General features: G+C 59.9%; 45 protein-coding genes and 1 rRNA gene. 20 read left to right on the top strand and 26 right to left on the bottom strand.

Features of this window, described 5'->3' with window-relative positions:
* Positions 1–72, bottom strand: a 16S ribosomal RNA gene (locus ACESTR_RS11270); the annotation flags it as partial.
* Between the two features lie 588 nt (positions 73–660).
* Here ACESTR_RS11270 and ACESTR_RS11265 point away from each other — a divergent pair.
* Entirely contained in the window at positions 661–1,293 is a 633-nt protein-coding gene (locus tag ACESTR_RS11265; RefSeq protein ID WP_227042516.1) for a YiiX/YebB-like N1pC/P60 family cysteine hydrolase, read from the top strand.
* Here ACESTR_RS11265 and ACESTR_RS11260 read toward each other — a convergent pair.
* Positions 1,290–1,961 carry an MgtC/SapB family protein gene (locus ACESTR_RS11260; protein WP_227042515.1) on the bottom strand — a complete coding sequence of 224 codons (672 nt, stop codon included), beginning with the start codon at positions 1,959–1,961 and terminating at the stop codon, positions 1,290–1,292. The genes ACESTR_RS11265 and ACESTR_RS11260 overlap by 4 nt on opposite strands.
* A 259-nt stretch (positions 1,962–2,220) precedes the next feature.
* On the opposite strand from ACESTR_RS11260, the gene rpmI reads away from it, so the two are divergent.
* The 5 genes from rpmI to ACESTR_RS11235 all read left to right on the top strand — a co-directional run bounded on the left by rpmI (position 2,221) and on the right by ACESTR_RS11235 (position 6,761).
* On the top strand, positions 2,221–2,415 hold the full coding sequence (gene rpmI, locus ACESTR_RS11255) for a 50S ribosomal protein L35 (protein WP_009598828.1): 195 nt from the start codon (positions 2,221–2,223) through the stop codon (positions 2,413–2,415).
* A 92-nt stretch (positions 2,416–2,507) separates the two neighbouring features.
* Positions 2,508–2,852, top strand: coding sequence for a 50S ribosomal protein L20 (rplT, locus tag ACESTR_RS11250; RefSeq protein WP_009598791.1), 345 nt, complete (start codon positions 2,508–2,510; stop codon positions 2,850–2,852).
* A 151-nt stretch (positions 2,853–3,003) separates the two neighbouring features.
* The gene (locus ACESTR_RS11245) at positions 3,004–5,103 is read left to right on the top strand and encodes a M6 family metalloprotease domain-containing protein (protein WP_217729475.1); all 2,100 of its coding nucleotides are present in this window, start codon (positions 3,004–3,006) and stop codon (positions 5,101–5,103) included.
* An 8-nt stretch (positions 5,104–5,111) separates the two neighbouring features.
* Positions 5,112–5,534 carry a hypothetical protein gene (locus ACESTR_RS11240; protein ID WP_237959045.1) on the top strand — a complete coding sequence of 141 codons (423 nt, stop codon included), beginning with the start codon at positions 5,112–5,114 and terminating at the stop codon, positions 5,532–5,534.
* Positions 5,535–5,549: 15 nt separating this feature from the next.
* Positions 5,550–6,761, top strand: coding sequence for an MFS transporter (locus tag ACESTR_RS11235; protein WP_279005499.1), 1,212 nt, complete (start codon positions 5,550–5,552; stop codon positions 6,759–6,761).
* A 73-nt stretch (positions 6,762–6,834) separates the two neighbouring features.
* Here ACESTR_RS11235 and ACESTR_RS11230 read toward each other — a convergent pair whose 3' ends face one another.
* Positions 6,835–7,758 carry a hypothetical protein gene (locus ACESTR_RS11230; RefSeq protein WP_279066316.1) on the bottom strand — a complete coding sequence of 308 codons (924 nt, stop codon included), beginning with the start codon at positions 7,756–7,758 and terminating at the stop codon, positions 6,835–6,837.
* Between the two features lie 82 nt (positions 7,759–7,840).
* Positions 7,841–7,969: a hypothetical protein gene (locus ACESTR_RS11225; RefSeq protein ID WP_262708628.1), complete on the bottom strand. Its 129-nt coding sequence runs from the start codon at positions 7,967–7,969 to the stop codon at positions 7,841–7,843.
* A gap of 67 nt (positions 7,970–8,036) precedes the next feature.
* Between ACESTR_RS11225 and ACESTR_RS11220 the strand changes: the two genes are divergently transcribed.
* Complete coding sequence (locus ACESTR_RS11220) at positions 8,037–8,759, top strand: MBL fold metallo-hydrolase (RefSeq protein ID WP_014774347.1); 723 nt, start codon at positions 8,037–8,039, stop codon at positions 8,757–8,759.
* 79 nt (positions 8,760–8,838) lie between these two features.
* Here ACESTR_RS11220 and ACESTR_RS11215 read toward each other — a convergent pair whose 3' ends face one another.
* The 4 genes from ACESTR_RS11215 to ACESTR_RS11200 form a co-directional block, all read right to left on the bottom strand.
* The gene (locus ACESTR_RS11215) at positions 8,839–9,150 is read right to left on the bottom strand and encodes a heavy-metal-associated domain-containing protein (RefSeq protein ID WP_009598804.1); all 312 of its coding nucleotides are present in this window, start codon (positions 9,148–9,150) and stop codon (positions 8,839–8,841) included.
* 46 nt (positions 9,151–9,196) lie between these two features.
* Positions 9,197–11,527 (bottom strand): TonB-dependent receptor, encoded by a 2,331-nt coding sequence (locus ACESTR_RS11210; protein ID WP_279063999.1) that lies wholly within the window; start codon positions 11,525–11,527, stop codon positions 9,197–9,199.
* A gap of 65 nt (positions 11,528–11,592) precedes the next feature.
* On the bottom strand, positions 11,593–12,009 hold the full coding sequence (locus ACESTR_RS11205) for a hypothetical protein (protein ID WP_014774350.1): 417 nt from the start codon (positions 12,007–12,009) through the stop codon (positions 11,593–11,595).
* Positions 12,010–12,029: 20 nt separating this feature from the next.
* Positions 12,030–12,296 carry a PqqD family protein gene (locus ACESTR_RS11200; protein ID WP_009598854.1) on the bottom strand — a complete coding sequence of 89 codons (267 nt, stop codon included), beginning with the start codon at positions 12,294–12,296 and terminating at the stop codon, positions 12,030–12,032.
* A 75-nt stretch (positions 12,297–12,371) separates the two neighbouring features.
* On the opposite strand from ACESTR_RS11200, the gene ACESTR_RS11195 reads away from it, so the two are divergent.
* The 4 genes from ACESTR_RS11195 (at position 12,372) to ACESTR_RS11180 (ending at position 16,580) form a co-directional block, all read left to right on the top strand.
* A complete protein-coding gene (locus ACESTR_RS11195; RefSeq protein ID WP_042493872.1) occupies positions 12,372–14,303 on the top strand; it encodes an ATP-dependent DNA helicase RecQ in 1,932 nt (643 codons plus the stop codon).
* Between the two features lie 90 nt (positions 14,304–14,393).
* Positions 14,394–15,005 (top strand): 3'-5' exonuclease, encoded by a 612-nt coding sequence (locus ACESTR_RS11190; RefSeq protein ID WP_009598866.1) that lies wholly within the window; start codon positions 14,394–14,396, stop codon positions 15,003–15,005.
* Entirely contained in the window at positions 15,002–16,201 is a 1,200-nt protein-coding gene (locus ACESTR_RS11185) for a class I SAM-dependent rRNA methyltransferase (RefSeq protein WP_014774353.1), read from the top strand. Before ACESTR_RS11190 ends, ACESTR_RS11185 begins: the two co-directional genes overlap by 4 nt.
* Before the next feature lies 1 nt (position 16,202).
* Entirely contained in the window at positions 16,203–16,580 is a 378-nt protein-coding gene (locus ACESTR_RS11180) for a winged helix-turn-helix transcriptional regulator (protein WP_009598844.1), read from the top strand.
* A 244-nt stretch (positions 16,581–16,824) separates the two neighbouring features.
* On the opposite strand, the gene ACESTR_RS11175 is transcribed toward ACESTR_RS11180, so the two are convergent.
* The 4 genes from ACESTR_RS11175 to ACESTR_RS11160 form a co-directional block, all read right to left on the bottom strand.
* A complete protein-coding gene (locus ACESTR_RS11175) occupies positions 16,825–17,679 on the bottom strand; it encodes a hypothetical protein (protein ID WP_278433844.1) in 855 nt (284 codons plus the stop codon).
* Between the two features lie 193 nt (positions 17,680–17,872).
* Positions 17,873–19,843: a membrane protein insertase YidC gene (gene yidC, locus ACESTR_RS11170; protein WP_278433841.1), complete on the bottom strand. Its 1,971-nt coding sequence runs from the start codon at positions 19,841–19,843 to the stop codon at positions 17,873–17,875.
* 33 nt (positions 19,844–19,876) lie between these two features.
* Positions 19,877–21,499, bottom strand: coding sequence for a CTP synthase (locus tag ACESTR_RS11165; protein WP_009598820.1), 1,623 nt, complete (start codon positions 21,497–21,499; stop codon positions 19,877–19,879).
* An 11-nt stretch (positions 21,500–21,510) separates the two neighbouring features.
* Positions 21,511–23,838 (bottom strand): DUF349 domain-containing protein, encoded by a 2,328-nt coding sequence (locus ACESTR_RS11160; protein ID WP_279183348.1) that lies wholly within the window; start codon positions 23,836–23,838, stop codon positions 21,511–21,513.
* A gap of 176 nt (positions 23,839–24,014) precedes the next feature.
* On the opposite strand from ACESTR_RS11160, the gene ACESTR_RS11155 reads away from it, so the two are divergent.
* The 7 genes from ACESTR_RS11155 (at position 24,015) to buk (ending at position 30,818) form a co-directional block, all read left to right on the top strand.
* The gene (locus ACESTR_RS11155; protein ID WP_022043753.1) at positions 24,015–24,683 is read left to right on the top strand and encodes a response regulator transcription factor; all 669 of its coding nucleotides are present in this window, start codon (positions 24,015–24,017) and stop codon (positions 24,681–24,683) included.
* Positions 24,684–24,711: 28 nt separating this feature from the next.
* Positions 24,712–25,803, top strand: coding sequence for a glutamate 5-kinase (gene proB / locus ACESTR_RS11150; RefSeq protein WP_009598772.1), 1,092 nt, complete (start codon positions 24,712–24,714; stop codon positions 25,801–25,803).
* Between the two features lie 7 nt (positions 25,804–25,810).
* The gene (locus ACESTR_RS11145; protein WP_022043755.1) at positions 25,811–27,061 is read left to right on the top strand and encodes a glutamate-5-semialdehyde dehydrogenase; all 1,251 of its coding nucleotides are present in this window, start codon (positions 25,811–25,813) and stop codon (positions 27,059–27,061) included.
* Positions 27,062–27,168: 107 nt separating this feature from the next.
* Positions 27,169–27,540 (top strand): fluoride efflux transporter CrcB, encoded by a 372-nt coding sequence (crcB, locus tag ACESTR_RS11140; RefSeq protein ID WP_288299160.1) that lies wholly within the window; start codon positions 27,169–27,171, stop codon positions 27,538–27,540.
* 15 nt (positions 27,541–27,555) lie between these two features.
* Positions 27,556–28,758: an acetate/propionate family kinase gene (locus ACESTR_RS11135; RefSeq protein WP_009598918.1), complete on the top strand. Its 1,203-nt coding sequence runs from the start codon at positions 27,556–27,558 to the stop codon at positions 28,756–28,758.
* 25 nt (positions 28,759–28,783) lie between these two features.
* On the top strand, positions 28,784–29,692 hold the full coding sequence (locus ACESTR_RS11130; RefSeq protein WP_009598838.1) for a phosphate acyltransferase: 909 nt from the start codon (positions 28,784–28,786) through the stop codon (positions 29,690–29,692).
* Positions 29,693–29,750: 58 nt separating this feature from the next.
* Positions 29,751–30,818, top strand: coding sequence for a butyrate kinase (gene buk / locus ACESTR_RS11125; RefSeq protein ID WP_009598780.1), 1,068 nt, complete (start codon positions 29,751–29,753; stop codon positions 30,816–30,818).
* Between the two features lie 115 nt (positions 30,819–30,933).
* On the opposite strand, the gene ACESTR_RS11120 is transcribed toward buk, so the two are convergent.
* From ACESTR_RS11120 to aroQ, 3 genes are all read right to left on the bottom strand, one after another.
* Positions 30,934–32,382, bottom strand: a complete 1,449-nt coding sequence (locus tag ACESTR_RS11120; RefSeq protein ID WP_014774360.1) for a lipopolysaccharide biosynthesis protein — start codon at positions 32,380–32,382, stop codon at positions 30,934–30,936.
* 3 nt (positions 32,383–32,385) lie between these two features.
* Positions 32,386–33,861: a pyruvate kinase gene (pyk, locus tag ACESTR_RS11115; protein ID WP_009598842.1), complete on the bottom strand. Its 1,476-nt coding sequence runs from the start codon at positions 33,859–33,861 to the stop codon at positions 32,386–32,388.
* A gap of 236 nt (positions 33,862–34,097) precedes the next feature.
* Positions 34,098–34,526, bottom strand: coding sequence for a type II 3-dehydroquinate dehydratase (aroQ, locus tag ACESTR_RS11110; RefSeq protein ID WP_009598850.1), 429 nt, complete (start codon positions 34,524–34,526; stop codon positions 34,098–34,100).
* 151 nt (positions 34,527–34,677) lie between these two features.
* Between aroQ and thiL the strand changes: the two genes are divergently transcribed.
* The gene (gene thiL, locus ACESTR_RS11105) at positions 34,678–35,616 is read left to right on the top strand and encodes a thiamine-phosphate kinase (RefSeq protein WP_009598785.1); all 939 of its coding nucleotides are present in this window, start codon (positions 34,678–34,680) and stop codon (positions 35,614–35,616) included.
* A 448-nt stretch (positions 35,617–36,064) separates the two neighbouring features.
* Here thiL and ACESTR_RS11100 read toward each other — a convergent pair whose 3' ends face one another.
* From ACESTR_RS11100 to hpt, 3 genes are read right to left on the bottom strand one after another with little or no spacing between them, the layout of a single operon-like run.
* On the bottom strand, positions 36,065–36,340 hold the full coding sequence (locus ACESTR_RS11100; RefSeq protein ID WP_009598852.1) for an FtsB family cell division protein: 276 nt from the start codon (positions 36,338–36,340) through the stop codon (positions 36,065–36,067).
* Positions 36,340–36,975: a 7-carboxy-7-deazaguanine synthase QueE gene (locus ACESTR_RS11095; protein ID WP_009598834.1), complete on the bottom strand. Its 636-nt coding sequence runs from the start codon at positions 36,973–36,975 to the stop codon at positions 36,340–36,342. The genes ACESTR_RS11100 and ACESTR_RS11095 overlap by 1 nt, the downstream gene beginning before the upstream one ends.
* Positions 36,975–37,517, bottom strand: a complete 543-nt coding sequence (gene hpt, locus ACESTR_RS11090) for a hypoxanthine phosphoribosyltransferase (RefSeq protein ID WP_009598865.1) — start codon at positions 37,515–37,517, stop codon at positions 36,975–36,977. Before hpt ends, ACESTR_RS11095 begins: the two co-directional genes overlap by 1 nt.
* Before the next feature lie 89 nt (positions 37,518–37,606).
* Here hpt and ACESTR_RS11085 point away from each other — a divergent pair, with 89 nt between their 5' ends.
* On the top strand, positions 37,607–37,789 hold the full coding sequence (locus ACESTR_RS11085; RefSeq protein ID WP_022043759.1) for a hypothetical protein: 183 nt from the start codon (positions 37,607–37,609) through the stop codon (positions 37,787–37,789).
* Between the two features lie 115 nt (positions 37,790–37,904).
* Here the strand turns inward: ACESTR_RS11085 and rsxA are convergent, their stop codons facing one another.
* The 8 genes from rsxA to ACESTR_RS11045 all read right to left on the bottom strand — a co-directional run bounded on the left by rsxA (position 37,905) and on the right by ACESTR_RS11045 (position 45,292).
* The gene (gene rsxA, locus ACESTR_RS11080) at positions 37,905–38,483 is read right to left on the bottom strand and encodes an electron transport complex subunit RsxA (RefSeq protein ID WP_009598921.1); all 579 of its coding nucleotides are present in this window, start codon (positions 38,481–38,483) and stop codon (positions 37,905–37,907) included.
* A gap of 2 nt (positions 38,484–38,485) precedes the next feature.
* Positions 38,486–39,070 carry an RnfABCDGE type electron transport complex subunit E gene (locus tag ACESTR_RS11075; RefSeq protein WP_009598807.1) on the bottom strand — a complete coding sequence of 195 codons (585 nt, stop codon included), beginning with the start codon at positions 39,068–39,070 and terminating at the stop codon, positions 38,486–38,488.
* Positions 39,063–39,740 carry an RnfABCDGE type electron transport complex subunit G gene (locus ACESTR_RS11070; RefSeq protein WP_278713830.1) on the bottom strand — a complete coding sequence of 226 codons (678 nt, stop codon included), beginning with the start codon at positions 39,738–39,740 and terminating at the stop codon, positions 39,063–39,065. Before ACESTR_RS11070 ends, ACESTR_RS11075 begins: the two co-directional genes overlap by 8 nt.
* A 13-nt stretch (positions 39,741–39,753) precedes the next feature.
* Positions 39,754–40,725: an RnfABCDGE type electron transport complex subunit D gene (locus ACESTR_RS11065; RefSeq protein WP_195291585.1), complete on the bottom strand. Its 972-nt coding sequence runs from the start codon at positions 40,723–40,725 to the stop codon at positions 39,754–39,756.
* Positions 40,726–40,755: 30 nt separating this feature from the next.
* Entirely contained in the window at positions 40,756–42,099 is a 1,344-nt protein-coding gene (gene rsxC / locus ACESTR_RS11060) for an electron transport complex subunit RsxC (protein WP_195291586.1), read from the bottom strand.
* Positions 42,100–42,194: 95 nt separating this feature from the next.
* Positions 42,195–43,280, bottom strand: coding sequence for an RnfABCDGE type electron transport complex subunit B (locus ACESTR_RS11055; RefSeq protein WP_130063476.1), 1,086 nt, complete (start codon positions 43,278–43,280; stop codon positions 42,195–42,197).
* A complete protein-coding gene (locus ACESTR_RS11050; protein ID WP_130063474.1) occupies positions 43,280–43,708 on the bottom strand; it encodes a SoxR reducing system RseC family protein in 429 nt (142 codons plus the stop codon). The genes ACESTR_RS11055 and ACESTR_RS11050 overlap by 1 nt, the downstream gene beginning before the upstream one ends.
* Positions 43,709–43,711: 3 nt before the next feature.
* Positions 43,712–45,292 (bottom strand): NAD+ synthase, encoded by a 1,581-nt coding sequence (locus ACESTR_RS11045; RefSeq protein ID WP_014774367.1) that lies wholly within the window; start codon positions 45,290–45,292, stop codon positions 43,712–43,714.
* Positions 45,293–45,532: the final 240 nt, after the last annotated feature.

Below are 45,532 nucleotides of genomic sequence, written 5' to 3'. Positions count from 1 at the left end.
CTGCCCCTCGACTTGCATGTGTTAAGCCTGCCGCTAGCGTTCATCCTGAGCCAGGATCAAACTCTCCATTGTATAAATAATGTTTTGTTTTAAATCTTTCGCTCTAATCTCAAAGGTATTGTTTGAAATCACTCTCTTGTGAGAGTGGAAAAAACTTTTAGCTGCTCAAATACTTCAAAGAACGCTGTTCGATTATATTGCTATAAAGAACAATTTCTTTCTTTTTGCCGGATTCCGCCTTTCGGCTTTCCCCATTGTCCTGACCGCGATTTTTCAGCGGAAAGTGGTGCAAAGATAAGTCATATTTTTTGAACCACCAAATCTTTTTGAAAGATTTTTTTTCAGAAATTTTCAGAACCTTTTCTTTTATCGTTTCGAACCGTATTTCTTATTCGAAGCGGGTGCAAAGGTAAGTCATTTTTCTGAATCTCCAAAAGATTTCGGAACTTTTTCAAAATTTTTCAGAACCTGTTTTTGTGTTTCGGAGTAGTGTTTCTCTCTCGAAGCGGGTGCAAAGATAAGGGCATTTAATCGCTATTTCCAAATATTTCGGAGACTTTTTTTCAACATTTTCGGAGCCATTTTCACACCCTGCTATGCGTCAGCGAGTTAGTTGTGAAAAATTTTTAATATATTTGTCCCCACAAGAGAGCGGACAGAATGAAACGAAGCTTATTATATATAGGTATACTTTTTTCGGCTGTTTCGTGCGGCCGGAACGACCATGCACTGCAATCGGGCGACCTGCTCTTTCAGGCCGGAGAAAATTCGGATATGACCGGAGCGATCACCGCGGCGACGGGTGAAAACGGACGGTTGAATTTCTCGCACGTGGGAATCGCCGTGGTGAAAAACGGAGCGGATTCGGTACTCGAAGCTACGACGAACGGCGGGGTCCGGCTTACGGCACTGCCGGAATTCCTCGCCCGGTCGGCAAAAATCGGCGGACGTCCGACGGTCGTCGCCATGCGATTGAAGGACACTGCGGGAGTCTCAGAAGCAGTCAGGCGGGCGCGAAATTACCTCGGACTCCCCTACGACTACTCTTTCCGGCCCGACAACGGGAAATTCTATTGCAGCGAACTGGTCTGGGAATGTTACCGGACAAACGACGGTTCGCCGATCTTCACGGCCCGTCCGATGAACTTCCGGGCGGAAGACGGCACGCTGCCGCAATTCTGGACCGAGCTTTTCGCCCGCCGGGGTGAGTCCGTCCCGGAAGGCGTTCCGGGCACCAACCCTAACGACATGTCGCAGGAGAGAACGCTCCGCGAAGTATACCGCTGGTTCTAAACGATCCGCTCGACGGTCACATCGGGATTCTCGCGCAGCAGATCGACATAGCGTTCTTCGTCGGCATTCCCCTTTGCCCGGATAACCAGCGTCGCACGGTATACGACGCCGTCGGGACTGCGCTGCGCCTCGACCTCATAGGAGATCACGGCGTATTCCCCGCTTTGCAGCTCGTTGAACATGGCGTCGATCGCCTTGCGGTCGGCGGCCGAAAAGACGACCATGATCCGACGGCGCCCCAGCCTGCCGAAAAAGAGCGTCAGCACCTCCAGCGCAAAGAGCGTAAGCAGCGTGGCGGCTCCGGCCACGACATACATATGTCCTCCGGCCGCAAGTCCGATTCCCGCCGTGGCCCACAAACTGGCCGCCGTCGTAAGTCCCCGCACCAGCTGCCGGTGAATGATGATCGTACCGGCACCGATGAAGCCGATGCCGCTCACCACCTGCGCCGCGATACGGCTGGGATCGAGCCGCAGTCCGTCGTGCGTGGCCAGAAAGCCCTCGAACCCATACTGCGACACGATCATCATCAGGGCGCTGCCCAGCGCGACCAGAAAATGGGTGCGGAATCCCGCATCCTTGACCCGGTACTCGCGGTCAAGACCGATCACCGTACCGCAAAGGCCCGCCACACACAATCTCAATATCAAATCCCACTCCATCTCCATAGTTCCGCGGTTTTATTCCCTATCAAATATAGTACAAATTATCGGGACGGGCAAACCGGATGCCGGCGTGCGTATATGCCGGAACAGGCGGACGGAACGACAGGCCGACACGAAGAAGCCTTCCGCACGGGGCGGACACCCCTTGCGCCGGACAACGTTTTCCGGTGAAAAAGAGGAGAATTTTCCGTCTCAAGGTTGCAGAGTGCCGAAATTTTCGTATCTTTGCAGGCTATGTTTAACTAATTAACTATTTACGACAATGCCGAAAATGAAAACCAATGCCGCTGCGAAGAAGCGTTTTACCTTCACCGGCACAGGAAAGATCAAGCGCAAACACGCTTATCACAGTCACATCCTGACCAAAAAGACGACGAAACAGAAACGCAACCTCTGCTATTCGGGTACCGTTTCTGCGGCTGACGAAGCCAAAATCAAGAACCTGCTCGTCAAGTAATTTCCGGGCGGACATTTTATTAATCGGAGCGAAACAGCCCCAAAGAATGCGGGAGAACCGCATCGCTGACAGCTCTTCAAAAACTTTACAGTATGCCACGTTCAGTCAACGTTGTTGCGTCACGCGCAAGAAGAAAGAAAGTTTTGAAACTTGCCAAAGGTAACTTTGGTTCAAGGGGAAACGTTTGGACCGTTGCGAAAAACACGGTCGAAAAAGGTCTGTGCTATGCTTATGCACACCGTCAACTCAAGAAGCGGACGTTCCGTTCGCTGTGGATCACGCGTATCAACGCCGCAGTCCGCGCGCAGGGAATGACCTATTCGCAATTTATCGGCAAAGTCAACGCCAAGGGCATCGCCCTCAACCGCAAGGTTATGGCCGATCTGGCGATGAACGAGCCGAAAGCATTCGAGGCAATAGTTAAAGCAGTTAAATAACCTCTCTGCGGAAAGGTTTATAGCGGCGGATACCTCGGTATCCGCCTTTTTTAATTCCGATATATAACCGGACGATGCGGTTTTCGATAAAACCGGCAGTAATTTCCGGATTTTATCGTACATTTATACACTTATATCTAAAACAAACCATATGCGACACTTTTTCCTTTCGCTTGCCGCCGCGTCCGCAGCGCTGCTCTGCGGTATCGGAACTGCGCACGCCGTTCCCGCCAAACCGGGTCTCATCCAAGTAACCCAGAGCGACGGCACGCAACTCACCGTCCGTCTCGTCGGAGACGAGCGCCGCCACTACATGCTCTCCTCGGACGGCTATACGCTGACCGGAGGTCCCGACGGCGACCTCTACTACGCCGAGCTTTCGGCTTCGGGAAAACTGATCCCGACAAAAGTCAAGGCCCGTCCGGTAAACGCACTCACCGCCGATGAGAAAGCCGTCGTCTCACGACTGGGGAAGGAGCTCAAACCGACCTACGTCAAACCGATGGTCATGCCGGCGCCGCAGCAAACGCAGGCCCCCGTGCTTCCCGCAGCCGGAAAGCCCGCCCCTCCGCGGCGCATCACCTCGGCCCAAACCACAGGCCGGCTCAAATCGCTGATTATCTTGGTGGAGTCCTCCGACAAGAAATTCGCCTCGGCATCGGCGCAGCAGGATTTCCGCAACCTGCTCATGCAGGACGGCTACAGCGTCAACGGCGCGACGGGCAGCGCATGGAATTACTATCAGGACAACTCCAACAGACTGTTCGATCCCGAATTCGTCGTGGTGGGTCCCTACAAAGCCTCGAAAACATCGGCATATTACGCCGGGAGCGAGGGTTCGGACAATGTACCGGAACTGATCGTCGAAGCATGCCGGCTGGCCGATAACGACGTCAACTTCACAGATTTCGCCGACAACGGAGTCATACGCGACGTCTTCGTATTCTACGCCGGGCGCGGACAGGCAGACTCAGGCGATACGCAAAGCATCTGGCCGCACCGGTGGGACGTACGGGTTAATTCGAAGTATCTAGATGTCCGATTCGACGGTGTACAACTGCAGGGATACGCCTGCGGCGCAGAGCTGAACGGCGGTTACCAGATGACCGCCATCGGCACGTTCTGCCACGAATTCGGCCATGTGCTGGGCTGGCCCGACTTCTACGACACCGACTACTCGGCATCGGGCGGCACCGCCCCGGCGCTGGAGAGTTTCTCGCTGATGTGTTCGGGCAGCTATAACAACAACAGCCGCACGCCGCCGTCGGTCAACATACTGGAACGCTGGATGGTCGGCTGGGCCGAACCCGAAGAGGTCACGGAAAACGGGCTTTACACGCTTGCTCCGGTCTCGGAGAACAAAGGCTATCTGGTGCAGACGCCGACGACGAACGACTATTTCCTGCTGGAGAACCGCGACACCCGGAACAACAAGTGGGATCAGCCCCTCAACAGCGCAGCAGCGTGCCGCGGCCTGCTGGTATATCATGTCGATTACACCAGCAGATACGCCCCGCAGTGGTCCTACAATACGCTCAACAACAATCCGGCCCACGAATGTATGAAACTCGTGCGGTCGGTTCCGGGCCGGTCGTCCTACGACGTTCCCCAGAAGACGTTCTTCCCCGGCGCGAACAACATCACGTCGCTCTCGCCCGAAACCAACGCGGACTATATCTCATGGAACAGCGGTAAACCTTCCGTTTCGTTCAGCGATATAAAACTCGACGGTTCGCAGGTCCGGCTGTCGGTCAAGACCAAGGCCAATCTCAAGGCCGAGGTCAGCGCCAAGCAGTACGACGCCCTGCTGACATGGGAGGGCGATCCGGCCGCCGAGTGGGAGATCACATGGAAATCGGCAGGCACACAGCGTTCAGAGACCGTAACGGGATGCAACGCCTTCCACATAACGGGTCTGTCGCCCGCCACCGAATACGCACTCTCCATCGCACAGGTATCCGACACGGTGGACAGCAGCAAAGACATGGTCTTCAATACGGAGCCGACCTACACCTATAAAAGCGTACGCATCTGCGTTCCGGATGAGGGATACACGCACGACACGCCGGTCATGCTGAGTCTGCTCGACTACCGCGGCAAGATCGGCCGGATCGACTGGTACATCGACAACCGGAAGACCGAAAACACCTACACGACTCTCGCGGCAGGCGAACACACCATCATGGCCGTCGTCACCGACGCCGAAGAGGAGTCGCAGCAGTATATCGTCAAATACATCACCGTCAAATAGCATCCGCCATGAAACACCTCAAATATCTTCTGCTGATCTGTCTCGCGGCCGCAGCCGCCTGCTCGAAAGACAAAACCGAAGACCCGACGCTCAAGGCCCAGCGCACGGCGCTGCAGGAGACCCAAGCCGTAGGAATCTACCGCAGCGGAGAAGCGCTGCGGCTCTTCGACAAGGCGCAGCAGCAGTTGTTCGTCGATCCGACGACGCTTACGTTCCGCATTCAGGACGACGCGGGCCTGAAATTTGTCAGTCTCCAGCTGGAGTCGATGCCCTCCGACGGACAGAAGGTCCGCGGCACCTTCACCGACAACACGGGACTCAACATCGGCAGCATCGAAGATTTCGTGCTGCTCAAATCGGACAAACAGCACTATTGGTTCTGGTCCGATCAAACGCGTGTAGGCTTCGTCTTCCCGCGGATCGGCATGTAACCGCAAAAACGCAGCGTGGAAAACTGGAAAAAGACATTCGCCGTCATTTGGAGCGGACAGCTGGCCTCGATCCTGAGCAGTTCGGTCGTCGCCTTCGCCATCATCTTCTGGGTGAGCCTCGAAACAGGCTCGGCGCAGGTGCTGGCGCTGGCCGCCATTGCCGGCATGCTTCCCCAGTCGCTGCTGGGTCCGCTGGTCGGCGTCTATGTGGACCGCTGGGACCGTAAATGGACGATGATTCTGGCGGACAGCTTCATCGCGTTGTGCACCTTGCTCCTCGCCGTACTTTTCTGGCTCGACGTCGCCCGCATGTGGCATATCTACGTGCTGCTGGCATGCCGCTCCATCGGGTCGGCTTTCCACACCCCCGCCATGCAGGCTTCGGTGCCGCTGCTCGCGCCCAAGCAGCAGCTGACGCGCATCGCCGGCATCAACCAGATCATCAGTTCGCTGTCGAACATCATCGGGCCCGCGTTCGGCGCCCTGCTGATCAACCTGACGGGCATCGGCAACATCCTGCTGCTGGACGTCGCGGGGGCCTTTATCGCCTGCACCACCCTGCTGCTGGTCCGCATTCCCAATCCCGAACGCAGCACGGCGCAAAAGCCCAGTCTCTGGCGCGAGTTCCGCGAAGGGTTCGGCGCCATGCACGCCGTTCCGGGCATGGGCTGGTTTTTCACGCTGGCCGTCCTCGTGTGGTTCTTCATCATGCCCGTCGGCGTGATGTTTCCGCTGATGACGCTACAGCACTTCGGCGGAGGGGCCTACGAAATGAGCCTGATCGAGATCGTGTGGGGCGGCGGCGCGCTGATCGGCGGCGCCGTCATGGGCGCCCGAACCTACCGCGTCAACCGCATCGTGCTGATAAACCTGATGTACCTGACCATCGGACTGCTGTTCGCCGCTTCGGGCATGCTGCCGCCCACGGCATTCGCGCTCTTCGCCGCCCTTTCCCTGATCGAAGGCGTCACGAGCAGCGTCTTCAACTCGTCGTTCGTCTCCGTCATCCAAAGCCGCATCGACGCGGGAGTGCTGGGGCGCGTCATGTCGCTGTACTACAGTTTCGGACTGCTCCCCTCGGCGATCGGACTGCTCGGCACGGGCTTCCTCGCCGAGCATGTCGGCCTGACGACGACCTTCGTCATCGCCGGCACGGTCATCTGCTGCATCGGACTCGTCGCATTCTGCATCCCTTCGGTCATGCGGCTCGACCGACAATCTTCCTGACGACGGAAATACAGAGCGACAAAAAAAGAGCGAGGCCGACAAGCCCCGCTCTTTTTCATTCGGATAAAATTTCCTAAACCGTCACGACGTGACCGGCATAGGTGATCGTCTGACGAAGCCGCGTACCTTCCAAGGTGATCTCCACGATGACATCCTTCGACGGATAGAGACTCGGATTGTAGCCGTCGCCCAGCGACGCTTCGATCTTGCCGCCGTAGAGGGCCGACGAAGAGTAATACTCGCCGTTGGTCATCCTGAGACTCATCGTCGTCGCCGAAATGCCGTCATAGGTGTTGAACGTGCGGCCCGTAGCCGTGCCGTTCAGCATGAACTTCTTGCCGGCGCAGTCCGTATAGGTGAAATTCACGTTCTCAGGCTTCACCGTAAATTTGCCGTTCCAGTTGGAGGTTAGCTCCTCGGTCTTGCCGACATAGGACTGCTGAGCCTCCAGCCCGATTCCGTATGCGCCCGACGACTCGACGAAATAGAGTTTCGTCAGACCGCCCGTCAGCGTGATGGCCTGCATGTCGCCGCCCGAATAGCCCATCGTCAGTTTATCCTCGAAAGTAACGATCCACGGCTTGCTTTCCGTAGCATCTTTCAGCAGCGCCGTCTCGTTGGTGTTGATCAGCAGCGTGCCCTTGCGGACATAAGTGTCGAGGTCGGCATAATCGGCATCGAACGTGATCTTGTAACCGTTCGCCGTAGTCTCGACTTTGGCATTGCCCAGCAACTGCCTTTTCAGCAGTGTATTGCTGCTGCCGACCGTCACTTCGTCGATCGTTTTCTGCTGTTTGTCGGCCTCGGCCACCAGCATCGCAAGCCGCAAGCCGAAGTTGGCCTGCTGCATCGACACGATATTCTGGTTCATGGCACCGGTGTAGATGTTAAGCCCCGGTTGTACGGGCTTCAATTTCTTGTAGGTGTCGTCTTCCTTCATACACCCGCTAAAAACCAGCGACATAGCCACGGCCGCTACAAATAAAACTTTTTTCATCATAAGAATTTCAATACTAAATTATGCGATATAAACGTACAAATTCGAAAAATACTGCGCCCCGGCGCAAAAAAATGCACATTTATTCGATTTTTTGCCAATAGACCGAACGGCTGAACCCCAGCAGCGATCCTTTGACGCGCAGCGTCCGGTCGTCCTCGAACGACACCTCGACCTTTTCGAATGCAGGCCAAAGGTACGAATATTTCACTTTTTTTCACTATATTGCCCTTGTTATGTACAATATTTGAGGAATGAACCCAAAACTCTTGTTACTTATGTCCCTCCTTTCACTGCTCGGCTGCGGAAAGAAAGCAGCGCCCGAATACCCCGCCGACACGCTGACCACACGCGACGGCACGCAAATCACGATCACCTTCTTCCGGCACGCCTCGCTTTCGATCGAGGTCGGCGGCAAATACGTCTATGTCGATCCCGTCAGCGGCTACGCCCGATACGCGGCGTTGCCGAAGGCCGACGTGATCCTGATCACCCATTCGCATTACGACCATCTGGACGTTGCGGCCGTCGAAGCGATCCAGACGCCGCAAACCGAAATCCTCTGCGACCGCACCTCGGCCGAAGCGTTCGAAATGAACTGCTACACGATGCGGCCGGGCAGCGTCGCCGCACCGCGCGACTACCTCAAGGTCGAGGCCGTAGCCGCCTACAACACCACCGACGGGCACCTGCAATTCCACCCCAAAGACCGCGAGGACTGCGGCTATATCCTTACCGTCGGCGGCACGCGCATCTACATCGCAGGCGATACGGAGCCTACGCCCGAAATGAAAGCCCTCAAGAATATCGACATCGCGTTCCTTCCGGTCAATCAGCCCTACACGATGACCGTGGATCAGGCCGTCGAAGCGGTCAAGGCGATCCGTCCGGCGGTCTTCTATCCCTACCACTACGGCGAGGTCGAAGAGAAAACCGACACCGCCCGTCTCGCCCGCGAGCTGGAAGGCGTCACCGAAGTCCGCATACGGCCGATGGAATAGGCCGCGCAATCACACGAACGGCTGACAAAAAAGGGAGGACCGCAAGTCCTCCCTTTTCAATAACAAAACCCGGCCGCCGCTATTTCTTCGCGTCGGCTTTCTTCGGCTCGGCCTTCACCTTGAGCGAAGCGAAGCCCTTGACGATATTCTCGTCGTTGTTCTTCGTGCCGTCGTATACCACGGTCACCTCTTTTTTCGGCAGATCGACCTGCACGTCCTTCACGCCCTTGCCCAGCGACGGAACGTTGTTCATGATCTTCTTGACGCAGTGCTCGCAGTCGATGTCGGTCGTAAACACCGTCGTCACCGTTTTCTTGTTGGCAGGCTTCTCGGCCGCGCACATGCCGACACCCATCACAAGGGCGAGGCAAAGCATTAAAATCTTTTTCATCTTCGTGTTATTTTAAGGTTTGAATCTCTTTTTTCCGCAGAGCGCATCAATAGAGGTTGAAGCGCAGACCCGCGTAAAACTTACGTCCCATGAGCGGTCCCCAGACGTTCATCGAGTTGAATCCCGTCGAAAAGGGATTGTCCGCATTCAGAATCGGGTCGTGCTGACGGTAGTCGGCGATATTCTCGCAGCCGACATAAATATCGAACTTGCCGATCTTGCGGCTCACCTGCGCGAAGAACATCGGGTAACGGGGCGAATACTTGTCGTCGGCCAGATTTCCGGTCTGCGTCGGGATGCGCGCGGGACCGTTCAGCTGCGCCGTGGCGTCGAACACCCAACGGCGGAACTTCGTGGCGTACTGGATATTGAACAGCGTTTTGTACTTGCTCACCAGCGGACGCTCCACGCGGGCCGTCGTTCCGTCGGGACGGTCGATCGTCATTTCGCTGTTCGTATAGCGGAACGTCGCGAAAATATCGAGCCGCTCGACCGGCGTCCACGAGAAGTCGATCTGGTAGGTGTCCGTATAGGAGCGTTTGTCCGAGTTGTAGAGAAGTATCTGGTCGGCGTTATACTCCTGATCCGCAATCACCGAGTTGTAGAACTGCGTGCGGAAATAGTCGAAGCTCAGCGTCGCGTCGTCGGCGCTCACCAGCCCGAAGGTCTGCGTCAGGCTTCCGCCCACGGTCAGGGCCTTTTCCAGCCGGTTGAACTTCGAGAAGTCGCTGTCTTTGAAAACGATCGCGCGACCCGTCGCCAAAATACCGATATTGTCGGTGATGACATTGGTCGAACGGTACCCCAGTCCGGCCGAGCCGCGCAAGGTCGTCGAAGGGGTGATGTTCCAGCGGATATGGCCGCGGGGCGTTACGAAGAACTTGTCGTAGAAGGCGTTGTAATCGCCGCGAACGCCGGCAACGATCGAGAACTTGTCCTTGACGGCATAGGTGTACTCGGCATAGGCGCCCACCTCCTGCTCGCTGCGGTCGAAATCGTAGAAACGCGACTTCGCGGCCTCGATCCACGGCGTATTGTTGGCCAGACTCTCGCGGTAATACTGCAGCTGCGCCTGCGCGCCGACGATCAGCGACGAACGGTAGGTGAAGTAGTGATTGTACATCAGGTTCATCGCCAGCGCATTCTCGTTGCCCTTGTAGTCGTTCAGACCGAAGTAGGCGTTTTCGTTGAAGTGGTCGAAGTCGGCCACGAACGCGAGGTTCGAACGCATCTCGTCCTTCTCGTCGGGATCGTATACCGAGGGTCCGACGGGCGTACCTATTTTAAAATAGCCGTTCGCGCCGCGGTTGCGGATCTTCGATCCGTAAAGCGTACCCGGCTGGTCCCATTTCTCGCGCATCTGGTCGCGCATCGAATTCTTATAGTCGAGCATGCCGCCCAGCCGGTTCTCCTGCACGAACTTCCAGCCCCAGCGAATCTGCGTGCCGTTGTCGGCGGCATAGAGCCACTTGTTGGCGATGTTGAGCTGGTCGGCCAGCGGCAGGTCGCGGAACCCGTCGTCGTTGTGGTCCATCTTGCGCACGTCGGTGTCCATCGAACCGTGCAGCAGGATCACGCTCGACAGTTTCTTGTTCTTGGAGACGGGAAACGCCGTCGAGATATTGGCTTCGGGACGCAGCTCGTCGTCGAGGTAGAGGTTCACGAACAGACGCTCGTCGTCGGTAGGCTTGCGGTGTTCGAGGTTGATCTGGCCCGTGATGGCTTCATGGCCGGCCGTAACCGAGGCCACGCCTTTGGAGACCTGAATCGAATTAAGCCACATGCCCGGCGTGTAGCTCAGGCCGTAGGGGGCGCTCAGGCCGCGCATGATCGGACGGTTCTCGTCGAGAATCTGCGTATAGGTGCCCGCAAGGCCCAGCATCTTGATCTGACGCGCGCCCGAAATGGCGTCGCTGTACCCCACGGTCACCGAAGCCGAATTCTCGAAGCTCTCGGCGAGGTTGCAGCAGGCCATCTTGCAGAGACCCGCGAACGAAATCATCTCGTTCTTGACGATGCCGTCGCGCTTGACGAAGTTGCCGCTGAGGTTGCCCTCGACCACGACGTCCTCCAGCTCCACGCCGTCCGCCCTAAGTGCGAATTCGATCCGCTCCGCGCCGTTCGCGACGTGCAGCGTGTCGTTCACGAAGCCCAGATACGAAGCCACCAAGTTATCGTAACCTTTCACGCGGTGGAGCAGAAAAGCTCCCTCGGCGTCGGTGCTGGCGCCGATCGTGGTACCCTCCCAATAGACCGAAGCGCCCACCAGCGGCTGGTTGTCGGCGTCGCGGACCACGCCCCGCAAATCCTGCGCGCTGAGGGTGCCGCACACAGCGAGGGCTGAAACAGATAAAACTAAAATTTTGTTGATTTTCATTACGTTCCGTTATTGGTTAAAACTGATTCCGGACGGATGCACGCAGCATCCGCCCCAAAAGGGTTTTAAGCCAATACGGGAGGGGCGCGGAGTCCCGCGCAGCGGACATGGCCCCGTTCGACGAAGGGGGCGCAGCGTCCGACGGTTTTCTCCCCGCCGAGCGAGATGTCGGCAGGCTCCGGAGCCTCGGCCACCAGCGCGGGCGGCAGGTCGGTAACCGTACAACGGGTCGATTTTTCGCTGTCCTGCGAGAATGTATAGAGATTGATCTCCGTCGAATGGTGATTGCCGCAGCAGGTGGCCTTCAGCGACGCGGTTCCGTCGGAAGTATCCGCACCGTGCTGGCAGTGATGACAGCATACGTGCGCGGCACGGGCCTTCATCGCGACGCACTTGCATGAAAGCGACACATACGCGGGTCCGCCCGTCGCCAGCAGGTAGACGGAGAGCAGTAACAGCGATATGAGTCTTTTCAGTTTCATGCAATAATATTAGGTTCCGGCTACTCCAGCACGCCGCATTCGGCGAGCTTCCCCGCCCATGCCTGCGCATCGCGCAGGGCGGTAGCCTCGTCCACCTCGTAACGTTCGGTAAGCAGGCCGGCGGCCTCTTCGGTGGTGAAATCGCGGCCGCGGAGCGTCTCCCAAAGATAGAGCGACGAGTCGTTGAGCGCAAGAATCCGGGTCATATCGGCACCGACGCGGCCCGGCATGATAATCACATGCTCCCCCGCCATCTCGCGCACTTTGAACTTTTCGCTTATCTTCATTTTGTCGAACGTTTAACCGAATGCAAAAGTATGAAAAATTCCTCAAACCGCCTAATTTTTCCTACCTTTGTGTGCATGGAAGGGTCCGCAGACAAGATTTTCGAGGTGCTGAAGCGCTACTGGGGCTTCACCGAATTCCGTCCCGTACAGGAGCGGATCATCCGCTCGGCGATGGCCGGGCGCGATACGCTGGCCCTCATGCCCACGGGCGGCGGCAAGTCGCTGACCTATCAGGTTCCGGGACTCGCGCAGCCGGGACTGTGCATCGTCGTCACGCCCCTGATCGCCCTGATGAAGGATCAGGTGGACCGCCTGCGGGCGCGGCGCATTCCGGCCGTCGCCATCCATTCGGGACTCTCGCCGCGGCAGATCGACATCGCACTGGACAACTGCGTCTACGGCGACGTCAAATTCCTCTATGTGGCTCCCGAACGGCTCGCCACCGAAGCCTTCCGTCTGCGCGTGGAGCGCATGAAGGTCTCGCTGCTGGCCGTGGACGAAGCCCACTGCATCTCGCAGTGGGGCTACGACTTCCGCCCTTCGTACCTGCGCATCGCCGAACTGCGCGAAAAACTGCCGGGCGTTCCCGTGCTGGCACTCACGGCCTCGGCGACCAAGCTCGTGGCCGAGGACATCATGCGCCACCTGCGCTTCGCCGAGCCGCATATCCTGCGCAGCAGTTTCGCGCGCCCCAACCTCTCGTACAGCGTCCGCCGCACCGACGACAAAAACGGGCAGCTGCTCCGGCTGGTCCAGAACGTTCCCGGTTCGGGCATCGTCTACGTCCGCACGCGCGAAGGCACCGAGCAGGTCGCCGACATGCTGCGCCGGCAGGGCGTGACGGCTGCGGCCTACCACGGCGGGATGGGACACGCCGAGCGTTCGCTGCGGCAGGAGGAGTGGGTCGCGGGCAGGACGCGCGTCATGGTCGCCACCAACGCCTTCGGCATGGGCATCGACAAACCCGACGTGCGATTCGTCGCCCACTACGCCATGTGCGATTCGCTCGAAAGCTACTATCAGGAAGCCGGCCGCGCAGGCCGCGACGGCGTGCGCAGCTACGCCCTGCTGCTGACCTCTCCCGACGACGGAGGGCGCATCATAAAGCGTTTCGAGCAGGAATTTCCGCCGCTCGAAAAGATCAAGGACATCTACGAAAAGGTCTGCTCCTACCTGCAGATCGGCATCGGCGACGGCGCCGAAGCTTCGTTTCTGTTCAACATCCACGACTTCTGCGCCCGCGAGCACCTCTACTCCGGCACGGTGCAGAGCGCGCTCAAGCTCCTGCAGCAGAACGGCTACATGACGCTGACCGACGCGCAGGAGAATCCGGCGCGAATCATGTTCTGCGTAAGCCGCGACGATCTCTACCGCATCCGTGTCCAGCGTGACGAACTCGACCACTTCATCCGCACGCTGCTGCGCCTTTACAACGGCGTCTTCACCGAATTCCGCCAGATCGACGAGGGCGAGATCGCCACGTGGAGCGGCTACACCGTCGAGCGGGTCAAGGAGCTGCTCAAACGGCTCTGGCAGCTGCGCGTGATCCGCTACGTCCCCTCCAACCGCTCGCCGATCCTCTTCATGAACGAGGAGCGGCTTCCCCGCGCCGACCTCTACATCTCTCCCGACACCTACAAACGGCGTCAGGAGCTGATGCGCGAACGTTTCGAACACATGCTCGACTACGCCGCCAACGAAACCCGCTGCCGGAGCGCCGTGCTGGAAGCCTACTTCGGCGAGGGCGATCCCGCGCCGTGCGGCGTCTGCGACATCTGTCTGGCCCGCCGGCGCGCCGCAAAACAAAAATCCGCGGACGCCGCCGGCAATGCGGCGGAAAGCCTGCGCAAAGAGGTGCTCGAACGGCTGGCCCAAGGCCCCGCCGACCCGCGCGAACTGGCCGACGGATTTCCGGGCGGCGTGCAGCGGACCGGCGAAGTGATCCGGCAACTGCTCGACGAGGGTCTGCTCGCCACCGGCAAGGACGGGAAAATCAGGCTGAAATAACCCGGCGCCCCGACGCCTGATCGCAAAAAGGTCTGCGAACATGTCGTTTTCCGGAAATAATTCCGTAATTTTGTGGGAACGTTCCATCGCATGACTACGACAAATAATTTTACCGATAAAATAAGCAACGAGGAGACCGCCGCGCTTCCCGCCATCGAATTCAAGGGCGAAATCCGCATCATCGAGCATGAGCGCGACATCGTGCCGGCCTGCAAGTTTCTGATGAAACAGGCCGTCGTGGGCTTCGACACCGAGACGCGCCCCTCGTTCCGTCCGGGCATAAGCTACCGGGTTTCGCTGCTTCAGCTCTCGACTCCGCAACTCTGCTTTCTGTTCCGGCTGAACAAGATTCCGCTGGCCAAGCCGATCCTTCAGGTGCTCGAAACCGACTCCATCCTCAAAATCGGCGCCGACGTGGCGGGCGACCTCCGCTCGCTGCGCCAGATCCGCCACTTCCGCGACGGCGGATTCGTGGACCTGCAGTCCATCGCCCCCGAATGGGGCATCGAGGACAAGAGCCTGCGTAAACTCTCGGCCATCGTCCTCCGGCAGCGCGTCTCCAAAGCCCAGCGTCTGAGCAACTGGGAGGCCGCGACGCTCACCGACAAACAGAAACTCTACGCCGCGACCGATGCGTGGGTCTGCACGGCGATCTACGACAAACTGCTGCACACACCCAAAATAAAACGTCCCAAAGCATGACACCTCAAATCTACCTGCGCAAAGGCAAGGAAGAGTCTCTTATGCGCCGCCACCCGTGGATTTTTTCGGGGGCCATCGACTACATCAAGGCCGAAGACGAATCGGAAATCGCCGAAGGCGCTCTGGTCGAAGTATACACCCGTTCGGGCGAATTCATCGCGCAGGGACACTACCAGATCGGTTCGATCGCCGTGCGCGTGCTGTCGTTCTGCCGGGAGACGATCGATCAGGAGTGGTGGAACCGCCGCATCGCCGTGGCGCACGACGTTCGCCGCACGCTGGGACTTACGGACAATCCCGACACGAACTGCTACCGGCTGGTGCACGGCGAGGGCGACGCCCTGCCGGGACTGGTCGTGGACATCTACGGCACGGCGGCCGTGGTCCAGTGCCACTCGGTCGGCATGTACCACGCCCGCATGGAGATCGCCAAGGCGATACGGGCGACTTACGGCGACAAAATCACGGCCATCTACGACAAAAGTTCGCAGACGGTGCCGTTCAACGCCCGGCTGGGCGCCGTGGACGGTTATCTGTGGGGCAGCTCCGACCACGAATCGCACATCGTGACGGAAAACGGCGAGAAATTCCTCGTAAACTGGGAGAAAGGCCAGAAGACGGGCTTTTTCCTCGACCAGCGCGAAAACCGCGAACTGGTGAAACGCTACGCCAAAGGCCGCACGGTGCTCAACACCTTCTGTTACACGGGCGGATTCTCGGTCTACGCCATGGCGGGCGGCGCCCGAAAGGTCTGCTCGGTGGACTCCTCCGAACGCGCCGTGACACTCGCCACCGAAAACATGGTGCTCAACTTCGGCCGGGAGGCCGATTTCTGCGAGATTGCGGCCGACGCCGTGGAGTATCTCAAGGACATCGGCGACAAATACGACCTGATCATCCTCGACCCTCCGGCCTTCGCCAAACACCACAAGGTGCTGGGCAACGCCCTGCAAGGCTACAAGCGGCTCAACGCCCGCGCCATTTCGCAGATCAAACCCGGCGGCATCCTCTTCACGTTCTCCTGCTCGCAGGCCGTATCGAAGGAACTGTTCCGCACGACGGTCTTCTCGGCCGCAGCCATCGCAGGCCGCAACGTACGCATCCTGCACCAGATGACGCAGCCCGCCGACCACCCGATCAGCATTTACCACCCCGAAGGCGAATACCTCAAAGGACTCGTGCTCTACGTCGAATAAGATGGCGAAAACCGCAACCGATCCGGGGTACGCCGCCTGCCCCATCCGCAATATCGTGGACCGCTTTGGCGACAAATGGTCCCTGCTGGTGCTCTACAACCTGCACACGGGCGGGCGTCTGCGCTTTTCGGAGATACACCGCCGGATGACCGACATCTCGCAGAAGATGCTCGCCTCGACCCTGCGGCGGCTCGAACAGGACGGCCTGCTTTCGCGCACGGTCTACCCCGAAGTGCCGCCGCGCGTCGAATACGCCCTCACGCCCCGCGGCGAATCGCTCATGCCCCATCTTGTCTCGCTCATCGGCTGGGCGCTGGAAAATTTCGACGCGATCGTCAGCGACCGCAACTCCCTGCAAGCAACCGGACCGGATCTATAAATCACGCACCCGAAACCGCCAAGCAGCAGGCTTCGGACCATCGCGGTCCCCGCAACTCAGCCCGCCCCATCGTCCGCCCTCTCAGATGCCACGGCAATCGGTTCCTGCAACCGTCCCTGACAGACTTCCGTTCCAGCCCCGCCAAACACGCCCGACAAATGCACCCGGCAAATGCACCCGGCAAATGCACCCGGCGGCGCCATGTCCGCTCCAAATAGAAAAAAAGTCCCTTTCGGGACTTTTTCTATTTTACCTTTTCGAAAACATAAACCTCATGCAGTTCCTTGTCGTAGCCGGGATAAAAGCCCTTGACCATCCCCAGCACGATCCGCGAACCGCGGTTGGCCAGCACCAGCAATTCGTCGGTCTGCGGATCTATCGCCAATCCTTCGATTTCACCCGCACGCAGGAAATCGGTCATCGCGCGAAACGACAGCGCCGTCGCATAACTCTTCCCGTCGCGCATGTCGGCGACATAGATCGTATCCGGCTCGTCGAGGTCCGCATCGCCGTCGTCGGCCGAGATCAGCATCCGGCCGTCCACCATGAAGATCCCCTGCTGCCACTGCGGAACCGGACGCAGGTGCACCTTGCGGGCATACTTCCCCGTCTTGAGATCGTAGCCGTACAGATAGCGGCCGTCCACCCAGTCCGACATCCAGACCATGTCGTTGTCCCGGTCCACGGCCAGTCCGCTCACCTCGACCTGCCCCGATTCGGGGTCCCAGTCTATCGAACGCTTCCATTTCAGGTTGTCCGTATCGTAAACGGCGACCTGAATGTTCTCGCCCTTGCCGTCTTCGAAAGTCTCGATACCGGCATACAGCTCGCCGTTCCACACGTCGATATCGCCCAAGTGATTGGCTTCGAGCGGCAGTCCTTCAAACGGGTGTTCGTTTTCGGCGACCAGCCGCCCCTGCTTGTCATACTTGTAGAGCGCCGTGCTGCCCGAAACGTAATAATAGTTCGAGTCGGCGGCGATTCCCTGCCGTCCTTCGACCGGAACGATCCGTTTGAGCCGATACTCCCCGCCGAGACTCTGCGCCCGGAGCGCCGTGCCGGCCGCCATGAGCGCCAGCACAAAAAAAATTCGTTTCATCATAGTCGTACGATTTTACACATCCGCACCAGAGCAAAAACAAGGCCGGAGACGCACACCCGGTTCAAAGGTTTCGTCTCCGGCCTGTTCTCTGCAGTCCATTCCGCAGTCCGAACGCTTCGGGCCGGTTCTGACCGCTCCCGGTCAATTCCAGTCGGGTCCGGTCTCTTCCCGAAGGCTTCCGGTCCGGGAACTACTTGCGTTTGGCCCGCTGCTGGGCCTCCTGCTGACGCATCAGCTCCTCGTAGCGCTGCTGGAATTTCGATTTCTTGCCTTTCGACTTCCTCGCGGCATTGGCCTGCATCACGGCATGAATCTTCTCGTCGTCCACGATGCGGCGGATGACGAGCGTCTGCCCGATCGTGAAGAGGTTTGACAGCAGGTAATAGTAGCACAAGCCGCTCGAATAGCTGTTGAACCACAACAGCATCATGATCGGCATCATGTAGACCATCATAAACTTCATGCCGGCCATCTGGGGCTGCGACGAAGCGGTCTGCTGGTAGTTGAAGTAGGAGTAGCCGAACAGCGACACGGCCATCAGCAACGCGAACAGGCTGACATGGTCACCGTAGAACGGGATCGAGAACGGCAGGTTCACGATGCTGTCGTACGACGAGAGGTCGTCGGCCCAGAGGAACGGCTGCTCGCGCAGCTCGATCGACGCCGGGAAGAAACGGAACATGGCGATCAGGATCGGCAGCTGGATCAGCATCGGAATACAGCCGCCCATGGGGTTGATGCCGGCCTTTTTGTAAAGTTCCATCGTCGCCTGCTGCTTTTTCATGGCATCCTCCTTCTTGGGATACTTCTTGTTAAGCTCGTCCACCTGCGGTTTTATCAGGCGCATCTTGGCCATCGACACGTAGCTCTTGTAGGTGAGCGGCGAGATGACGAGCTTCACGAGAATCACCAGAATCAGGATGATGATGCCGAAACTGCCGATGTAGTTGCGCAGGAAGTCGAAGACCGGAATCACGCACCAGCGGTTCACCCAGCCGAAGATACCCCATCCCAGCGGAATCAGACGCTCCATATGGAGGTCCGCACCGTTGTTGTCGGTGACTTTCTTCAGGATCGCATATTTGTTGGGACCGAAGTAGAATGCGAAATCATACCCTTCGACCTGCGCCGAGTAGGGCACGGCCATCTGTACGGAGAAACTCTTGAGCAGCTCCGAGCCGGGAGCCGCCGTATCGAAGGCCATGTTGGCGCTGGAGACGTTTTGCGGCGCGATGAAGACCGACGAGAAGAACTGCTGCTTGAAAGCCACCCAGTTCACCGCCGTCGATACGCTCTTCGACTTGGCGCCGTCACTCATGCCCAGCTCCTCGATCGAACTCTCGCCCGGAAAACGGTAGGCCAGCGTCGTGTACATGTTTTCGTTCTGGAAACCCTTCTCGTTCTGGTACGAGACATTCGACCAGTCGATGCCGATCGAAGTCTGGTTGGCCATCTGCGGGGCCATGTTCACCAGCCGGACGTTGAAATCCACGAGGTAATCGCGCTCCGGAGCCTGCTTATTATATATAAGGTACTCGTATTCGAGCCATGCGTTCTCCGCCACCGCAAGACGCATCGTCACACGCCGGGCATCGCCTGCCGTCTCCACGGGTTCAGCGCGGAAGACGTAATCCATCGTATTGACCTTGACGTTGTTCAGGCCGTTCTTCACATAGAACGACATGTCGAACCGGGCGCTCGCAGGGTCCATCAGCTCGATCAGTTGGTCGCGCTGACCGCGGGGTGCGTACTTGGTGTAGTCCTTGAGCGTCACGCCCGTGATCTGTCCGCCGCGCGTCGAGAAACGCACCGTCATCACCTCGTTCTCCACCGTAAACTCTTCAGGCTCTGCCTCCTGCGCCGCGGTCAGATACTCGCCCATCGCGGCGATCCGACGCTGACGCACGGTCTGGGCCAAATCCGCCTCCGCTTCGGGCGCCGCCGTCTCACCGGACGCCGCAACCGCACTCTCCGCAGCGCCGCCTGCCACGCTGTCCGCCGCGGGAACCGCGGGACGCGAAGCGGCGGCTACCGAATCCTGATAGGCCTGCCACGCGGCCATTTCCTGCTGATATTTCTCCTGCTGTTTGGTATTGACATAGGCGAATCCCAGAAAAAGGACCGCCACGACGACAATACCCAAAATTGTTTTTTTATCCATCTAAACGTGTTTGCTTCTTACTTTGTGCGGTTATTACTTCTTTTCCCCGGCGTATTTGAGCGCCGCTCCGACGAACGCCACGAACAGCGGCGAAGGCTTCAGCACCGTACTTTTGTATTCGGGATGATACTGCGTGCCGACGAACCACGGATGGTTCGCCACTTCGACCACCTCGACCAGCCCCGTATCGGGGTTGATGCCCACGGCCTGCATGCCGGCGGCTTCGAACTGCTCCAGATAGTCGTTGTTGAACTCGTAGCGGTGACGGTGACGCTCCGAAATATTGAGCTTGCCGTACGCCGCGGCGACTTTCGAACCCTTCTTCAGCGCACACGGATAGGCGCCCAGACGCATCGTGCCGCCCTTGGCCGTCACGCCCTTCTGCTCCTCCATCAGGTCGATGACCGGATGCGGCGTCGATTCCATTTCGCTCGAATTGGCGTCGGCGATGCCCAGCACGTTGCGGGCGAACTCGATCACGGCGCACTGCATGCCCAGACAGATGCCGAGGAACGGAATGTTGTTTTCGCGGGCATAACGCACGGCCACGATCTTGCCCTCGATGCCGCGGTTTCCGAAGCCCGGAGCCACCAGAATGCCCGACATCTTGCCCAGCTTCTCGGCCACGGTTTCGGGCGTGATCTTCTCTGAATTGACATAGCGCAGTTTCACCTTGCAGTCGTTCACGGCGCCCGCATGCACGAACGATTCGCAGATCGACTTGTAGGCGTCGGGCAGTTCGGTGTACTTGCCGACCAGCGCGATCTCGATCTTCTTCGAAGGGTGCTTGATCTTGTCGACCAGCGCGTTCCACGCGGTCATATCGGGTTCCTTGTCAGCGGGCAGGTCAAGTTTCTGGAGCACCACCTCGTCCAGATGCTGGTCGTGCATCTTCTGCGGCACTTCGTAGATCGTCGGTACGTCGATTGACTCCATCACGGCGTTGGCGTCCACGTTGCAGAACAGCGCCACCTTGCGGCGCAGGTTCACCGAAAGCGGATGCTCGGTGCGCAGCACGAGGATGTCGGGCTGCAAACCGTTTTCGAGCAGCGCCTTCACCGAGTGCTGGGTGGGTTTGGTCTTCAGCTCGCCCGAAGCCGCCATGTAGGGGATCAGCGTCAGGTGCACCAGCGCCGTATTCTTATAGCCCAGCGAGTAGCGCAGCTGGCGCACCGACTCGATGAACGGCAGCGACTCGATGTCGCCCACCGTACCGCCGATCTCGGTGATGATAACGTCGTAAACCTTCTTCTGCGCCAGCAGCTGGATGCGGCGCTTGATCTCGTCGGTGATATGGGGAATGACCTGCACGGTCTTGCCCAGATACTCGCCCTTGCGCTCCTTCTCGATGACGCTCTTGTAAATCCGGCCCGTCGTGACGTTGTTGGCCTTCGACGTGGGCTGGTTCGTAAAGCGTTCGTAGTGGCCCAGATCGAGGTCGGTCTCCGCGCCGTCCTCCGTCACATAGCATTCGCCGTGTTCGTAGGGATTCAGCGTTCCGGGATCGACGTTGATGTAGGGGTCGAGTTTCTGAATGGTCACCGAATAGCCGCGCGCCTGCAGCAGCCGGGCTATCGAGGCCGAAATAATACCCTTGCCGAGCGACGACGCAACGCCGCCCGTAACAAATATGTACTTGGGTTTGGAAAGTTTCATTACGTTTATTACTATTTGTTGTCGTTGTTTTCGTGATTCTCCTCCTGCGCCTGACGGTCGATCAGCTTCACTTTCTCGATCGCGGCGGCCATATCCTCGCGGGCGCGCTCGATCTTGGCCTTCACGTCGGCGATCAGCGCCTCGGCGTTCTTCGACTTGGCGAAGAAACCGATGTTGTTCTCCAGCAGGCCGATCTCCTGCTCCAGCTGGCGCACCTTGCCGTAAAGCCGTTCGCGCTCCGAACGCAGGCGGCTGCCGCCCGCAGACTTGAACGACGAAACCTTCTCGCGGAAACGGTTCATCGAACGGTCGCGCTCGGTGCCGCGCAGCGTGTTGAACAGCGCATCGACGGCGGCCTTGTACTTCTTCTGCACGGCGTCCTTCTGCTTGATGGGTACGAACCCGATCTCGCCCCAGCGGCGCTGGAAGTCGCGGATCACGTCGTAACCGCCCGTCTTGACATCGGCCGCGGCCATCTCTTCCAGCAGCGCGAGCTTCTTCTTCAGATTCTCCTCGTGCTCGCCGTCCACGCTGGCGAAATGCGCGCCCTTGCGCTCGAAGAATTTGTCGCACGCCGCGCGGAAACGCCGCCAGATAGCATCCGAATGCCGGCGCGACACGGCGCCGATCTCCTTCCAGCGGGCCTGCAGGGCGATCAGCTCGTCGGTCGCCTTCTTCCACTCCTCGCTGTTCATCAGCGACTCGGCGGCTTCGCATATTTCGGTCTTGAGCTGCAGATTATGCTCCATCTCGGCCTTCACGCCCGAATAGAACTGACGCTTGGCCTCGAAGAACCTGTCGCACGCCGTGCGGAAACGTTCGTATATGCGGTTGTTATCCTTCTTGGGCGCGAAGCCGATGGTCTTCCACGTCTTCTGAATCTCCAGCAGACGGTCGCTGGCCCGGTTCCACTCCTTGCGGGTGGTGAGCGGCTGCGCGGCCAGCTCCTCGGTAGCGGCGCATAGCTCCGTCTTCAGTTCGAGGTTGCGGACCTGCTCGCCCTTCAGCGCCTCGAAGTGCTCCTGATGCTGTTTGTTGATCCGACTCGACGCCGCCTTGAAACGCTCCCAAAGCACCTCCTTGTATTCGTTGGCCACGGGACCCGTCTCACGCCATTCGTCGTGCAGTTTCTGCAGTTTGTGGAACGCTTCGACCACCGAAGGCTCCAGCACGAGCGCCTCGGCCTGCTCGCACAGGGCCACCTTCTGCTCGTAATTCTTCTTCAGGTCCAGATCGCGCAGCTCCTTGTTGATCTTGATGAAGCTGTAGAAATTCTCGACGTGCAGGTTATAGGTCTCCCACAAATCCTTGACGTTCTGCAGGGGCACGATGCCGGTCTCCTTCCAGCGCTGCTGCAGCTCGCGGAATTTGGTAAAGGTATGGTTGAGCGTCTCGTCCGAATTGACCAGCTCCTTAAGCTCCTCGATAATCCCCAGCTTGACCTGCAGGTTCTTCTCCTTCTCGGCTTCGAGATTGGCGATGAACTCGTCGCGGCGACGGCGGTACTCCTTGAACAGCTCCTTGAGCTGCACCTCGACGCCGTCCACTGCCGGTGCGAAATCCTCTTCGGCGCCGCCTTCCTCGATGAATTTGCGGCGTGCGGCTTCGACCTCGGCGCGGCGGATGCGGTAGAAGGCGATCTTCAGCGCCTCCACATCCCGGCGGATCGACTGCACAGGCTGCTCTTCGAGCATGCGCGTAAACAAAGCCACCAGTTCCTCCTTGCCCCGGCCCGTGAATTTGTCTTCGGTATCGGCGGCGCTTCCCGCCATCTGCTCGGCCTCGGCCTCCTCGGCGGTCTCGCCCTCCAGTTCGAGTCCGGCGTCCTGCGCCGCCAGCGCGGCCTCCTCGTCCGCGAAATCCACCTGCACGTCGGACGCCGCAGCCTCCTCTTCCGTCTCCGTTACGACCGCTTCGGCTGCAGGCTTGATCCGGGCGCGCTTCGCACGCGCCGTCTCTTCAGCGGGAGCCGCATCCGCAGCCGTTTCGGCGGCAGGAGCCTCGGCAACGACCTCTGCGGCGGGGACTTCAGCCGCAGGCACCTCCGCAGGCGCACCCTTCCCGTCTGCAGGCGCCTCTGCGGCAGCCTCGCCGGCAGCAGGAGCTTCCGCAGCCGTTTCGGCGACGGTCTCTTCGGCCGGCGCTTCGCTTACGGGCGCCTCGGCGGCGGACGCTGCGGGTTCGCCCTGCGCGGCAGCGGGCGTTTCGGGTTCTGCAGTCGCAGCCGTTTCGGAATCAGGGACTTCGGGAGTCACTTCGGAAGTTGCCTTCTGCACATCTTCAGCAGCCTTGCTGACTTGCTCCTCAGGAGCAGGAAGAATCGGATTTTCAGTAGCCATCTCAATACACGTTTTTGAGTTCCATATATACGGAAGTATATAAATCTCGCAAATATAACCATTTTTCCCGTGCCGCCGAACGATTTCGCCGGAAATTTGCTAACTTCGCACAAGATATGCGCGGCACACGGCCAACCGGCCGCCGGTGCGCCGCCGAAAACGCATTGACCGAAATTATGAGCCACCGCATCCTGCTCGTCGACGACGAACCCGACATCCTCGAATTCGTGAAATACACCCTCGTCAAGGAGGGTTACGAGGTATTCACGGCCCAGAACGGAGCCGAAGCGCTGAAAGCCGCGGCGCAGCACCGCCCCCACCTGATCCTGCTGGACATGATGATGCCCGTGATGGACGGGGCGCAGACCTGCCGCGCCATCCGCGAGGACCCGCAGCTGCGCGACACGATGGTCGTCTTCCTCTCGGCCTTGGGCGAAGAGGAGCAGCAGCTGGCCGGCTTCGGCGTGGGGGCCGACGACTACCTGACCAAGCCGATCAAGATGAAACTGCTGGTCAGCCGCGTGCAGGCCATCCTCAAGCGCATCGACGCCGGAAAGGCCCCCGCTCCGGCGGAGGAGGGCGTCGCCATGGACCGCGAGCGCTACACCGTCACGCGCGACGGCCGCGAAATCAGCCTGCCCCGCAAGGAGTTCGCCCTCTTGGACCTGCTCTACTCGTCGCCGGGCAAACTCTTCTCGCGCGAAGAGATATATGCCCGGATCTGGGGTTCGGAGGTGGTCGTGGGCGACCGCACCATCGACGTGCACATCCGCAAGCTGCGCCAGAAGATCGGCGACGAAAAGATCGTCACCGTCAAGGGCGTGGGCTACAAATACGAACCGTAACGCCGGGCGACGCCCGGACCGCAAAGACATGGACAGAACCAGCAAATACCGCCGCATCGTCATCAAGGCTGGCAGCAACGTGCTGACCCGCGACGACGGACGCCCCGACACCACGCGCATTTCGTCCCTCGTGGACCAGATCGCCCGGCTGCACCGCGCCGGCATCGAGGTGATCCTCGTCTCGTCGGGCGCCGTGGCTTCGGGCCGCAGCGTCCTCGAACAGCGCACGGGCCGCATCGACACCGTATCGGCCCGCCAGCTCTTCTCGGCCGTAGGTCAGGTGAAGCTGCTGAACCGCTACTACGACCTCTTCAACGAATACGGCATCGTCTGCGGGCAGGTGCTCACCACCAAGGAGAGCCTCTCCACGCGGCGGCAGTATCTCAACCAGCGCAACTGCATGGAGGTCATGCTCGCCAACGGCGTGATCCCGATCGTCAACGAGAACGACACCATCTCGGTCACCGAGCTGATGTTCACCGACAACGACGAGCTTTCGGGACTCGTGGCGGCCATGATGCAGGCCGAAGCGCTGATTATCCTGAGCAACATCGACGGCATCTACGACGGCTCGCCCTCCGACCCCTCGTCGCAGGTGATCCGCCGCGTGAAACCCTCCGAAGACCTCTCGCGGTACATCGACCCGGCGCGCTCGTCGCGGGGCCGGGGCGGCATGGCGACCAAGAGCCGCATTTCGTCGCGCGTGGCCGGCGAGGGCATCGAAGTCATCATCGCCAACGGCCGCCGCGACAACATCCTGACCGCTCTGGCGCTGACCGGCGAGGAGGTGCTCTGCACCCGTTTCGAACCCGCCCCGCACACGGCGTCGGGCGTCAAAATGTGGATCGCCAGCAGCGAAGGCTTCGCCAAAGGCGTCCTGCGCATCGACGAAGGCGCCGCAGCGGCCGTCCGGGCCAGCAAGGCCGCCAGCATCCTCGCCGTGGGCGTCACGGCCGTCGAGGGCGATTTCGAACGCGACGATTTGGTGCGCATCCTCTCGCCCGACGGAACGCAGCTGGCCGTGGGCCGCATCTCGTGCGACAGCGAAACCGCACGCCGCAACATCGGGCGCAAAGGGCTGAAACCCCTCGTCCACTGCGATTACCTCTACCTCGAATAAGACGACTATGGAATACGAATCCCTGTTCAAAGCCGCCCGTCAGGCCGGAACGCTTCTGGCCGAGACCGAAACCGAACGACTCGGACGCACGCTGATGCACGCCGCACAACTGCTGCGCACGCATACGCCCCGCCTGCTCGAAGCCAACGCCCGCGACCTCGAAGCCATGGCCCCCGACTCGCCGCTGCGCGACCGTCTGCGGCTGACTCCGGAGCGCATCGCCGCCATCGCCGACGACATGGAAGCCGTCGCGCACCTGCCCTCGCCGCAGGGCGAAGAGCTGGAGCGGCGCACCCGGCCCAACGGAATGACCATCGTCAAACGGCGGGTTCCGTTCGGCGTGGTCGGCATGATCTGCGAAGCGCGGCCCAACGTCACGGCCGACATCTTCTCGCTCTGTATCAAAACGGGCAACGCCTGCGTGCTGAAGGGCGGCGGCGACGCCCGTCACTCCAACGAAGCCATCGCCGCCCTGCTGCACGAAGCCCTGCGCAGCGAAGGCATCGACGAACACGCCTTCACCCTGCTTCCTTCGGACCACGCCTCCGTCGGAGCGCTGCTGAACGCCGTGGGTTACGTCGACGTCGTCATTCCGCGCGGCGGCGCGGGCCTGATCCGCTTCGTGCGCGAAAACGCCCGCGTTCCGGTCATCGAAACCGGCGCCGGCATCGTCCACACCTACTTCGACCGCGACGGCGACCTCGCAAAAGGCCGCGCCGTGGTCTGCAACGCCAAAACCCGGCGCGTCAGCGTCTGCAACGCCCTCGACTGCCTCGTCGTCCACCGCGACCGGCTCGCCGACCTGCCGGAGCTTTGTGCCCCGCTGGCCGCCGCCCGCGTCACGGTCTACGCCGACGCCGAGGCTTTCGCGGCCCTCGGCGGACACTACCCCGCCGACCTGCTGGAACACGCGTCCGAAGAGCATTTCGGCACGGAATTCCTCGACTACAAACTCGCCGTCAGGACCGTCGCATCGCCCGAAGAGGCCCTCGCGCACATCGCCCGCTACTCGTCGCGCCACAGCGAAGCCATCGTCACCGAGAACAAACAGACCGCCACGCAGTTCACACGCGCCGTGGACGCCGCCTGCGTCTACGTCAACGTCTCGACGGCCTTCACCGACGGCGGCCAGTTCGGCTTCGGCGCCGAGGTGGGAATCTCGACCCAGAAGCTCCACGCCCGCGGTCCGATGGGCCTTCCCGAACTGACGACCTACAAATACGTCGTCACGGGCGACGGGCAGATCCGGGAATCCTGAAGCCTTCCGCATCGGATTCCACCCGAAAAACAACAAAAAATATAACGATTCGTAATCATTTTTTCCGTAAATTTGCACATCCTTAAAATTAGATGTATATTTAACTTATGATTCGTGAACTTATGACCGTGGGATTCGGCGGCGCGGCGGGCAGCATCGTCCGTTACCTGCTTTCGGGCGGGATCTTGGCCGGACAGACGCTGCTGGGATTTCCGGCGGGCACGTTCACGGTCAACGCCGCGGGTTCGCTGCTGATCGGCATCCTGCTGGAAGCCAGCGTCTCCGAGACGCTGGGCTGGCTGCTCATCGTGGGATTCTGCGGAGGCTTCACCACCTTTTCGGCCTTTTCGGCCGACACGGTGCGCCTGCTGCGGGCCGGATGTTACAATGCGGCGGCGATTTATGTGGCGCTGAGCGTCGCGGTATGCATCGTTTTTGCAGCGCTCGGCATGTGGATCGGAACGACATTTAGGAATTAACTACATAGAAAGATAATGGTAATTTTGGTATTGAACTGCGGCAGCTCGTCGATCAAGTATCAGGTGATCGACATGGAAGCCGCATCGAGCACACTGCTCGCAAAAGGCATCGTGGAACGTATCGGCCTGCCGGAAGGCGACCTTATCCATAAACCCGTCGGCAAACAGCCTTTCGAGCTGCACCGTCCGATTCCCGACCACACGACGGGCATCAAACTCGTGCTCGACGCCCTCACCGACCCGGAGCACGGCGTCATCCGCTCGCTGGACGAGGTGAAAGCCGTCGGCCACCGCGTAGCCCACGGCGGCGAATTCTTCCCCGAAAGCTGCATCGTCACCGAGGAGGTCAAGAGCAAAATCCGCTCGCTGTTCGAGATCGCGCCGCTGCACAATCCCGCCAACCTCGAAGGCGTGCTTTCGATCGAGAAGGTGCTGCCGGGAACGCCGCAGGTCACGGTCTTCGACACGTCGTTCCACCAGACCATTCCGGCCGTCAATTTCATGTACGCGCTGCCCCACGCCTATTACGACAAATATCGCGTGCGCAAATACGGCTTCCACGGCACCAGCCACAAATACGTGGCGCAGACCGGCGCCAAACTCGCGGGACTGGACTTCGAGAATTCGAAGATCATCACCTGCCACATCGGCAACGGCGCTTCGGTGACGGCCGTGCTGAACGGCAAGTCGTTCGACACGTCGATGGGCTTCTCGCCCGTGGACGGACTGGTCATGGGCACCCGCTGCGGCAACGTCGATCCCAGCGCCGTCACCTTCATCGGCGAAAAGGAGGGCATGTCCTACGCCGAGCTGAACGAAATGATGAACAAGAAATCGGGCGTGCTGGGTCTTACCGACCTTTCGAGCGACATGCGCGACATCGACCTCGCCTACGACGAGGGTAATCCCCGCGCCATTCTGGCCCGCGACATGCACTACGGACGCATCCGCAAATTCGTCGGCGAATACGCAGCCGAAATGGGCGGCGTGGACATGATCGTCTTCACGGGCGGCGTCGGCGAGAATTCGTGCGAGATGCGCGAGAGCGTCTGCACGGGTCTCGAATTCATGGGCGTCGAATTCGACCGCGAGGCCAACAAGGGCGCCCGCGGCGTAAACAAAATCCTCTCTACTCCCGGTTCGCGCGTCAAAGTGGCCGTCATCGCCACCGACGAGGAGCTGGTCATCGCTACCGACACATACAATCTCGTAAAATAATTTTCAAAGCACATTTCCACAACTTATGATCCAACATCTTACTGAAATCGTCGAGGAGGCGAGAAAAAGAGGTAAAAAACGGCTGGCCGTGGCATACGGTCAGGATTCACATACGCTGGAGGCGGTGTACGAAGCCTACAAGGAGGGCCTCGTAGAGCCTACGCTTTACGGCGAAAAAAGCGTTATCGAGCAGGTCTGCGCCGAGAACGACATCGACATCAAGGCATTCAACATCGTCGATGAAACCAGCGACGTCAAGTGCGTGCAGCAGGCCGTCGCGGCCGTCGTTGCCGGCAATGCCGACGTGCTGATGAAGGGACTGGTCTCGACCGACAAATACATGCGCGGCATTCTCAACAAGGAAGCAGGACTGTTTCCCCCGAAAGGCGTGCTGAGCCACGTGTCGATCGTCGAGATGCCCTGCTACCACAAACTGCTCGTCATTTCGGACGTGGCGGTGATTCCGCTGCCCGACTTCAAGCAGAAAACCGTGCAGATCGGCTACCTCGCGCGCACGGCCAACCTGCTGGGCATCAAGACTCCGAAAATCGCCTGCATCGCTCCGTCGGAGCAGCTGCTTCCCAACGTCATCTCCTCGACCGAAGGCGCGCTACTGGCCAAAATGGGCGACCGCGGACAGCTGGGCGACGTCGTCGTAGACGGTCCCCTGTCTCTCGACGTGGCGCTCTACAAGGACGTTGCGGAACACAAGAAGGTCAAAGGCTCGTCCGTCGCGGGCGATCCCGACTGCCTGCTCTTCCCCAACCTCGAATCGGCCAACGTCTTCTTCAAGTCGGTGACGCACCTCTGCGGCGGCGAACTGGCCGCCATGGTCATGGGAACGAAAGTCCCCTGCGTGCTGACCTCGCGCGGCGACACCAGCAAGACCAAGCTCTACTCGATCGCGCTGGCCTGTCTGGCCGTGAAGCAGTAAGACAGCCTGAACCACCCCACCAACCTAACCCACCAACCTAATTAACCGGAACCGATTTATGGGCTTCAAAATTCTAGCGATAAATCCCGGCTCTACTTCAACGAAGGTCGCCCTCTACGACGAGGAGCGGCCTTTGTTGGATCTGACCCTGCGTCACTCGGCGGAACAGATCGCACACTACCCCAACATCATCGACCAGCTCGACTGGCGCCGTGACATGATCCTCACGGCATTGAAGGAACACGGCTTCGACATCATGTCCCTCGCTGCCGTAATCGGCCGCGGCGGCCTCATCAAACCCATTCCCGCCGGCGTGTACGAAGTGAACGACGCCATGCGCCGCGACCTGCAGCACGCCACGATGGAGCACGCCTCCAACCTCGGCGGTCTGCTGGCCGACGGAATCGCGGCGACCGCAGGCATCAAAGCCTACATCGCCGACCCCGTGGTCGTGGACGAAATGGACGACATAGCGCGCCTGAGCGGGCATCCCGACTGCCCGCGGCGTTCGATCTTCCACGCACTCAACCAGAAAGCCACGGCCCGCCTGCACTGCGACCGCATCGGCATCGTCTACGAGAAGGCGAACCTCGTAGTCGCCCACCTCGGCGGCGGCATCTCGGTCGCGGCGCACAAGCAGGGCCGCGTCGTCGATGTGAACAACGCCCTCGACGGCGACGGACCGTTCGCACCGGAGCGCGCCGGAACCCTTCCCGCCGGCGAACTGGTCGATCTCTGCTTTTCGGGCCGCTACACGCGGCACGACATCCAGCAGATGCTGGCCGGCAAAGGCGGTCTCGTGGCGCATCTGGGGACCAACTCCATGATACAGGTCATGGAGCGCATCGGTCAGGGCGACGAAAAAGCCCGCGTGGTGAAGGACGCCATGTGCTACGGTATCGTGAAGCAGATCGGCGCCATGGCCGCCGCCCTCGGCGGACGGGTTGACGCCGTCATCCTGACAGGCGGCATCGCCCACAACAAATCCGTCGTGGAGTACATTTCGGAATTCTGCTCGTTCATCGCCCCCATCGCGGTCTACCCCGGCGAGAACGAACTCGAATCGCTCGTCACCAACGCGCTGGTCGTCCTGCGGGGCGTCATCACCCCGAAGGTCTACGCCTGACGGCCGGGGAGGGTCTTCCACCCCGACAAAAAACCGCCGGTTACACCCCAAGGTATAACCGGCGGTTATTTTTACCGACGCTCCGTGAATCGGCCCCCGACGCAAGCAGCGCGAATCAACGGTGCAAAAACTGCTTCCGGACAATAGCCGCTACCTCGCGGAAGGCTTCGAGCCGGAACAGGGCCGACAGCAGGACATAAGAGACCGCACCGGCCGTCACTTCGGCCATCAGCCGCAGCAGGGCATGCTCCGGAATCGCGCGGGCCGTCAGCCGCACCGCGCCGTACATCGCGGCGGCCGCCAGCAGCGGAGGCAGCAGCGTCCGCACGAAACGCCCCGGCGACAACGACGTAAACTTGGTCGTGGCGAGGAAATTGACGGACATTTCGCAGAATGCGATCACCACGAGTCCCCATACCACGGCCTGCACGCTGATCGGAATCGTCACGGCGAACACCAGCGTCATAATCACCTTCTTGACGATCTCCAGCTTCACGATCAATGCACCGCCGCTCTTGACTTTCAATACGTTGTAGGCGATTATCGACATCGGATAGAAAAGTCCCACCAGACATACCGTCTCGAAATAGGGCACCGTAGGCATCCACTCCTCGCCCAGCAGGACGGCGAACATATCGTGCGCCACGGCCGACATGCCCAGCATGACCGGGAAAAGAACGTAGGAGACCACCATCACGACCTGCCGGTAGCTCTCGGCAAACTTCGGAGCGTCGTCCTTGATCTTGGCCAGCGCAGGGAAAGTGACGCTCTGCACGGCCTGCATCGCCGAAATCGTCGGCTGATCCTTGAGCTTGATCGCCTGATCGAACGAGCCGAGCGTATCGGCCGGATAGAGTCGTCCGAGGAAAAACTGCGGAATCTTATTGTAGAACGTCGAAATCAGGTCCGTGGCGATCAGGCTGAAACTGAAGGGAGCCATTTCGCGCAGCGGCCCGCGGCTGCACGCCCCGCAGGGCCGCCAGTCGCTCAGCCACCACAGCAGCAGAGTCCGCACCGCCGCCTGCAGCACGCGCTGGGCCACGATACACCAGATCCCGAACCCGGCGAGCGCAAGACCGATCGCCGCCAGTCCGCCCGCGAGCGACGAGGCGAAAGTCACCTTCGACAACAGCGCGAAACGGAACTGCCTGACGCAGATCGTATTCTGAATGGCGCACAGCGCCCCGATGGGCAGCTGCAGGAAAAACACGGGTGCGATCTGCGCGATCTGAGGCATGTCGTAGAACCGCGACGCCGGAAACGCCAGCACCGTGAAAAGCGCGTACATCACCAGCGAAACCCCGATATTGAAGGCGAAAACCGATTTGTAATCGTCCGCCGAAGGGGCCGCCTTGCGGATCAGCGCCTGCGAAAAACCGCTGTCCACGAGCACCAGCGCCACGGCCACCACGGCCGTCGGAATCGCCATGACGCCGAGGATGTCGCGGGTCAGCAGGCGCAGGATAATAAGGCTCACGGCCATCTGGAGGAGCATCGTACCGATCTTCTCGGCCATGCTCCACGCCACGCCGCGGGCGACCTTATCCTTCAGCTCCCCTTTCAACGGCTAACACTTTTGCGCCGCAACGATCTCCTCGTTGCGCCGGCGGATGTTGTCCACATTGGCGATCTCGACATACGACGCACCTCCGTCGGGTCCGAAGCTGCCGCCCACGATGGCCAGCAGATCCTCGCCCTTGAGTTTGCGGTACTGATCGAGGAATTCGAGCGCATCGACCAAGAAATGATACTTGTCGTGCAGCTCCTGATTGCGCAGAATAGGCACCACGCCGTACGACAGCGCCAGAATACGCTGCGCGTGAAGTTGGTAGCAGACGGCCATCACGGTCTTCCGGCCGCGGAACGCAGCGAGATAACGGCCCGTACGGCCGGTCTTGGTGTCGAGGACCACGTATTTGATCGGCAGGTTTGTCGAAGCGCGCACCGCCGAGCGGGCCAGCTGGGCCGTGATCTCGTGGTTCACCGAGACCATGTCCATGTCGATCATCGGCTTGAAATGCGTTTCGTCGCGCTCGATCTCGCGGGCCACGCGGGCCATCGTCTCGACCGACTCCACGGGATAGTCGCCCATGGCGGTCTCGTCGCTCAGCATCACGGCGTCCACGCGCTCGTAAATGGCGCTCGCCACGTCGCTCACCTCGGCGCGCGTCGGACGCGGACTCTTGACCATCGAATAGAGCATCTGCGTGGCGATAATCACCGGGCGCTTCGCGCAAATGCACTTCTCGACGATGCGCCGCTGGGTGTTGGGAATCGCTTCGGCCGGAAGCTCCACGCCCAAGTCGCCGCGCGCCACCATAATGCCGTACGACGCCTCGATGATCTCGTCGATGTTGTCGAGTCCCTCCTGATTTTCGATCTTCGAAATGATCTTGATTTTGCTGCCGTGGGCATCGAGAATCTCCTGCACGGCCTTTATGTCCTTGGCGCTGCGCACGAACGAGTGTGCGATGAAATCGACGTCGTTCTTCACGGCCCACTCGATGAAGCGGCGGTCCTTCTCCGTCACCGAAGGCAGGTCGATCGACACCGCAGGCACGTTGACGCTCTTGCGCGAACGCATCGCGCCGCCCACGACGAACTCGCAGATCAGCTCCTCGTCGGTCTTCTCCACCACACGAATTTCCAGCTCGCCGTCGGCGATCAGCATGCGCGCCCCGACCGGAATGTCGCGCACAATGGTCGGCACGTTCATATAAACCACCTTGCGGGTGGTCATGTCGCTGCCGTCCGAACCCCGTACGGCGACGCGGTCGCCCACCCGGAAATTGATGCTGTTGCCGTATTCGTCGGCGATCGTCGTCACGCGGATTTCAGGCCCTTTGGTATCTATCATGATCGGAATGGCCGGATTCACTCGGTGTACGGTCTCGACGATATGCGTGGCTCCGTCCTCCGTCACGTGTGCCGAATTGACGCGCACGACGTCCATACCGGCATCGTAAAGGTTCTTCACGAACTCCTCGGTGCAGCGGAAGTCCGACATCGTCGCAACGATCTTGGTTTTTTTCATTCTGTACATAAACGTATGATGCTTATAATTTGAACATTATTGTGTGATCGACATATTCCGCGGCAGCCTTGAGCCGTCTCGGTAATTCCGGTCCGCCCCGACTCCCCTTCTCCGAGGAAACCCGCTGCCGCCTGCGCGGCAGAAGCGCCGGCCTCTCCCGCTCCGACAGGAAACGCTCCGGAATCCCCGAAAGCGGCAGCCCGCACCTGCTCCTATGCAAACGGCATGCAGCCGGAAGCGGCTTTCTACTTTTCGCCGCCAAGCAGCAGCGCTTCGACTCCCAACCGGTAGGAATCCAGCCCGAATCCCATGATCGAGCCTTTGGCCACGGGGGCCAGCAGCGAGACGTGGCGGAACTCCTCGCGCGCGAGGATCGACGAGATATGCACCTCGACGACGGGAACCGACACCGCCGACACCGCGTCGCGCAGCGCCACCGAGGTATGGGTATATCCCCCGGCGTTGAGCACCACACCGTCGTAAACGCCGTCGGCCTGCTGTACGGCGTCGATCAACTCGCCTTCGATATTGGACTGGAAGTAGCCGAATCCGACGGCGGGATAGAGCGACCGGAGCCGTTCGAAGAAGGTTTCGAAGGTCTGCGTACCGTAAACTCCGGTGTCGCGCCGCCCCTGCAGATTGAGGTTCGGGCCGTTGAGAATCAATATTTTCATAGTTCCGACTGTTAGCCGCACACGGACTCCGCCCGCCGCGATTCGCAGACAAAGATAGTGATTTTAAAGAATTTTTTAATATCTTTGTTTAATATCACCCAATATAAAGCGACCGTAACGGCGCAATATACGTCAAACCGCCCGGAAAACCATGACCGAATTCGGATTCATCGACCGCATAAAAGACCTTTTCGCAACGCTCCCCGACAACGGGTTCGAAGGTATCGGCGACGACTGCGCCGTGCTGCCCGTCGGCGGCGGCGAATCGCTCGTCTTCACTACGGACATGCTCGCCGAAGGGGTGCATTTCCTGCGCACCGCCACCTCCGCACGGGGGCTGGGGCGCAAATCCCTCGCCGTAAACCTGAGCGACGTGGCCTCGATGGGCGCCCGTCCCATCGCCACCCTGCTGTCACTCTCGCTGCCCGACGATGCGACCGGAGCGTGGGCCGAAGAGTTCATGCAGGGTTACCGGGAGCTGTCCCAAGAATTCGGCGTAACGCTCGCCGGGGGCGACACCACCCGTTCGGCGGCAGGCATCACGATCAACGTCACCGCCATCGGCCGCGCCGCCGACACGCATATCAAACGCCGCAGCGGAGCGCGTCCCGGCGACGTGATTTTCACGGCGGGAGCGCTCGGAGCCTCCGGGGCGGGCCTGCGCGACATTCTCGCGGGCCGTTACGACACCCCCGCCGCTGCCATACACCGCAATCCCCGGCCGCAGGTCGCCGAAGGCCTCTGGCTCGGCCGGCGGCACGAAGTACATGCCATGATGGATATTTCGGACGGGCTGGCGTCGGACATCCGCCACATCATGGAGCGTTCAGGCGTCGGCGCCGCCATCGACACCGAGCGGATTCCGGCCGCCGCAGATGCGGACATCCGGACCGCCGCCTGCGCCGGCGAGGACTACGTCCTTCTGCTTACGGCCGAGTGCGCAGACGCGGAACGTCTCGCCGCCGACTTCCTCGCCCGGTTCGGCGCCCCGCTCCACCCCGTCGGCCGGATCACGGACGGCAGAGAGCTGGAGTGGTTCGAAAACGGAACGCTCCGCCCCCTCGACTGGCACGGCTTCACGCATTACTGACATTTCCGCAACCGCCGACGGGAAAATCGCCCCGGAAAACCAGCAAACCCAAAAACCGGCCAACCGCCCCGACAAAAAATACTCCCCGAACGAATCGGCAACCGTACGAACCGGCCACCAAAAGCCGGCGGCGGAGAATCGGCGACCGAACAAACCGGCAACCAAACCGACCGGGAATCGCACCGACCGCCCGGCCAAACAAACCGCCCGGCATATCACCTCTCAGCCAACGTTTCGCCCTTCGACAACATTTCGTCCCTCAGCAGGCCGCAACAAAAAAAACGGCACCCGAACAAACCCCTCCCCATCGCACCGCCCGGCATATCACCTCTCGGCAGGCATATCGTCCCTCGGCAGCCATATCGCCCCTCGGCAGCCATAACAAAAAACAGCGGCCCGAAGGCCGCCGCATTTCACTGACTCCGGGAGCCGCCTCCCGGCATAAGACTTATTCCTTGATAATATAGACGTGTTCGCCCCTCCGCTGCATGTGGTAATTTTCGCGGGCGTACTCCTCCAGATAATCGTCATACTGCAACCGCTCCAGCAGCGTGCTGTCCTGCTCGATCTTCGTCCGGTAATACTCCTTCTCGCGGGTCATCGCATTGATCTGACGCTTGATTTTCACGGCATGCAGCGAATTGCGCCCCACCACGAACAGCGTGACGACGACAATGACCGCCGTGGCGGCGATCCAGAACTTCCGGCCCACCTCGAAACTCATCAGGGTATGTGCATGTATTTATGCGTCTGTATGGAGATATTCCACTTCGGATGCGCCTTGGCGTACTCGACCATCGCGGGCATCACCCGTTCGGCGACGCTCCATTCGGGCTGCAGGTAGAGCATGCACTCCGGCCGCACCCGTGCGGCGTTCCGCTCGGCCCATTCGAAGTCGCTTTCGCTTTCGACGATCACCTTCAGCTCGTGCGCCCGCTCCAGCGCTTCGTCCAGCGGGGGCTGCTGCCGTTTGGGCGACAGACATACCCAGTCGAAGTAACCGCTGAAAGGGTGCGTTCCGGAGGTCTCCAGAAAAATCTGCAACCCCTTCTCGTGCAGGGTTTCGGTCAATACGCCCAACGGATAGAGCAGCGGCTCGCCGCCCGTAATGACGATCGCCTGCGCCGGACATGCCAGCGCGCGGTCGATGACCGTCCGCACGTCGGTCGGCGGATAGAGTTTCGGATTCCACGTATACTTGGCGTCGCACCAGCGGCACCCCACGTCGCACCCGCCCAAACGGATAAAATAGGCGGGTTTCCCCGCATGGAAACCTTCGCCCTGAATGGTATAGAAATCCTCGACGAGGGGCAGCAGGCGTCCTCCGTCCAGCAGTTCGGTATCTGTGGTGAAAGCCATTATTCGGTGACCACGTAAATATCTTTCAGACTGCGGCCCAGCTGGTCGTAATCCAGTCCGTAGCCAACGATGAATTCATTGCCGATCTCCATCGCGCGGTACTTGATCGGAATCTGCTTGCGGTAGGACCCCGGTTTGAAAAAGAGCGTGCAGACTTCGAGACTCGCGGGTTTCTGCGCCTTGAGGTCGCAAATCATGTACTCGATGCTCTCGCCCGTATCGACGATATCCTCGACCACGATCACGTGGCGGCCTTCGATGCTGCCGTTCAGCCCGATCAGGCTCTTGACGCAGCCCGACGAACAGGTTCCCTCGTACGAGGCCAGCTTCACGAACGACAGCTCGTTGTTGAACTCGATTTTCTTGATCAGATCGCTCATGAACATGAACGAACCGTTCAATACGCCGACGAACAGCGGCGTCTCCTTGTCGCCGTAATCCTCGTTTATGCGCTGGGCAACAGCCGACACAGCCTCGTCGATTTTCTCGGCGGGAATCATGATTTTGAACTTTCTGTCGTGAAGTTTTATGATATCCTTCATTTCGAATCCGGGTTTTTATTGTTATTTTTGCAAAATTAATTAATTGCACGCAAGAAACGAACGTTTCAACCGAAAATAATCGCAAAAACATGAAACTTTCCGAATGGTTCAAAGCCCGGTCCGGGCAGGAGCTGATGATGATCGCCGTCGTGGCGATGCTGCTCGTCATGATCGCCACGCGCTGGGCCTACATCTCCCGCACGGCCAAAGAGGCGATCCGCCAGCGGTTCGTGCCGCCCGCCGAACAGGCCGACAGCCTGCAGGCGAAATAAGAAAGGGAAGTTGCCGAAGCAACTTCCCTTTTTCGTGTCCAGAGCGGCGGCGTAACCTTCCCCGCCATGCTCCCGGCGACTGTTTTCTTCCCGACAGCCGCTACCGGTTCGGCACTTACACCAGCCCCGAAAATCCCATGAAGGCCATGGCGAGGATACCGGCCGTAATCAGCGCGATGGGCACCCCCTTGAAGGCTTTGGGAACGTCCTCGAAATCGAGACGCTCGCGGATACCGGCGAAGAGCACCAGCGCGAGGGCGAAGCCCAGCGCCGTAGCCACCGAATAGGTGACGCTCTGCAGCAGGTTAAACTCCTTCTGGATCATCAGGATCGCCACGCCCAGCACGGCGCAGTTGGTCGTGATGAGGGGCAGGAAGATACCCAGCGCCTGATAGAGCGAGGGAGAAAGTTTCTTCAGCATGATCTCGACCATCTGCACCAACGCCGCGATCACGAGAATGAAGACGATGGTCTGCATGTAGACGATGTCCAGCGGGACGAGCACATAGGTCTGGATCAGCCATGCCACCACGGCGGCGATCGCCATGACGAACGTTACGGCAGCCCCCATGCCCATCGAGGTCTCGACTTTCGACGACACGCCCAAGAAGGGGCAGATGCCGAGGAACTGCGCCAGCACGACGTTGTTTACGAAGATGGCGCCGATGATGATTGCAAAATAGGAAAGCTCCATAACTATTTCTTGGCTAATTTATTAAACAAAACCATGAGGTATCCCAGCACGAGGAACGCGCCCGGTGCGAGTACGAAGATCAGCGGCATGAAATCCGCCGTACCGAGGCTGACGCCGAAAATCGCGCCGCTGCCCAGTATTTCGCGCACGGCGCCCACGGCCGTCAGGGCCAGCGTAAAGCCCAGACCGATGCCCACGCCGTCGAGGATCGAATCCAGCGGCGAGTTCTTCGAAGCGAACGCCTCGGCGCGGCCGAGGATGATGCAGTTCACCACGATCAGCGGGATAAATACGCCCAGCGAAGCGTACAACGCCGGCACGTATGCCTGCATCAGCATCTGGATAACGGTCACGAACGAAGCGATCACGACGATGAACGCCGGGATGCGGACCTTGTCCGGAATGATGTTCTTGATGAGCGAGATCACCAGATTAGACATGATCAGCACGGCCATCGTCGCCAGTCCCATGCCCATGCCGTTTTCGGCCGAGGTCGTCGTACCCAGCGTGGGGCACATGCCCAGCACCAGCACGAACGTCGGGTTGTTTTTGACGATGCCGCTTACGATGATATTCAGCTTATTCATTTTGTCCTCCTTCCTGAGCCTCAGGCCCGCTGGTTTGTTCCTCCGCCGAATCTCCGGCCGCGGAAGTCGCGCCGGACGACACGTCGGTCGGGGTTGCACCCGTCGCAACGCTCTTGTAAGCCATCCATGCACGGTTGATCGCATCCACATAGGCGCGCGACGAAATGGTCGCCGCCGTCAGCGCATCGACGTCGCCGCCGTCCTTGGCGACGGCCAGCTTGCCGTTCACGAGCTTCTTCTCTTCGAGTTTCTGCCCCTTGACGCTGCGCAGCAGCACGTTGTCGGCGTCGGCCATCTTGGTTCCCAGTCCGGGCGTCTCCGCCTGCTTCAGGACATTGACGTTGATTACCTCGCCGTCGGGCGTGAAGCCCACCATCATGTTGATCGCGCCGCCGAAACCGTTCTTGGTCATCGATTCCACGGCATATCCGGCCAGCTGGCCGCCCTTGGTCGCGGTGTAGACCGTGATCGGCATTTCGTCGATGGTCAGCGTCTCGGCCGCCGTCTCATCGAACGCCGGAAGCACGCCGTTCAGCGCGGCGGTTTTCGCCGCCTGCTCGGCCTGAGCGATCGGTTCCGCCGTGATCATGTTCACGGCGCCCACCCCGGCCGAAGCGACGAGGGTGATGCCGAAGAGCACGGCCGTCATATTCAAAAGTGTACTTTTCATATCTGCGTCACTCCTATTTTACGCCGAAGCGCTTGGGTTTGACATATTTGTTGATCAGCGGCACCACGGCGTTCATGATCAGGATCGCGAACGACATGCCTTCGGGATAGGCGCCCCAAAGACGGATGCACATCGTAATCGCGCCGATGCCGACGCCGAAGATCACGCCGCCCCGGACAGTCATCGGCGAGGTCGAATAGTCCGTCGCCATGAAGATCGCACCCAGCAGCGCGCCGCCGGCCAGCACATGGAACAACGGGAACTGCCACAGCACCGGACCGGCCGAGAGTCCTCCCTTCGCCGCCGCGACGACAAACGCGAACAGCGCCATCGTGCCGAGGATCGTCACGGGAATCTGCCACGTGATGACGCGCCGCCACAGCAGGTAGACGAAGCCGCAGATCAATGCCAGCGCGGCCACCTCGCCCAGCGAACCCGGCATGTTGCCCAAAAGCAGTTCCTGCACGCCGAGCACGTCGGCGGCAGCGCCGTGTTTCACAGCCGCCAGCGGCGTCGCGCCCGACAGCGCGTCGAACGAGCCGTTCACCGGTACGGGGAACGAGGTCATCTGCACCGGATAGGCGATCAGCAGGAACACACGGCCCACCAGCGCGGGGTTAAACGGATTCTTGCCCAGTCCGCCGAAGGTCATCTTAGCGATGGCGATGGCGACGAAAGCGCCGATCAGCACGATCCACCAAGGAATCGACGCGGGCAGGTTGAAGGCCAGCAACACGCCGGTCACCACCGCCGACCAGTTGCCGATGGTCGAAGCGCCGCGGACCAGAAACTTCTGAATCAGATATTCGAACAGTACGCAGGCCGCGACCGAAAGCGCCGTGACACGCAGTACGTCCACTCCGAACACCACGGCCGAGACCGCCAGCGCGGGCATCAGCGCGATCACGACGTCGCGCATGATCCGGGCCGTAGACTGCGAGGTCTGTACGTGCGGTGCGGGAGCAACTACAAGTTTGTTTGCCATAAATATTTGGTATTTTTTACGTTCGGAGATTTACTTCTTGGGAGCCGCGGCACGCGCACGGATGATTCCCATAACGGTCTGCTTGCCCAGACGCACCCAGTCCAGCAGCGGCAGGTACGAGGGACACGAAGCCTGACAGCAGCCGCACTCGATACACGAAGTGATCATCTGCTCTTCGAGCGCGTCCCAGCCCTTCTTCTGCGTCATTTTCGAGAGGTAATAGGGTTCAAGCCCCATCGGGCAGGCGGCCACGCACTTGGCGCACTTGATGCACTGCGAAGCCTCGCGGCGCACGGCGTCGCGGCCGCTCATCACCGTAATGCCCGAACACCCCTTGGTCACGGGCGAATCGAGGTTGACCATCGCCCGGCCCATCATCGGACCGCCGTTGATCACCTTGCCCGCATCGGCGGGAAGCCCTCCGGCCGCTTCGAGCAATGCCGAAATCGGCGTGCCCATGCGGGTCAGCAGGTTCTTCGGCTCCTTCACGCCCTTGCCCGTGACGGTCACCACGCGCTCAATGAGCGGCTTGTTCTTCTGCACGGCCTGATAGACGGCATAGGTCGTCGAAGCGTTGCACACCACGGCGCCCACGTCGATCGGAAGCGCGGGCGGAGGCGGCACCTCGCGCCCCGTCACGGCGGCGATCAGCTGTTTCTCACCGCCCTGCGGATATTTCACCTTGAGGGGCACCACTTCGATCCCCTTATACCCTTCGGCCAGTTTGCGCAGGTGAGCTATGGCGTCGGGTTTGTTGTTTTCGATGCCGATGTAAGCCTTCTCCACGGCGATCGCCTTCATCAGGATCGTCACGCCCACGAGCAGCTCCTCGCCGTGTTCGAGCATCGTACGGTGGTCGGAGGTCAGGTAAGGCTCGCACTCCACGCCGTTGATAATCAACGCTTCGGCCTTTTTTCCGGGAGGAACCGAGAGTTTCACATGCGTGGGGAACGTCGCACCGCCCATGCCGACGATACCGGCGTCCTTGATCCGGGCGATGATCTCCGCGGACGAAAGCGCGCACTCGCGGACGAGCGTCTCCGAACGGTCGATGCCTTCGGCCCACTCGTCGCCCTCGCGTTTGATCGTAATCATCACCTGACGCAGCCCCTGACCGTTGGGGACGGCATCGACAGCCGTCACCGTTCCCGAAATCGGGGAGTGGATATTGGCCGACATAAAGCTTGACGCCTCTGCGATGAGCTGTCCCGTCAGCACCTTGTCGCCCTTGGCGACCTTGGCCGCGGCGGGCGCGCCGATATGCTGTGCGAGGGGAATCGCCACCGCATCGGGCAGCGGAAGCACCTCGATCGGTTTGGCGCCGCTCAGTTTATTTTCCGACGGATGGACTCCGCCTATTGGAAATGTCTTCATATCTTAATTTCTCTGTTTTTTCGGTTGGATTCTTTCCTTCGTCTTCCGCCGCCCCGGCAGGTCCACACCCGCCCCGGCTCTGCGGAAAAATCCGTTTATTCGGCTTTGGAAGCGGTTTCCGCCGGAGCGGCCTTCTCAGCGTTGGGCGCGGCCTTCTCAGGCGCAGCGGCACTCCCGGCAGGCTTTTCGACTGCGGCCGCCTTAGAAACTTCGGCCGGAGCGGCCTGCCCGGATGCAAGCGCGGCCTTCTCCGCAGCCGGCTTGGCGGATTCAACAGCCTTCTCTGCGGCCGGTGCCGTTTTCTCAGCAACCGGCGCCGCCTTCGGCGCAGCGGGAGCCGCCGGAGTCTTCGGCGCCTTGGGCAGCGGTTCCATGCCGACCAGCCGGATCGCACCCGTCGGGCACTCGTTCACGCACTTGCGGCAGAGCTTACACTTCTGCGGGTCGATATAGGCGAGGTTGTTCGCAATCGTAATCGCGTCGAACGCGCACACCTTCTGGCACTTGCCGCAGCCGATACATCCGGCCTTGCAGGCTTTCATCACCACGGCGCCCTTGTCCTTCGACACGCACGACACGTATACCGCACGGTTCTTGGGCCACTTCTTGCGCAGCTCGATAATCATTTTGGGACATGCCTTCACGCAGGCGCCGCAAGCCGTACACTTATCGGGATCGACTTCGGGAAGCCCCGTTTCGGGATTCATGCGGATCGCGTCGAAAGCACAGGAGACGACGCAGTCCCCGAATCCCAGACAGCCGAACGCACAGCCCGTTTCGCCCACATAGAGCGACGAAGCCACGGCGCATGACTTGGCGCCGTTGAAATCGTTGGTGCGGGGACGCTTCTCGCAGGTTCCGCCGCAGCGCACGGTAGCGACCTGCGGTTCCTTTTCGGGAGCGGACTTGCCGAGGTAAGCCGCGACGGCCTTCATGCAGTCGCCGCCGCCCACGGGACAGAAGAGCGACGAAATGTCGTCCTGCTTCACGAGCGCATCGGCCATGCCGCGGCAGCCGGCGAAACCGCAGCCGCCGCAGTTCGCGCCCGGCAGCATCTTCTCCACCTCGTCGATTCTGGGATCCTCCTCGACCCGGAATTTCTGGGCCACGAAATAGAGGATCACCGCGGAAAGCACTCCCAGCGCACACAGCGTCAGGATTGTGTAAAGTAATACTTCCATCAGTAGTTTTTGGTTATTGAGAAATGAATTGTGTGTTCGATTTTATGCCTGAAGAGCCATAACACGCAGTAATAGACGCCTACGGCGGCCAATGCCGCCAAGGCGCTGCGGCCTTCGCTCCAGCCCAGCGCGGCGACCGCCGCGGCCAGCGCCCCCAGCAGCACCGCCAGCGCGCCCACATAGGCCAATATAACGGCGACAGCGCCCGCACTGCGGCGGACGCCGACCGTAACGCTTTCGCCTGCGGTGTAGTGTTGCTGCGCTCCGGGGGTCGTCACCTCGACGATCTTTTCCTGCGCTTCGGCCAAGCCGCAGGCCTCGCGCGCCTTGCAGGCACCGCAGGCGCTCTGTGAGGTAATCTTCACATAGACCCGGTCGCCTTCGACGCGCGACACGATCCCTTCGTGTTCGATGATTCCGGATGCCACGCCTCAGTCGCCGTATTTATTGGTCAGGGGCATCAGCCGTTCGTGCCCGAACGAGCACATCGACAGGCGCAGCACGGGCGGGAACTGGTAACGCTTCTTCTCGTTGCGCATGATCATGCAGTGGATCTTCTCCACGACTTCCGAGTCGAACCCCGCATTGACGATCTCCTCGCGGTGCTGGCCCTCCTCAATCATGCGCAGCAGAATGGCGTCCACCACCTCGTAGGGCGGCAGAATATCGCTGTCTTTCTGTCCCGGATGCAACTCCGACGACGGCTCCTTGTCCAGAATGTTTTCGGGAATCACATTGCCAAACGTGCGGTTGATATAACGCGCCACGTCGTACATCTCGCTCTTGTAGAGGTCGCCCGTGGGGCTGAACGCACCCGCCGTATCGCCGTAAAGCGTACAAAGGCCCAGCGCATTCTCGCTCTTGTTCGACGAGTTGAGCAGAATGTAATCCGTCTTGTTCTGCACGGCCATCAGCAGCACCGTGCGGATACGGGTCTGGATATTCTCCTCCGTGGCGTCGAACTCCCGCCCGCCGATGACCGGCTTGAGGGTATTCACCACACTGGTATATATTTCGGTAATGGGAATTACGTTGTATTCGATGCCGAGGTTCTCGGCCAGCTTCTTGGCGTCTTCGACCGAATGGTCCGACGAGAACTGCGAAGGCAGCAGCAGGGCGCGGACATTCCCGGCGCCCAGCGCGTCGGCGGCCAGACAGGCCACCACGGCCGAGTCGATACCGCCCGAAAGGCCGATGCAGGCCTTCTTGTAACCGTTCTTGAGGAAGAAGTCGCGGAGTCCGCAGCGGGCCGCCTGATAGACCATCCGCGTGCGGTCGTTGTAGGTCGAAGGAACCCCGACGGGAGGATTCTGGGCCTTGGTGTCGAAAATCTGGAAATCCTCCTCGAACTGCTTCATCATCAGCACCAGCTCGCCGCGGTTGTTGAACGCGCCCGACGTGCCGTCGTAGACGATGTCCGTCGCGCCTCCGACCTGATTGACCAGCACCAGATTCTTGGCTTCGACGAACGACAGATGACGCATCATATCGTAACGGTAGGTCATGGTGCCCTTGCCGTATTTGCGGGCGTTGATCGAGATGACGGTTTCGACCGACTTGTCGAAATCGTGCTCGCGGCTCAGGTCGTCGCCCACGATGATGGCGCACTTGTGACCTTTGATCGTCGCATATTCGAACCCTTTCGAGGGGACGAGAAAGCCCATTTCGCGGCGGGCCGTGATATATTTCTTGCCCACGTAGCGCAGCACCTTGCGGTCCTGAATCAGCGCCGCGGCGCTGATGGTTCCCTCGCGCGTGAGGATCGGCAGTCCCACGATCGCGGCGATGCCGTCGCAGCACGAAGCTATTTCGACCAGCGCGTCCTCGCACAATTCGAGGAAGGTCGTCTTACGCAGCAGATCGAAAGCCGGTGTCCCGCTCACGGCCTGTTCGGCAAAGATGACAAGGTCGGCGCGCTGCGCTTTCGCTTTGTTGATGGAATCGATGATTTTCGAGGCGTTGCCGTCGATATCCCCGATCGTGTAGTTCAACTGGGCAATAGCTATCTTCATTTGTTAGTAATTTTAGTCCGAAAATTACGACTTTGCAAAGTTAAGGAATATTTATAAAAGTCGGAAGGATTTTGATGTTAATAAATTAACACTCGCCGCACCGCCGCCGGCAGCCGGAGATTCCGCACGGCGCGAAAAAAAAGTTCCGTTTTTTCACGTTCCGTTCCGCCTGACGCCCAGCATTAGTTTCCTCAATGTAAGTAACATACGCGCACGTACCGTCTTGCATCCGACGGACGT

It is taken from the genome of Alistipes sp. DJF_B185, assembly GCF_964250025.1.
Classification (GTDB): Bacteria; Bacteroidota; Bacteroidia; order Bacteroidales; family Rikenellaceae; genus Alistipes; species Alistipes finegoldii.
Note: the sequence above shows the minus strand (reverse complement) of the source record. Positions and strands in the feature narration are given on the sequence as shown.

Excerpts from the sequence above, each read along its gene's own strand:
- ACESTR_RS11145 (WP_022043755.1), top strand. The coding sequence starts at position 25,811 with ATGGAATACGAATCCCTGTTCAAAGCCGCCCGTCAGGCCGGAACGCTT.
- ACESTR_RS11200 (WP_009598854.1), bottom strand. The coding sequence starts at position 12,296 with ATGAAGATAAGCGAAAAGTTCAAAGTGCGCGAGATGGCGGGGGAGCAT.
- ACESTR_RS11175 (WP_278433844.1), bottom strand. The coding sequence starts at position 17,679 with ATGAAACGAATTTTTTTTGTGCTGGCGCTCATGGCGGCCGGCACGGCG.
- ACESTR_RS11180 (WP_009598844.1), top strand. The coding sequence starts at position 16,203 with ATGGCGAAAACCGCAACCGATCCGGGGTACGCCGCCTGCCCCATCCGC.
- ACESTR_RS11095 (WP_009598834.1), bottom strand. The coding sequence starts at position 36,975 with ATGGCTTTCACCACAGATACCGAACTGCTGGACGGAGGACGCCTGCTG.
- ACESTR_RS11230 (WP_279066316.1), bottom strand. The coding sequence starts at position 7,758 with ATGAAAAAAGTTTTATTTGTAGCGGCCGTGGCTATGTCGCTGGTTTTT.
- ACESTR_RS11245 (WP_217729475.1), top strand. The coding sequence starts at position 3,004 with ATGCGACACTTTTTCCTTTCGCTTGCCGCCGCGTCCGCAGCGCTGCTC.
- ACESTR_RS11210 (WP_279063999.1), bottom strand. The coding sequence starts at position 11,527 with ATGAAAATCAACAAAATTTTAGTTTTATCTGTTTCAGCCCTCGCTGTG.
- ACESTR_RS11085 (WP_022043759.1), top strand. The coding sequence starts at position 37,607 with ATGAAACTTTCCGAATGGTTCAAAGCCCGGTCCGGGCAGGAGCTGATG.
- ACESTR_RS11135 (WP_009598918.1), top strand. The coding sequence starts at position 27,556 with ATGGTAATTTTGGTATTGAACTGCGGCAGCTCGTCGATCAAGTATCAG.
- ACESTR_RS11165 (WP_009598820.1), bottom strand. The coding sequence starts at position 21,499 with ATGAAACTTTCCAAACCCAAGTACATATTTGTTACGGGCGGCGTTGCG.
- pyk (WP_009598842.1), bottom strand. The coding sequence starts at position 33,861 with ATGTACAGAATGAAAAAAACCAAGATCGTTGCGACGATGTCGGACTTC.
- rplT (WP_009598791.1), top strand. The coding sequence starts at position 2,508 with ATGCCACGTTCAGTCAACGTTGTTGCGTCACGCGCAAGAAGAAAGAAA.
- ACESTR_RS11045 (WP_014774367.1), bottom strand. The coding sequence starts at position 45,292 with ATGAAGATAGCTATTGCCCAGTTGAACTACACGATCGGGGATATCGAC.
- rsxA (WP_009598921.1), bottom strand. The coding sequence starts at position 38,483 with ATGGAGCTTTCCTATTTTGCAATCATCATCGGCGCCATCTTCGTAAAC.
- ACESTR_RS11185 (WP_014774353.1), top strand. The coding sequence starts at position 15,002 with ATGACACCTCAAATCTACCTGCGCAAAGGCAAGGAAGAGTCTCTTATG.
- aroQ (WP_009598850.1), bottom strand. The coding sequence starts at position 34,526 with ATGAAAATATTGATTCTCAACGGCCCGAACCTCAATCTGCAGGGGCGG.
- ACESTR_RS11205 (WP_014774350.1), bottom strand. The coding sequence starts at position 12,009 with ATGAAACTGAAAAGACTCATATCGCTGTTACTGCTCTCCGTCTACCTG.
- ACESTR_RS11220 (WP_014774347.1), top strand. The coding sequence starts at position 8,037 with ATGTCCCTCCTTTCACTGCTCGGCTGCGGAAAGAAAGCAGCGCCCGAA.
- ACESTR_RS11155 (WP_022043753.1), top strand. The coding sequence starts at position 24,015 with ATGAGCCACCGCATCCTGCTCGTCGACGACGAACCCGACATCCTCGAA.
- hpt (WP_009598865.1), bottom strand. The coding sequence starts at position 37,517 with ATGAAGGATATCATAAAACTTCACGACAGAAAGTTCAAAATCATGATT.
- thiL (WP_009598785.1), top strand. The coding sequence starts at position 34,678 with ATGACCGAATTCGGATTCATCGACCGCATAAAAGACCTTTTCGCAACG.
- ACESTR_RS11070 (WP_278713830.1), bottom strand. The coding sequence starts at position 39,740 with ATGAAAAGTACACTTTTGAATATGACGGCCGTGCTCTTCGGCATCACC.
- rpmI (WP_009598828.1), top strand. The coding sequence starts at position 2,221 with ATGCCGAAAATGAAAACCAATGCCGCTGCGAAGAAGCGTTTTACCTTC.
- ACESTR_RS11215 (WP_009598804.1), bottom strand. The coding sequence starts at position 9,150 with ATGAAAAAGATTTTAATGCTTTGCCTCGCCCTTGTGATGGGTGTCGGC.
- ACESTR_RS11160 (WP_279183348.1), bottom strand. The coding sequence starts at position 23,838 with ATGGCTACTGAAAATCCGATTCTTCCTGCTCCTGAGGAGCAAGTCAGC.
- rsxC (WP_195291586.1), bottom strand. The coding sequence starts at position 42,099 with ATGAAGACATTTCCAATAGGCGGAGTCCATCCGTCGGAAAATAAACTG.
- ACESTR_RS11240 (WP_237959045.1), top strand. The coding sequence starts at position 5,112 with ATGAAACACCTCAAATATCTTCTGCTGATCTGTCTCGCGGCCGCAGCC.
- crcB (WP_288299160.1), top strand. The coding sequence starts at position 27,169 with ATGATTCGTGAACTTATGACCGTGGGATTCGGCGGCGCGGCGGGCAGC.
- yidC (WP_278433841.1), bottom strand. The coding sequence starts at position 19,843 with ATGGATAAAAAAACAATTTTGGGTATTGTCGTCGTGGCGGTCCTTTTT.
- ACESTR_RS11075 (WP_009598807.1), bottom strand. The coding sequence starts at position 39,070 with ATGAATAAGCTGAATATCATCGTAAGCGGCATCGTCAAAAACAACCCG.
- ACESTR_RS11100 (WP_009598852.1), bottom strand. The coding sequence starts at position 36,340 with ATGAGTTTCGAGGTGGGCCGGAAGTTCTGGATCGCCGCCACGGCGGTC.
- ACESTR_RS11055 (WP_130063476.1), bottom strand. The coding sequence starts at position 43,280 with ATGGAAGTATTACTTTACACAATCCTGACGCTGTGTGCGCTGGGAGTG.
- ACESTR_RS11190 (WP_009598866.1), top strand. The coding sequence starts at position 14,394 with ATGACTACGACAAATAATTTTACCGATAAAATAAGCAACGAGGAGACC.
- ACESTR_RS11130 (WP_009598838.1), top strand. The coding sequence starts at position 28,784 with ATGATCCAACATCTTACTGAAATCGTCGAGGAGGCGAGAAAAAGAGGT.
- ACESTR_RS11065 (WP_195291585.1), bottom strand. The coding sequence starts at position 40,725 with ATGGCAAACAAACTTGTAGTTGCTCCCGCACCGCACGTACAGACCTCG.
- proB (WP_009598772.1), top strand. The coding sequence starts at position 24,712 with ATGGACAGAACCAGCAAATACCGCCGCATCGTCATCAAGGCTGGCAGC.
- ACESTR_RS11260 (WP_227042515.1), bottom strand. The coding sequence starts at position 1,961 with ATGGAGATGGAGTGGGATTTGATATTGAGATTGTGTGTGGCGGGCCTT.
- buk (WP_009598780.1), top strand. The coding sequence starts at position 29,751 with ATGGGCTTCAAAATTCTAGCGATAAATCCCGGCTCTACTTCAACGAAG.
- ACESTR_RS11265 (WP_227042516.1), top strand. The coding sequence starts at position 661 with ATGAAACGAAGCTTATTATATATAGGTATACTTTTTTCGGCTGTTTCG.
- ACESTR_RS11195 (WP_042493872.1), top strand. The coding sequence starts at position 12,372 with ATGGAAGGGTCCGCAGACAAGATTTTCGAGGTGCTGAAGCGCTACTGG.